The organism is Marseilla massiliensis (assembly GCF_023336985.1).
GTDB lineage: Bacteria > Bacteroidota > Bacteroidia > Bacteroidales > Bacteroidaceae > Prevotella > Prevotella intestinigallinarum.
This window is the reverse complement of record NZ_JAMBLP010000010.1, coordinates 1-57,671: the sequence shown is the minus strand read 5'-3', so window position 1 is coordinate 57,671 and position 57,671 is coordinate 1. Positions and strand designations below refer to the sequence as shown.

Below are 57,671 nucleotides of genomic sequence, written 5' to 3'. Positions count from 1 at the left end.
CGGCCCGTTTGGCGTTGCGATACGGCCCGTTTTGCAGTGCCGAACGGGCCTTCTTGCATGGCCGGACGGCCCGTTCGGCCAACGGCCTGGCTGTCAGCGCCATGGCCCGCCGCCACGGCGTGGCACCACGGGGGCAGGCGTCGGTGGGCGCGTGGCGGCCTCCGGCGTGGGGCGCGCGGCCTTGCAGCCTCCGGTTTTCGGCCATTCGTTCGTTTTGTAGCCGGAAAATTTATATCTTTGCATGGGCGGCAGCCATCGCAATGGCTGCCCCCGATGCAACCAATGACCGTAAAACCATGCGCCACAACCAATTAGAGCGTGAGCTGGAGCTGATGCTCCTGCTGGCCGAAAACCGCGTCTGCACCGTCGACAGGCTGTGCGAGCGGCTGGGCATATCGCGCCGCAACCTGTATTATTACATCGACTTCTTCCGCCAGGCGGGCTTCATCGTCGAGAAACGGGGCGGGGTTTACAGCCTCGACAAGTCGTCGCCGTTTTTCACCCGACTGTTCCAGACGGTGCATTTCACCGAAGACGAGGCCACCACCATACGCCGCGTGCTCGACAGGGCCGGGGGCGACAGCCTGCAGGTGCGCCACATACTGCGCAAGCTCGACCGCCTTTACGACCTGCGCATACTCGACGACGTGGAGCTGAGCGAGCAGGCCGGGCGCAACGTGAGCGTGCTCTACGATGCCATCAAGACCAAGAACAAGGTGGTGTTGCACAACTATTCGTCGCCCCACAGCAACACGGTGGCGAGCCGGGTGGTAGAGCCTTTCATGTTTCTGCCCGGCAACGACGAGGTGAGGTGCTACGAGGCGTCGACGGGAATGAACAAGACGTTCAAGGTGGCGCGCATGGGCACCGTCGAGATGCTGCTCGACCCGTGGGAGCACGAGGCCGACCACAAGCGCATGTACACCGACATCTTCATGTTCAGCGGCGAGGAGCTGATGCCCGTTGAGCTGCGCCTCGACCGCCTGGCCTACAGCCTTATCACCGAGGAATACCCCCGGTCGGCGCCCCACATCAGGCCCGACGGCGACCGCCGCTGGCTGCTCAGCATCGACGTTTGCAGCTACATGGGCGTAGGGCGCTTCGTGCTGGGGCTGTTTGAGAACATAGAGGTGCTGGGCGGCGAGGGCTTCAGGGAATACGTGGCCCGCAAGGTGGGCGCCATGAAGTGCCCCGGGGGTCGGCCGGAGGCGGGGCTACAGTAGGGCCGCGGCATGCGCGAGTGGCCCATGCGCAGCGCCGGCCGGCGCCGCCGCGGGGGGAAACAGTGGCGACATACGTATTATAATATGGTGGCGGCAGGCAAATCCACCGTGCCGCCAGGCGTTTAAACAAACTGAGACATGAAAAGAATACTATCCTTGCTGTTGGCATCCGCACTGGCCGCAACGGGCGTGCGGGCGCAGGGGCACACGCTGTGGTACGACCGTCCGGCCATGACCTGGACCCAGGCCCTGCCCGTGGGCAACGGCCGCCTGGGCGGCATGGTGTTCGGCAACCCGGCCGTCGAGCGGGTGCAACTAAACGAAGAGACCATCTGGGCGGGCCAGCCCAACTTCACGCTCAACCCAAGGGCCAAGGGCGCGCTGCTCCGGGTGCGCAGCCTCATAGCCGAAGGCAAGTACCGCGAGGCGCAAAACCTGGCCGACGCCAGCATCATGCCCGGGGCCAACCGCAACAGCGGCATGCCCTACCAGACGTTCGGCGACCTTTACATATCCATGCCCGGCCACGGCAGTTACACCGGCTACCGCCGCGAACTGAGCCTCGACTCGGCACTGTCGGTGGTGTCTTACACCGTCGGCGGGGTGAGCTACCGCCGCGAGACCATAGCCACGCTGGGCCCGGGCGACAACGTGGTGGCCGTGAGGCTCACGGCGTCGAAGCCCGGCATGATCACTTTCACGGCATGCCTCACATCGCCCCACCACGACGTGATAACGCGGTCTGAAGGCGGCGAAGTGACCCTGAGCGGCGTCACCTCGCGCCACGAGGGGCTGAAAAGCCTCGTGAGGTTCCAGGGCCGCATGGCCGCCGACGTGAGTGGGGGCACCGTCACCAGCTCCGGCGGGGTGATATCGGTGAGCGGGGCCGACGAGGCTGTGGTCTACGTGAGCATTGCCACCAACGTGAAAAGCTACAACGACGTGAGCGCCGACGAGCAGGAGCGCACGCGCAACGGTCTGCGGGCTGCCATGGCAAAGGGCTACGCGGCGCTGCGCGAGGCCCATCTCGGGGTGTTCACCGGGTACATGGGCCGCGTGAAACTCGACCTCGGCCCCGACCGTTTCCCCTCCGTGCCCACCGACAGGCGCATAGCCGCCTTTGCCGCCACGGCCGACCCGTGGCTCGTGGCCACCTACTTCCAGTTTGGCCGCTACCTGCTGATATGCTCGTCGCAGCCCGGCACCCAGCCGGCAACGCTGCAGGGGATATGGAACGACAAGATGCTGCCATCGTGGGACAGCAAGTACACCACCAACATAAACCTCGAAATGAACTACTGGCCCGCCGAGCCCACCAACCTGACCGAGCTCAGCGGCCCGCTCTTCGACCTCATCGGCGACCTCACTGTCACCGGGGCGCGCACGGCACGCGAGATGTACGGCGCCGACGGATGGGTGCTGCACCACAACACCGACCTGTGGCGCGCCACCTGGCCGATAGACCGTGCCTCGGCCGGGATGTGGATGATGGGCGGCGCCTGGCTCTGCCGCCATATATGGGAACACTACCTTTACACCGCCGACGTGCAGTTCCTTGAGCGCTACTGGCCTGCCATGCTGGGCGCGGCCACCTTTTTCGAGCAGACCATGGTGCGCGAGCCAAGGCACGGGTGGCTCGTGGTGAGCCCCTCGGTGTCGCCCGAGAACTCGCCGCGCAAGGGCGTGCCGCTCAACTGGGGCGTGACCATGGACAACCAGCTGCTGTTCGAGCTCTTCCACTCGGTGGCCGCAGCGGGCGAGGCACTGGACGCTGACCCCGGGCAGTACAGCCGCTTCGGCGCGCTGGCCGACTCGCTCGCGCCCATGCAGATAGGCTCGTGGGGGCAGCTGCAAGAGTGGATGGACGACTGGGACAACCCCGACGACCACCACCGCCACGTGTCTCATCTATACGGGCTTTACCCCGGCAGCCAGATATCGCCATACCGCACGCCCGAGCTCTTTGCCGCCGCGCGCACGTCGCTCGAGCACCGCGGCGACGTGAGCACGGGGTGGTCGATGGGCTGGAAGGTGTGCTTCTGGGCCCGACTGCTCGACGGCGACCATGCCATGAAGCTCATCACCGACCAGCTGACGCTCTCGCCCGACACCTTCCTCGTGGTGGGCGACGTGAAGCAACGGGGCGGCACATACCCCAACATGTTCGACGCCCACCCGCCGTTCCAGATCGACGGCAACTTCGGGTGCACCGCCGGCATTGCCGAGATGCTGCTCCAGAGCCACGACGGCTTTGTATACCTGCTGCCTGCTCTGCCCTCGGCGTGGCCCGACGGCTCTGTCAGCGGCCTCGTGGCGCGCGGCGGCTTCGTGGTCGACATGGCCTGGAAGCACGGCCGGCTCACCCGCCTTGCCGTGCACTCGCGCCTCGGCGGCAACCTGCGGCTGCGCTCTGCCGTGCCGCTCAAGGCCAAGGGGCTGGGCCGGGCGCGCGGCGACAACCCCAACTGGCTGTTCGCCCTGCCTGCCACGCCGGCGCCCCTGATAAGCGAAAAGGCCGAGGTGGCCGCCCCGAGGCTGCCCAAGACCTATCTCTACGACCTGCCCACAGAGCCCGGGCAGACCTATGTAATAGTGGCCCGCTGACGCCTCCTGGCCGGCGGGAGGGCCTGATGCCCGTTCCCGAATATACTGATTGACTGAAAAAACAATTGGCACCATGCGCAGACTATATGCCATCACCATCCTTTTCATTGCCGCCCTGTGCTCCGTGGCGGCCGGCAACAAACCCTCGCCCGTGGCCCGCCTGGCGGTGTCGGCCAACGGACGCTTCCTCCAATATGCCGACGGGCGCCCCTTCTTCTGGCTCGCCGACACGGGGTGGCTGCTGCCCGAGCGGCTCAACCGCGACGAGGCGGCTTACTATCTCGACCGCCTGGCCGCCGCCGGCTACAATGTGGTGCAGGTGCAAGTGATAAACGCCATCCCCGCCTTCAACGCCTACGGGCAGATGTCGATGCCCGACGGATTCAACTTCGAGGCCGCCGACCCTCCCGGGGTGTACAGTTACTGGGACCATCTCGACTATATCGTGGACCAGGCCGCCCGCCGCGGCATCTTCGTGGGCATGGTCTGTATATGGGGCGGCATGGTGAAAGCCGGGCTGATGGACGCCGACGAGGCCCGCGCCTACGGCCGTTTCCTGGCCTCGCGCTACAAGGACAAGCCCAACATAGTGTGGATAATGGGCGGCGACATACAGGGCGACATACGCACGGAGGTGTGGGACGCGCTGGCCACCACCATAAAGTCGGCAGACAGCAACCACCTGATGACCTTCCACCCCCGCGGCCGCTACACCTCGGCCCGGTGGTTCAACGACCGCCGGTGGCTCGACTTCAACATGTTCCAGAGCGGCCACAGGCGCTACGGGCAGCGCATGGGAAACAAGGATTACCCCATTCCCGACGGCACGGAGGAAGACAACTGGATGTACGTAGACTCGACATGGAAGCACAAGCCGCTCAAGCCTGTGCTCGACGGCGAGCCGTCTTACGAAGACATACCGCAGGGATTGCACGACGGCCGAGAGCCCCGCTGGCAGGCTTCCGACGTGAGGCGCTATGCCTACTGGTCGGTGTTTGCCGGCTCGTGCGGCCACACCTACGGCCACAACGCCATCATGCAGTTTGCCAAGCCCGGCGTGGCCGGGGCCTACTTTGCCGACGGAGCGGCCAAGCCGTGGTACAAGGCGCTCGACGACCCGGGCTTCAACCATATGAAATACCTTAAGCACCTCATGCTGGCCGTGCCTTACTTCGACCGCGTGCCCGACCAGGGCATAGTGCAGGGCAACGGCACCCGCCACGACCGCCTGGCCGCCACGCGGGGCCGCGACTACCTGATGGTGTACAACTGCACGGGCCGCGACATGGCCGTCGACCTGGGGCGCATATCCGGCGAGAGCAAGCGCGTGTGGTGGATGGACGCCGCCACGGGCCGCCTGGCATACCTGGGAGAGCACTCCGGCGGCGTGCGCACATTCAGATACCACGGCAGCGGCGACGGCGTGCTCATTGCCATCGACTCGGCCAAGGGCTACATATCGCCCTCGCAGCAGTCGATAGTGGTTGCCGCGGCGCCCGCCGAGAAAGACCTCACCGAGTAGGGAGCACCGCGCCGGCGCCCGCCGCCCGCCGCAAAACGGGCCGTCCGGCCGGTTGAAACGGCCCGTATCAGACAGCCATACGGGCCGTTTTGCAATGCCAAACGGGCCCCATGGCGGGCCACGGCGGCTGCCGTCTGACAGTTGACCATTGCCAACCTATAAATGACATGACACAAATGAAAACAGCTTCCAGAATATTTTCTTTGATGGCCGCGCAGCTGCTGTGGCTGCAGGCCATGGCCGGCGTGGCCGTGGGCGGGCTGCTCACCGAGGGCATGGAGAGCCCCCTGGGCCTCGACACGGCCACGCCGCGCTTCTCGTGGGCCATAACCTCGGATGGCGAGGGGGTGATACAGACGGCCTACCAGATAGAGGTGGCCTCCGACTCGGCGCTGCTTTGCCGCGGGGGGGCCGACCTGTGGCGCACGGGCCGGGTGGAGTCGGCCCGCCAGCTGTGGGTGGGCTACGGCGGCCGCCGCCTGCGTAGCAACAGCCGCGGGTGGTGGCGTGTGCGCGTGTTCACCAACCGCGGGGCGTCGGCATGGAGCCGCCCGCAGCAGTTTGGCATAGGCCTGCTGGGCGAGACCGCATGGCGCGGCCGCTGGATAGGGCTCGAGCAGCTCATGCCCGGCGAGCGCCGCGGACTGCACACCCGCCTGGCCGCACGCTACCTGCGCCGCGAGTTCCGCCTCGGCGGCAAGCCCGTGAGGCGGGCCACGGCCTACGTTGCCGGTCTGGGGCTCTACCGCCTGTATGTCAACGGGCGCGAGGTGGGGGCGCGCGATGTGCTCAAGCCCGCGCCGTCAGACTACCGCAAGACTGTCTATTACAACGCCTACGACGTGACCGGCTGCCTTGACACGCTCACGGCCGTGGGCATAGTGCTGGGCAACGGCCGCTACTTCCCAATGCGGCAAGACAAGCCCTGGAAGACGCCCGTGTTCGGACTGCCCTCTTGCCGGGTGAACATCATAGTGGAATATGCCGACGGCAGCACGCAGAGGCTGGTGAGCGACGAGAGCTGGAAGGTGACCGCCGCCGGCCCGATACGCGCCAACAACGAGTACGACGGCGAGGAATACGACGCCCGCATGGAGCTCGGCCTATGGACGATGCCCGGCTACGACGACTCCGGATGGGGCGCGGCCCGGCGCTCTGCCGTGCCCACGGGCACACTGCGCGGCCAGATGACGCCCGCCATGGCGGCCCGTCCGTCGGGCAGGGCCCGTCTGGCGGGGCGCACCGGGGGCGGCGTGGTGCTCGACTTCGGGCGCAACATGGCCGGGTGGGTGGCCTTCGTGCCGCGGGGCAGGGCCGGCGACACCATCAGGGTGCGCTATGCCGAGAGGCTCAACGCCGACGGCACGCTCTACACGGCCAACCTGCGCGACGCCCGTTCGGAAGACATCTATGTGTGCTCGGGCCGCGACACGGCGCTGTGGCAGCCGTCGTTTGTTTACCACGGCTTCCGCTATGTCGAGGTAGAGGGCATGGACGGCGTCGGCCCCGGGGCGTTCACGGCCTACAGCGTGGCCGACAGGATGGGGCGGCAGGGCACGTTTGCCTGTTCCGACTCTACGCTCACGCGGGTGGTCGAGGCCGCCCGGAGGGGCATAGAGAGCAACTACAAGGGCATGCCCGTCGACTGCCCGCAGCGCAACGAGCGCCAGCCGTGGCTCGGCGACCGCACGGCCGGGTCGCTCGGCGAGAGCCGCCTGTTCGACTGCGGCCGCCTTTACGCCAAGTGGGTGCGCGACATCTGCGAGGCGCAACGCGAAGACGGGTGCATCCCCGACGTGGCCCCCGCGTTCTGGAACTACTACACCGACGACGTGACGTGGCCCGCGGCACTGCCCATGGTGTGCGACATGCTGCTCGAGAGGCAGGCCGACACGCTGTCGGTGTGCCGGGCCTACCCGGCCATGGCGCGCTGGATGCGCCACATTGCTGCCACTTACAGCCGCGACGGGCTGATAACCAAAGACAAGTATGGCGACTGGTGCGTGCCGCCCGAGTCGCCGCGGCTCATACACAGCAAAGACCCCGCCCGCCAGACCGACGGCACCCTCATTGCCACGGCCTACGCCATACGCTGCCTCGGGCTGCTCGAGAAGTTTGCTCGACTGCAGGGCCTTGAGGCCGACGCGGCCGAGTGGGCCGCACGGCGCAGCGGCATGGCCGCGGCGTTCAACCGCCGCTTCCTGACCGACAACAGGGGCACGTCGGCCGTGCCGGGCCATCCGCTCTATCCCGACAGCGTGTTCTACGGCAACAACACGGCCACGGCCAACATCCTGCCGCTGGCTTTCGGCATCGCACCCGACAGCCTGCGCGCCGAGATAGCCAAGAATGTGGTGGCCAACATCGTCACCGTCAACCGCGGGCGAATACCTACGGGCGTGATAGGCACGTCGTGGCTGCTGGGCACACTGACCGACAACAGCTTTGCCGACGTGGCCTGCATGCTGGCCACCAACCGCGATTACCCCTCGTGGGGCTACATGGTTGGGCGCGGGGCGACCACAATCTGGGAGCTGTGGAATGGCGACACGGCCGACCCCGCCATGAACAGCGGCAACCACGTCATGCTGCTCGGCGACCTGCTTGAGTGGTGCTTCGGCCGCCTGGCCGGCATAGGCATAGAGGCGGGAGGCTCGCACTACAGGTTTGAGCTTGCCCGACAGCTGCTGGTGGACAGCGTGGCGGCCAGTTGCCCCACGCCCTACGGCACGGTGTCGAGCCGGTGGCGGGTGGACGGCGGGCGCCTCGAGTGGACGGTAGAGGTGCCGTGCAACACAACGGCCGACGTGTGCCTGCCCGGAGGCGGCACAAGGCGGGTGGGCTCGGGGCGCCACCGTTTCAGCGTGGACTTGCCCACGGCGTCTGCCGCCATAGCCGGGGCGGAGTTCCTGTACACCTCGGCTCCCTTTGCCGAGTGCCACGCGGCCACCATCGCCGAGACCCGCCGGGGCGACCTCGTGGCGGCATACTTCGGCGGCACGAAGGAGCGCAACCCCGACGTATGCATCTGGGTGAGCCGCAAGGAGAAGGGCTCCGACAGGTGGACGGAGCCCGTGCTGGCTGCCGATGGGGTGTTTGAGCTTGGCTCGGCCGACGCGGAGCTGGCCGGGATTACAGACTCCACGACCGATGCCGAGGCCGGCCCCGTGCTGCCGGGCCACGGCGGCGGGGCGCTGAAGCGCAAGGCTTGCTGGAACCCCGTGCTCTTCGAGATGCCCGACGGCGAGCTCTGGCTCTTCTTCAAGATAGGCCTGCGCGTGGCCGACTGGACGGGCTGGGTGGTCAAGTCGGCCGACGGGGGGCGCACGTGGGGCCGCCGCGAGCCGCTGCCCAAGGGCTTCCTCGGCCCTGTGAAGAACAAGCCCGTGATGGCGGGCGAGCGCCTCGTGTGCGGCTCGAGCACCGAGACGGGAGGCTGGAAGCTGCATTTCGAGATATACGACCCCGCCACCGGCGAGTGGACTTACGTGGGGCCGATAGCCGCCGACGAGGCCCCGCGCACCGAAGACACTTCCGACGTGAAGCCCATCGACTGCATACAGCCGTCGATACTGCGCCTGGCCGACGGGCGGCTGAAGGTGCTATGCCGCACGCGCAACGGCCGCCTGGCCACGTCGGAGAGCGCCGACGGAGGGCTTACGTGGAGCCGCGTGAGGCTGACCGACCTGCCCAACAACCAGTCGGGCACCGACGCGGTGACGCTGGCCGACGGCCGCCACGTGCTGGTTTACAACGACTTTGCCACCCTGCCCGGCACCAAGAAAGGGCCGCGCACGCCGCTCAGCGTGGCCATCAGCGCCGACGGCGAGCACTGGAGCCACCTGCTCACGCTCGAAGACAGCCCCGTGGGCGAATATTCATACCCGGCCGTGATACAGGGCAGCGACGGCATGCTGCACTGCGTCTATACGTGGCGACGGCGGCGGGTGGCCTACAGGCGCATCGACCCCGACGGCGTGCAGCCCGGGCGCAGCGCCTCGGTGGGTCGGCGGTGAACAGTTGCCGCGCCGGAACGGCCCGTATTGGAATGCAAAACAGCCCGTATGGCATTGCCATACGGGCTGTTTTGCCACCCGGCCGAGGCTGTTTTGCAACGCCCTGTGCCACAGGTGGTTGGGCCGTGCGGGCCGAAGCCTGCTCAGAGCCTTACCCTGTAGCCCAGCGTAATCCACAGCGACCTGTTCCTGGTGCTGCCCAGCGGCGGGCACACCTTGGACAGCCCGAACACGTAGCTGGCGCTTAGCACCACGTTGCAGTATTCCACCGACGCCCCCACGGGTATGCTCCAGTCTTCGGCTGAATACAGGTCGGGCGTCACCCCGATGTCGGCCCCCGACATGCAGTTGTCGTCGATGAGGCGCGAATACTGCACCCCGGCGTGCACCCCCAGCCAGTCGGTGACGTAAAAGTGGGCCGTCAGCGGTATGCTCAGATACTTCAGCTGCGTCTTGATGTCAGCCTCCGGCACGTTCTTCACCTTGTCGCCCTGCTCCGAATACACCAGCCCGAGCCGCGCCCCGAGCCTGCCGGTCACCATGTACTCGGCCTCCAGCCCGGCGGTGAGCCCCGCCTTGCTCGAGCTCTCCATCGTAGCGGCCTGTCGGGTGTTGCCGATGAGCACGTCGTAGCCCGACAGGTGCGACACGTTGACGCCCGCCTGGGGCAACAGGAAAATGTCGCCGCGCTGCTTCTGTGCCGCAGCTTCCTGTGCAGCCACGGCCATGAGCCCTGCCGCCAGCACGCCGGCAGCAGCCTTACTAATCCATTTGTCCATAAATATATAGAGTACGTTAAGTAGTCTTTCCGTTATTGTAGATAAACGCCCCGAGCCACATTTTATTGCCACCTGGTGGGCCTAAAATGGGCGCGGGGCGTTACGAAAAGGATAAAATGCGGATAAAGACGCGCTTTTTCTGCCCTTATGCTTGCGTATGAGCAGAATTATTAGTACCTTTGCAGCGTTCAGTGGAATGAGGGGCTTCGCGAAAGCTCCTCATTTTATTTTAATGACACGACTATATGATTGACAAGAATGCAGTAAAGACAATCGTCGAAGAGTGGTTGGAAGGCAACGAGTACTTCCTCGTTGACGTCAGCATCGAGCCCGACAACCGCATCGTTGTAGAAATCGACCACGCCGACGGGGTGTGGATTGAGGATTGCGCAGAGCTGAGCCGCCACCTGCAGGAGAGGCTCGGCGCAGAGCTTGACGACTACGAGCTCGAGGTGGGCTCTGCCGGCATCGGCCAGCCTTTCAAGGTGGCGCAGCAGTATGCCATCCACGTGGGCAAGGACGTCGAGGTGATGGACGCCGGCGGCAAGAAGGTGCAAGGCGTTCTCAAGAGCGTCGACGGCAGCTCCTTCGTGGTCACGGTCAGGGAAAAGCAGCGTGTCGAGGGCAAGAAGCGCCCCGTCATCGTGGATGTGGACAAGGCATTTGACATGGACAACGTGAAATATACAAAATACCTATTAAGTTTCAAATAAACTATGGCTGCAAAGAAAGAAGAAAAAGGCCCAAGCATGATAGAGACCTTCCAGGAGTTCAAAGAGACGAAGAACATCGACCGCACCACGCTGGTGAGCGTGCTCGAGGAGAGTTTCCGCAACGTGATAACGAAGCTCTTCGGCAGCGACGAGAACTTCGACGTCATAGTGAACCCCGACAAGGGCGACTTCGAGATACACCGCAACCGCGTGGTGGTGGCCGATGGCGACGTGCAGGACGAGAACAAGCAGATATCGCTCACCGACGCCCAGAAGATAGAACCCGACTATGAGGTGGGCGAAGAGGTGAGCGAGGAGGTGAACTTCAGCAAGTTTGGCCGCCGCGCCATACTCAACCTGCGCCAGACGCTGGCCTCGAAGATACTCGAGCTGGAGCACGACTCGCTGTACAACAAGTACAAAGACAAGGTCGGGACCATCGTCAGCGGCGAGGTATACCAGATGTGGCGCCGCGAGGTATTGCTCATCGACGACGAGGGAAACGAGCTCCACCTGCCCAAGGGCGAGCAGATTCCGGCCGACGCATACCACAAGGGGGAGACCGTGAGGGCCGTGGTGCTGCGCGTGGACAACGAGAACAACAACCCGCGCATCATCCTCAGCCGCACCAGCCCCATGTTCCTTGAGCGCCTGCTCGAGGCCGAGGTGCCCGAGATTGCCGACGGGCTCATCACCATACAGCGCGTTGCGCGCATGCCGGGCGAGAGAGCCAAGGTGGCGGTAGAGAGCTACGACGAGCGCATAGACCCCGTGGGAGCCTGCGTGGGAGTGAAGGGAAGCCGCGTTCACGGCATCGTGCGCGAGCTGTGCAACGAGAACATCGACGTCATCAACTACTCGAGCAACACGCAACTCTTCATACAGCGCGCCCTCAGCCCGGCCAAGGTGTCGAGCATCACGCTCGATGAGGAGAACCGCAAGGCCGAGGTCTACCTGCAGCCAGAGGAAGTTTCGCTTGCAATAGGCCGCGGGGGAATGAACATCAAGCTCGCCAGCATGCTCACGGGGTTCACCATCGACGTGTTCAGGGTGGTCAGCGAGGGCGAGGCCGACGAGGATATCTACCTCGACGAGTTCGCCGACGAGATAGACCAATGGGTCATCGACGCAATCAAGTCCATCGGGCTCGACACTGCCAAGGCCGTGCTCAACGCCCCGAGGGAGATGCTCATCGAGAAGGCAGACCTTGAGGAAGAGACCGTTGACCACGTGCTCAACGTGCTGCGCGCCGAGTTTGAAAACTAAAAAATAATGAAAGACGGGCTTTTGCCGGACTATGTTCATGGTTCATGACGCTCATGTTCACGGGGCCGGCAGCCGTAGGCACCAAGCAGTGCAAGCGGCCTCGGGGGATTGCGTTGTGGATTGTTGAATAAGAAGAAATAAACTTTTATATGAGCATCAGATTAAACAAAGTATTGACAGAACTGAACATAGGATTGCAGACGGCGGTCGACTTCCTTAAGAACAAGAAAAGCCTGGGCGAGATAAAGGACGACGCAAACGTCAACACCAAAATCTCTGACGAGCAGTATCATGCGCTCGTGAGCGCCTTCAAGGGCGACAAGGACATCAAGAGCGAGGCTGAGAAGATGTTTGCAAAGAAGTCCAAGGACAAGAAGTCGGACAAGAAGTCGTCGAAGGCGGAAGACTTGCTGGGCCACAGGCAGCGGTTCAAGCCGCTGGGCAAGATAGACCTCGACAGCATTGGCAAGAAGCCGGCACAGCAGGCGCAGCCGGCAAGCGAGCCTAAGGCCAGCCAGCCAGCCCCGGCACCGGCCGAACCGAAACCCCAGCCGGCGGCAGCCCAGGCCCAGGCACGGCAGCCCGAGCCCGCCCCGGCACCGTCGAAGCCGGCCGAAGCAGCCCCTGCACCCAAGGCCGAGGCCCCGAAGGCAGCCGCGCCGGCCGAGCCCAAGCCGCAGCCAAAGGCCGCGCAGCCGGCCCAGGGCGAGCCCAAGGCGCAGCCGGCAGCACCGCAGGCCGCCGCAGCCCAGCCTGCGCCAAAGGCCGACGAGAAGCCCGAGAAAGAGGGCCCGAAGATATTCACGCTCAAGAGCGAGGCCAGGCTGGCCCCCAAGGTGAACGTGCTGGGCAAGATAGACCTTGATGCCATCAACCAGAGCACGCGCCCCAAGAAGAAGACCAAGGAGGAGCGTCGCAAGGAACGCGAGGAGAAGGCAGCCCAGCAGCATCAGGGCAGCGAGCGCAAGAAGCGCGTGCGCATAGGCAAGGAGCGCGTAGACATAGAGGCGGCAGCCAGCCAGAACGGCAACGGGGCCGGCAAGAAGAACAAGAACCGCGGCGGCGGTGGTGCCCAGCCTGCAGCCCAGCAGCAGGGCGCGGGCAAGAGCAAGAAGGGCAAGAGCCGCAGCCAGCACAAGCCGATAGAGGTGAGCGAGGAGGACGTGGCACGCCAGGTGAAGGAGACGCTGGCCCGTCTCACGAGCAAGAACCAGAACAAGAAGGGCGCCAAATACCGCCGCGAGAAGCGCGACGCCGTGCAGGAGAGGCTCAACGAGGAGCGCCTCGAGGAGCAGGCAGGCAGCAAGACGCTCAAGCTCACGGAGTTTGTGACCGTCAGCGAGCTTGCCACGATGATGAACGTGCCGGTGAACAAGGTCATCGGAACGTGCATGAGCATAGGCATAATGGTGTCTATCAACCAGCGCCTCGACGCTGAGACCATCAACCTCGTGGCCGAAGAGTTCGGCTTCAAGACCGAGTATGTGAGCGCAGAGGTGAGCGCCGCCGTGAGCGAGGAGGCCGACGACGAGAACGACCTCGTGCCCCGCGCCCCCATCGTGACCGTCATGGGACACGTAGACCACGGAAAGACGTCGCTGCTCGACCACATACGCAACACCAACGTCATAGCCGGCGAGGCCGGAGGAATAACGCAGCACATCGGAGCATACAACGTGACGCTGGCCGACGGGCGCAAGATAACATTCCTCGACACCCCGGGCCACGAGGCATTCACGGCCATGCGAGCCCGCGGAGCGCAGGTGACCGACATCGCAATCATCATCATCGCGGCTGACGACAGCGTGATGCCCACCACCAAGGAGGCCATAGCCCACGCACAGGCAGCCAACGTGCCGATGGTGTTTGCCATAAACAAGATTGACAAGCCGGGCGCCAACCCCGACAAGATACGCGAAGACCTGGCCAACATGAACCTGCTCGTGGAGGAGTGGGGAGGCAAGTACCAGTGCCAGGAGATATCGGCCAAGAAGGGAGTGGGCGTCGACGAGCTGCTCGAGAAGGTGCTGCTCGAGGCCGAGATGCTCGACCTCAAGGCCAACCCCAACCGCCGTGCCACCGGCTCTATCATCGAGTCGTCGCTCGACAAGGGCCGCGGCTATGTCTCGACGGTGCTCGTGTCGAACGGAACGCTCAAGGTTGGCGACATCGTGCTGGCCGGAACCAACTACGGCCGCATCAAGGCCATGTTCAACGAGCGCAACCAGCGCATGGAGAAAGCAGGCCCGTCGGAGCCCGCCATCATACTCGGACTGAACGGGGCGCCCACCGCCGGCGACGCATTCCACGTGATGGAGACCGAGCAGGAGGCCCGCGAGATAGCCAGCAAGCGCGAGCAGCTGCAGCGCGAGCAGGGCTTGCGCACGCAGACCCGACTGACCCTGGCCGACATCAGCCACCGCATTGCCCTCGGATCGTTCAAGGAGCTGAACCTCATAGTGAAGGGCGACACCGACGGAAGCGTCGAGGCACTGAGCGATTCGTTCATAAAGCTCTCTACCGAGAAGATACAGGTGAACGTCATCCACAAGGCCGTGGGACAGATATCGGAGAACGATGTCACGCTGGCCGACGCCTCGGACGCCATCATCGTGGGCTTCCAGGTGCGCCCGTCGGCGGCAGCCCGCAAGCTGGCCGACCGCGAGGGAGTGGAGATAAACACCTACTCCATCATCTACGACGCCATCGAAGACATACGCTCGGCCATGGAGGGCATGCTCGACAAGGTGAAGAAAGAGGTGGTGACCGGCCAGGTCGAGGTGCGCGAGGTGTACAAGATATCGAAGGTGGGCACCGTGGCCGGTGCGCTTGTCACCGAAGGCAAGGTGCACGCCAAGGACAAGGCGCGCGTGGTTCGCGACGGCATCGTGATTCACACCGGCGACATCAACGCGCTCAAGCGCTACAAGGACGACGCCAAGGAGGTGGCCGCCGGACTGGAGTGCGGCTTGAGCCTGGTCAACTTCAACGACATACAGCAGGGCGACATCATCGAGACCTTCACCGAGATAGAGGTGGAGCAGAAACTCTGATGCGCCTGGCAGCATAGCGCGCAATGCAATGCGTGAGCCGGACGGTATGGTTGGTGCCATGCTGTCCGGCTCTTGTTTTGTTGGGCTGCCGTGGGGGCTGGTTTGCCATGTCGGCCGTTTCGCATTGCCAAACGGGCCGTATCGCAGTGTGAAACGGGCCGTATTGCAAGGCCGGACGGGCCGTTTTGCCGGCGCCTGTCGCCATGCCTTGCCACCCGCCATTGCGGTTGTGCACTATACAGTGTGCCTGTAGCCCGCCTGCCGGCATAGGCCGAAGCTCGGCGCCGCCGCCATGGCTGCCGCCTGTGGCCGTGGCCCACCGTCGCCGCAGGCCCTGCCTGCCAAAATCGCCGCATCGGTTGGAAAAGGCGGCCGCGCGCTTTGCCGTTTGTGCAAAAACCGCTATTTTTGCACAAGGGCAGCCTTCTTGATGTGCCTCGGGCCAAGGCCCGGCGCAGGGAGGGGCCCGCGGTGAGTGCAAAATAGATGCGGCGAATGGGAAAAACAGGCACAGGCAACGGCAATGGTGGCAGAGGCAAGGAGCCCGACCGCCTTGTTTACTATGGTTTGATGGCGGCGGGCGTGGCCTTGGTGGCGCTGGTGCTCGCGGCCCCCTCGGCCGTGTTTGTGGCCATTGGGCTCGGGCTGGTGTGCTACCTGCTGTGCAGGTGGCTCATAGGGTAGGCTGCACGCAGGCCCGGGGCGTTTGGGCCTGATGGCATAAGCAGCTGTTCAAAATCAACCGATACAATTGCCCGTGCAGGTGTCCTCTATGTCTTTGCCACCATCTTGTGCGCTCTTTCGGGCCGCATGCCAAAGTTTCATCGGTGGCGTAGCGCGCTACGCTCTCTCTTCGGACTGTGGCATGCATCTCCGAAATAGCGCACAATTTGATGGCAATTGATTTAGAACACCTACTTATCGGGCAAAATCAATACGCGCCGCGACAGGTTTTTTCATCCTGTCGCGGCGCGTTTATGGTGATGCCGGTGTGCGCGGCGGTTGCCTTACTGCCGCTTGACCGCCCATGCCGCAGCCCCGGCCTGGGGGCCACACAGCCGGTTTACCTCACCGCCACCTTTGCCGTGAGGCCTCCGGCCTTGACGATGTAGATGCCGGCAGCGGCCGGAGTGAACTCCGTTGCGCCCTCGGCCAGCAACTGCCCGGCGGCGTTGTACACGCTGAAGCGGCTGCCGTCGGCCATGCCGAGCGTGCGCCCGGTGAGCCTCACGCCCGCCTTGGCCGTGGCTTCGGCCGTGGCTATGGCGGCCGCCTCGTTGTAGGTGTATTCCAGTTTCACCTCTTCTGTGCGCGTGCCGTCTTCGCTCACCGACACCTCGGTGCGCCCGGCAATGCGCCCGCGGCTGTCGTAGGTGTAGGTAATCTCGTCGTATGCCAGTCCGGCGGGCACTGTTGCCGCCCGGCTCATGCCCGCGTTGCCCGACCCGGTGGTTGGGCCCGCGTTGCCATAGTCGGCCTCGTGGTAGATGTATTGGCGCACCAGCCGACCGCCGGCCACCACATATATGGGCCGCCCCTCGATGTCGCTGCACACCGTTTCGTCGCCGTCGTGGCTTATGGCAAAGTAAGTCTTGCCCGAGATGGCGTTCATGTAGTTGTAGCTGTTGTCTTCTTCGATGGAGTGGAACCCGTAGTTCATGTCGTCGTTGTAGCCGCAATCGTAGGCGCATACCACCCTTCCGGCCACCGAGGCCACCACGGTGCTGTCGGGCGAGAAGCCCGCCATGTCGGCCGAGATGTCGGGCATCACGAAGCTGACGTCCTCTTGCTGCACCTCGCGCACAAAGCGGTAGCCGTCTGTCCACGTGCCGTCGGTGCTGCTGCGCGTGGCCACAGAGTACCTGCTGCCGTCGTCGGTGATGGTGCATTCGTCCTTGTTGGCGCTTTGGTCGTTCTCGGCCGTCACCGTGAAGCTGCCCTCGCCGTATGAGTATCTGAAGTTGGTCACCTCGGTGTATTCACGTTGCCCGTCCGGATAACGGGTCTTCGTGTGCCACGTGTTCACGGCTTCCGTCACCAGTCCGCCCTCCCATGTGTATTCGGTGGCGTCGCTGTAGTAATAGTAATCGTCGCCGTAGGTCTCTTCCGACGTGTATTCTATCCTGGTGATGAGGCCGTCGGCGTCCACTTCAACGGTGCCCGTCTCGGTCACGCCCTCAATGTCTTCGTCGCTGTAGCTTACGCTGAGCAGCTTTCCCGAGGCGTTGCGCTCAAACAGAGTCTGCGTGATGTAGCCCTCGTCGTCGAGGTAAATGCGCTTCAGCGGGCCGTCCATGCCGAACACGTCGTGCCACGGGTTGCCCACGCCATACACCTCGTCGCCCCAGTATTCGTAGGTCTCGCTGTATTCAAGCCGCCACTGCGGCTCCCCGGTGGCAGCCCGGCTCGCCCGTGCCGGGCTGTCGCTGCCGTATGTTGCGCCGTCGCCGCCGGTGTCGCCGCTCCATCCCGGCTGGCTGTCGTCATCGTTGCCGGTGTAGTATTTCTTTATCGACGTGATGCGTCCCAGCCCGTCGTACCCGAATTCAAACATCCTTTCCTCATACGAACCGTAGTATTCGTCGGTGCCGTAGCACTTGTATACGGCCAGCCGCCCGGTGCCCCAGTTGTGGTGTCTGTTTGCCTCTATGCGCTCCTGCCGCCACTCCGCGTTGCTGTCATCGCGCCAGTAGTGGGTCACGGTGCTGTCGTTGACGGTGCCCGAGCATACGTATTTCCTCAGGTCGTTGCCCCAGCCGGTGGCGATGCCGTTTTTGGCGAAAGTCCTCGCGTACTTTGCCCGGCCGTCATAGTCGTATTCTGCCGACGAGGCCAGCTGCCCGCTGTCGTAGCAACTCCACTGCCTTGCGGGCCAGTATCCGCCGTTGCCGCTGTCGAGCTCGTAGCGGGTGTATGTTGTGGTGCCGTCGGTGCCGTAGTCTACCATCACCCGGTAGCTCACAAAGTCCTCGTTCTTGCCATAGCTCACGGTCTTGGCCTTGACGCGCCCCTGGCTGTCGTACTCATAGAGATAGGTGCCCACGTCATACAGCGTCTCCTCTCCCCAGCGGCCGTCGTCGCCCTTCACCTTCTTGTAGATGGTCTCCGACGAGCGCATCAAGTCCTTGTCGTAGGCGTAGACATAGCGGTAGAAGGCGTCGCCCCGCTTCTCCTGGTACTCGTCGAGCGGCTTGTCGGCAGCGCTGCCGAGCCTCGCCATGGGCACTGTTGCCGGCGTGTTGTTTCGTTTCATGCCTTGTTGCTCCATTTGTCCGGCGCGTTGCTTCAGGTGCATCCGCCCGAACCTGACACCCTGTGCGTTGGCGGTTGATGCCAAGGCCAGTGCCAGCGTGATGGCAGGTAAAGTGTGGTTCATAAGTCAATGATTGTTGGTTAAACATAAAAGAGTACATTACAAACATGCGGCCACGCCCCCGGCGGCACGCTTTGGCTGCCGTTGGCCGTGGCAATGGCTTTGTTTTTGCAAATATACGGATAAAATACGGCCATTGTCTTTTTATTCGACAATTTGAAGATATTTATATCCAAATGAAACATCTCCGGCGGCGCTTCCCGACGGTGTGGACGGCCCGCCACTGCAGCCCCGGCCGCACCATGATGCAAAACGGGCCGTCCGACGTTGCCGAACGGGCCATATCGCAGTGCCAAACGGCCCATATTGCAGTGTCGGACGGGCCGTTTTGCAGCGCATGGCGTGCGCAGTGCCCTGACGGGGTGGCGCGTGTGGCGGCCCTGCGGTTGCATTCTTGCAGGGCGGCCTGGCCGTGGCGGCTTGGCGTGGCCTATGGCCACGTGGCCCGGCGGCGCGTTGCCCGGCTCATAATGTGTCGGTATTTTTTTGCCCGGAGGCATGGGCCGGGACTGCATTAAAATAGCAAAAAATTGTTATTGCGCATGCCGTGGATAGTCAGTAACTTTGCAAAACGATAGCATTAGCATTAAAATGTACCATTATGACGTATAAAAACAGGTTCAGGATAACCATTATTTTGATTTTAATGTCAGCCTTCGTGACCGCCACAGCCCAGTACCGTGGCGGCACGTTTGTCTATGGCCGCGTCCTGTCGGCAGACGGAAGCGGCCCTGTAAGCGCCACCGTGACGCTCAAGCCTGCGGGCCGTGGCTCGGCTGCCGGCCCCGATGGCACCTACCGCATCAGTGCGCCCGCCGGGCGCTACACCCTTGTAGCCTCGGCCCTGGGTTACGAACGGGCCGAGCACACCGTAGAGCTCAGGCGCGGCCAGCGGCTCAGGCTCGACGTAAGGTTGCGCCCGGCGGCAGTCAGCCTGGGCGAGGTCAGTGTGGTGGCGGGCGGCGTGAGCCGCGTGAAAAACTCATCATACAACGCCGTGGCCGTGGATGCGCGCGCCATGCGCAACACCACCAAGACGCTGGCCGAGGCACTGGCCAAGGCTCCGGGGCTGAAACTGCGCCAGAGCGGCGGCGTGGGCTCAGACATGAACGTGATGGTCGACGGCTTCAGCGGCAAGCACGTGAAGGTGTTCATCGACGGTGTGCCGCAAGAGGGAGTGGGCTCTTCGTTCGGGCTAAACAACATTCCGGTGGCCTTCGCCGACCGCATCGAGGTGTACAGGGGCGTGGTGCCCGTGGGGCTGGGGGCCGACGCCATCGGCGGGGTCATCAATGTGGTGACCAGGAAAGACCGCCGGCGGTGGTATGCCGGCGCCTCCTACTCTTACGGCTCGTTCAACACCCACCGCTCCGACGTGCACTTCGGACAGTCGACCAAGGGCGGGCTGGCCTACGAGGTGACGGCCTTCCAGAACTACTCGGACAACGACTACTGCGTGGATGCGCCCGTTTACGACTTTGCCACCCACAGCATCAACACGCGGAAGCTGGAGCGCGTGCGCCGCTTTAACGACACATACCACAACGAGGCCGTAGTGGCCAAGGTGGGCTTTGTGGGCAAGCCGTGGGCCGACAGGCTCATGCTGGGATTTGGCTACGCCCATGCCTACAAGGACATACAGACCGGCGTGAGGCAGAAGACGGTGTTCGGCCAGAAGCACCGCTACGGCCACTCGCTCATGCCGTCGCTCGAATACAGCAAGCGCAACGCCTTTGTGAGGGGCCTTAACATTGTGGCCACGGCCAACTACAACCGCAACTCGACCACCAACGTAGACACGGCGGCCTACACCTACAACTGGCGCGGAGAGCGCGAGCGCAAGGGCGAGGGCGGCGAGCAGTCGATGCTCTACGCCCGTGCCGACGCCGACAACTGGAACGCCACCCTCACGGCGCGCTATTCGCCGGCCGACGGCCACCTGCTGACGTTCAACGAGGTGTTCAACGCCTTCAGGCGCGACAACACGTCGCTGCTATACGGCCACGAGGAAACCAACCCCATAGCCAAGCAGACGCGCAAGAACATAGTGGCGGCGGCCTACATGTATGCGCCGACGGAGCGCTGGAACGCCACCGCCTTCGCCAAGCACTACCTGCTGTGGGTGGCCGGCCCCGTGGCCACCGACGCCAACTCGTCGGCCTTTGTGCGCCGCAGCCGCTCGCTGGGTGTGTGGGGCTACGGCGCGGCGGCCTCGTGCCTGCTGACCCGCGGGCTGCAGGCGAAGCTCTCTTACGAGAAGGCTTACCGGCTGCCCACCACCGAAGAGATGTTCGGCGACGAAGACCTTGAGACCGGCAGCGTGCTCATAAGGCCGGAAAACAGCGACAACGTGAACCTCAACCTGAGCTTCTCGCGCTCCTTCGGCCGCCATTCTGTCTATGTGGAGGGCTCTGTCATCTACCGAGACACCAAAGACTACATACAGAGACGCATTGCCGGGCTCAGCGGCAACCGCGAGGGCGCTTTCTACGAGAACTACGGCAGGGTGAGGACCACGGGCGGAAGCCTGTCGGTGCGCTACTCCTTCGGCCGGTGGCTGAGCCTCGGGGGCAACTTCACGCAGATGGACGTGAAGGACAACGAGCGGCTGATGGTGGGCAGCCAGGCCGTGGCCAACCCGCTATACGGCGCGCGCATGCCCAACGTGCCCTACCGCTTTGCCGACGCCGACGCCACGCTGAGCTGGCCGGGGCTGGGCGGCCGGGGCAACACCCTGTCGCTGACATACGACAACGCCTACACCCACAGCTTCAGCTATTACTCCGAAGGCGTGGCGGCGGTGAACGGCTCGGACTACATTGTGCCCCGCCAGTTTGCCCACAACCTGTCGCTCGCCTACAGCATTGCGTCGGGGCGGTATAACGTTTCGCTCGAGTGCCGCAACCTGACCGACGCCAACCTCTACGACAACTTCAGCCTGCAGAAGCCCGGAAGGGCCTTCTATGCCAAGGTGAGGGTGAGCCTCGGCGGCTGAGGGGCCGTGGCGAGGCGCAATGGTTGGCGGGCAACCGCATCCCGCCTCCGGCCCTGCCAATGCGTGGAAGGCGGCCCTGCATGAGGCGCTGCGGCTCACTCCCCGCGTTGGAGGGGGTGGGCCGTGGGCCCCACTATCGCATGATTACAAACCATAACCAACAACATTAAGGATATGAAAATGCAAAATAACTATTTGATTACCGGCGCGATGGCACTCATCGCCGCCGGAGTGTTGACAACATCGTGCTCTGACGACGACACTGCCGCGGGCGGTGCCGACGCGGGCGGAGGCCCGCTGGCCGGCAAGTATGTAATAGGTACGACCGTGAGCGGCTCGGGCACGTCGACCAACCTGCTCACCACGGCCAGCGCGCTGAGCGGAAACATCACCCCGGCGGGGCTCTACAACGACGGGGCCACCTACTGGGTGTTCCATTCAAACAAGTATCTGTATGCCCTCAACTACCACCAGGGCGACGCCGGAACCACATCTTCTTATGTGCGCGACGGGGCCACGGGGCAGATAAGGCAGCGCGACAAGGAGTATTTCGTGACGCGGTTTACCACCTTCGGGCTGTACGACCGCTACATCATGACCACGTCGAGCGGCGAGGGAAACCCCGACTGGGCCGACCCGCAGACGGGATATGTGCCCTATACCATCAAGGTGGGATACCTCGACACGGCCGCCGAGACATTTGAGAGCAACACCTCGGGGGGCACCGGCTCTGACGCCATAGTGACCGACAGGGGGTATATATGCGAAAACTTCCTTGGCAACGGCGAGTATGTGACGCTCTCGGGGCTCGAGCAGGTGGGCTCAAAGATATACAGCGCGGCCGTGCCCATGGGCCTGTCGCAGTACGGGTGCCAGCAGTATGCCGACGAGGCGCGCACGCAGTACCGCTGGGTGCGCCCCGGCTTTGAAGACCTGATAAAGACCGAGAGCGGCGGCAGCGGCAGCTCGAGCTACAAGAAAGACCAGCTGCAGTGGACGCAATGGCCCGACTCATGCTGGGTGGCCATCTTCACAGACCGCACGCTCAAGGGCAGGAAGCTGCTGCGCACGGGCCGCATAAGCTATGCCTGCGGCCGCAACAGGTCGCAGTATTACCAGATGGTGTGGGCCACCGACGACGGCCGCTACGTTTATGTCATCTCGCCGAGCTACGCCAAGACCATGGCCGACCCGCGCCAGCAGACCACGCTGCCGGCCGGTGTGGTGCGCGTGGACGTGGCCGCCGAGGCTTTCGACGACTATTACTGCAACCTTGAGGAGCTGTCGCCCAACGGCATAATGCGCAGCTGGTACATCGGCGCCGACAAGTTTCTGTTCCTCATGTACGACGCGCCCATCACCTCGTCGGCCAAGACTGCCAACCGGCTGGCAGTGTTCAGTGCCGGCGACAAGACGCTGACCGAGGTGAGCGGGCTGCCCGCCGACGTGTCGGGCTTCGGCACCACTCCTTACATGGAGGGCGGGGCGGCCTACATCTCGGTAAACACCAAGACGGGTTCGCCCGCCGTGTGGCGCATCGACCCGGCCACGGCCGTGGCCGTCAGGGCGCTGACCGTCGACGGGGCCACCACGCTTACGGCCGTGGGGCGCATTGACTGACTGGCCGGCGGCCCTGATGCGGGCCGCCAGCCAACGCAAGGAGCGGGTCGCGCAGGGATTGTCCCGGCGCGACCCGCTCTGTGTTTCTGCCGCTTTCGGCGCATGGCTGCCACGGCTGGAGCTGCCCTGCAGGCAACCCGCTGTCAGCCTGGCACTTGGCGGCATGGGGCGCACAGGCTTCGCAAACGGCCCGTATCGCGTTGCAAAACGGGCAGTGTGGCAGTCGGGGGCGTCAGAACCCTTCGACCCGGGCCGCCATCTTGCGCAGCCGCTTGGCGTCGGCCGTGGCGGCAAGCGTGGCCCGGGCCTCGTCGAGCAGCTTGCGCCGGCCGTCGAGCTGCCGCAGGGTGAGGGTGGGGGCGGGGCGGCGCTCAAGGGCGTCGATGGCCACGGCCAGTGCCGACCACGCCTCGAGCCGGTCGCGCTCGGCGGCAGATATGTGCATCACCGAGCCGTGGCGCGGGGTGAACGTGCCGCGCGTGGGTGTGTTTTGCACGAAAGTGAAGTTCTTCAGGTCGCTGCTGCGGCAGAACTGGTAGTAGCCCTGCGCATAGCAGTCGTACATCAGTATGTAGTCGTCGCTGCCTATCAGCCGGAACACGCTCGACCCCTCCACCGGATACTGGCCCGGTTTCTGCAGGTGGCGGAACTCGGTGGTGTAAGGCCCTGTCAGCTCCTTGGCCGTGGCCCTCATCACCCCCTGCCGCGTGCGGAAGCCGTTGTTTACCGTTGGCAGGCCCTCGTCTTTGAAGAAAAGCACATACTCGCCGTTGCGCCCGTCGTAGATAATGTCGCCGTCGATGGCCGCCGTGCCGAAGTCGAACAGCAGCCTTGGCTCGGTGATGTCGGTGAAGTCGTCGTTGACATAGCTGTAGAACAGCTTGAAGTAAGGCTGGCGCTTGTCGCCCACGGGGTATTCCCAGTCGTGCCGCCCGATGGAGTAGTATATCATGTAGCGGCCCTCGCGCGCGTCCCAGATGAGCTGCGGCGCCCACACGGCGTGCAGGTTGTCGCGGCCGAAGCCCTCGAGCGACGGGAAGCGCGTGGGGAAGTCTATGGCCGTGTGCTGCCAGTGCAGCAGGTCGTCGCTCTTCATCAGTATCAGTCCGTCGTTGCTCTGCCATCCTTCCGACGACCTCATGTCGGTCATCACCATGTAGAACGTGCGCCCGTCGCGGCCCCTGCAGATGTACGGGTCGCGTATGCTCTTCTTCAGCGCTATGGTGTCCGATGCCACCACCGGGCGCCCCCCGTTGAGCGAAGTGTAGTTCAGCCCGTCGTCGCTCAGGGCATAGCGCACCTGCTCGCCATCCGGCGTGTTGTTGGAGAAGAATGCAAAGAGATAGCAGCTGTCTTGCTGGTGCTGCCCGGCGGCCAGTGCCGGCCCGGCCGCCGTTGCCATCAGGGCGGCCGCCGCGGCCGCCAAAGTAGTCCGTTTCATACTGTTATGCTTGGTTTTGGTGTTTCAGCCAGTGCCCGCCCCCGGCCTGCCGCCGTGGCCGCCTTGCGCGCCATGGCAGCCGCCTTGTCGGTGTCATCTGCAAAATTACGCATTTTCCGCCATACGGCAAAGGGCCGCCGGCCATATTGTGGGGCCGCGTAGCCACGGCGCGCAGCCCGTGTATCCCAACAAAAGCGCCCATTCGCTTTGCCGGATGGCGGAAAATGAGTATTTTTGCGGGGCATTCACAACAACCCGCAAGCAATGGAAGTAAAGATAGAGGAGTCGTGGCGGCGCCACATAGGCGCCGAGTTCGACAAGCAGTATTTTGCCGACCTCGTGGCGTTTGTGCGCTCCGAGTACATGCACCACACGTGCTACCCGCCCGGGAAGCTCATATTCAACGCCTTCAACCTGTGCCCCTTCGACAGCGTAAAGGTGGTCATCATCGGCCAAGACCCATACCATGAGCCCGGCCAGGCCCACGGGCTGAGCTTCTCGGTGAACGACGGCGTGCCCTTCCCGCCGTCGCTCGTCAACATATTCAAGGAGATACAGCTCGACCTGGGCACGCCGATGCCTACGTCGGGCAACCTCACGCGGTGGGCCGGGCAGGGCGTGCTGCTGCTCAACGCCACGCTGACGGTGCGCGCGCACCAGGCCGCCAGCCACCAGCGCAAGGGCTGGGAGGAGTTTACCGACGCCGCCATCAAGGCGCTCAACGCCGACCGCGACCACCTGGTGTTCATCCTGTGGGGAGGCTACGCGCGCTCGAAGGCCGCGCTCATCGACCAGTCGCGCCACCTCGTGCTGCAGTCGGTGCACCCCTCGCCGCTCTCGGCCAACCGCGGGGGATGGTTTGGCAACCACCATTTTTCGCGCGCCAACGACTACCTCGAGGCCCACGGCATGGAGCCCATACGGTGGTGACACCGGGCCGAGGGGCCTCCGCAGCCTTTTTCGGCGGTTTATTTTGCGGTTTGGCCCTTTTGTGCTATCTTTGCAAAGCGCTATGCGCGGCCCCATGGCGGGGCCGCACAGGCATGCCGGGCAACCACGCCCTGCCATACGGGAAATATGCGCCGGGAGCCGGCATTGATGCATGCCGCCATGCCGGCGGGCCACAACATATATAATATACAGACACCAATGGAATACAATTTTAGGGAAATTGAGAAGAAATGGCAGCGCCGGTGGGTGGAGCAGAAGACATACCACGTTGCCGAAGACAGCCACAAGGAGAAGTTCTACGTGCTCAACATGTTTCCTTACCCCTCGGGGGCAGGATTGCATGTGGGCCATCCGCTGGGCTACATTGCCAGCGACATATATGCAAGATACAAGAGGCTGCGCGGCTACAACGTGCTCAACCCCATGGGATACGACGCCTACGGGCTGCCCGCCGAGCAGTATGCGATACAGACCGGGCAGCATCCGGCCGTGACAACAGAGGCAAACATCAACCACTACAGGGAGCAGCTGGACAAGATTGGCTTCTCTTTCGACTGGGACAGGGAGGTGCGCACGTGCGACCCTAAGTACTACCACTGGACCCAGTGGGCCTTCCAGCGCATGTTCGAGAGCTACTACGACAACCGCCAACAGAAGGCGATGCCCATCGCCGGGCTCGTAGAGGCATTTGAGCAAGGCGGCACCGAGGGCATCGACGCGGCCTGCTCGGAAGACATGGCCTTCACCGCCGACGAGTGGCGGGCCATGGACGAGCGCCGCAGGCAGGAGGTGCTGATGAACTACCGCATAGCCTACCTGGGCGAGACCATGGTCAACTGGTGCCCGCAACTGGGCACGGTGCTGGCCAACGACGAGGTGGTGGACGGCGTGTCGGAGCGCGGCGGCTATCCCGTGGTGCAGAAGAAGATGCGCCAGTGGTGCCTGCGCGTGTCGGCATACGCACAGCGGCTGCTCGACGGACTGGACACGATAGACTGGACCGACTCGCTCAAGGAGACGCAGCGCAACTGGATAGGGAGGTCGGAAGGAGCCGAAATAACGTTCACTGTAGCCCCTCACCAACTCCCCCCTGTGGGGGGAGAGCCGGGCGAGCGGCTGGATTCGGACATAAAAGAGCGTTGGGAGCAGTTCAAGACGGCTCATCCGTGCAGTTACGGCACTTTGAAAAACAATGCCAAGGCAAATCGTTCGAATCCTACTGAAGCTGAGAATGCTCTCTGGCAGGCCCTGCGTGCAAAGCAGTTGGGCGAGAAATTCCGCCGCCAGCACATTATTTGCGACTGCATAGCCGACTTCGTTTCTTTGAAAAGCAAGCTTATTATAGAAGTAGATGGGGGCTATCATAACGAAACGGAACAGGCGGAAGCCGATATGTTGAGGACACAATTCTTGAACGAACAAGGCTTCAAGGTGATCCGTTTCACCAACGACGAAGTGCTCAACAACATTGATGGAGTGGTAGAAAAAATAAAACAAAGCCTTGCATCCTCCTCAGTCGCAGAGGCTAACCAGGCCCTCTCCCCACGGGGGAGAGATGGAGAGGGGCTTTCGTTTACCATCTTCACCACCCGCGCCGACACGATGTTCGGCGTCACTTTCATGGTGCTGGCACCCGAGAGCGAGCTCGTGGCCGTGCTGACCACGCCCGGGCAGAAAGCCGAGGTGGACGCTTACCTTGAGCGGACGAAGAAGCGCACCGAGCGCGAACGCATAGCCGACCGCAGCGTCAGCGGCGTGTTCACCGGCTCGTATGCCGTCAACCCGCTCACCGGCGAGGAGATACCAATATGGGTGAGCGACTATGTGCTGGCCGGATACGGCACGGGGGCCATCATGGCCGTGCCTGCCCACGACTCTCGCGACTATGCCTTTGCCAAGCACTTCGGCCTCGAGATAAGGCCGCTGATAGAGGGATGCGACGTCAGCGAGCAGAGCTTCGACGCCAAGGAGGGCATCGTTTGCAACTCGCCGCGCACAGGATGTGAGGTCCGTGGGGGCCTCGTGCTCAACGGGCTCACCGTGAAGGAGGCCATTGCAAAGACCAAGGCGTTTGTCGAGGAGCAGGGTCTGGGCCGCGTAAAAGTGAACTACCGCCTGCGCGACGCCATCTTCTCGAGGCAGCGCTACTGGGGCGAGCCGTTCCCGGTGTACTACAAAGACGGCATGCCATACATGATACCTGAAGACTGTCTGCCGCTGGAGCTGCCCGAGGTGGCCACGTTCCTGCCCACCGAGACGGGCGAGCCGCCGCTGGGCCACGCCACACGCTGGGCCTGGGACACCGAGGCGCGCTCGGTGACCGACAACTCGCGCATTGACAACAAGACGGTGTTCCCGCTCGAACTCAACACCATGCCGGGCTTCGCAGGCTCGTCGGCCTATTACCTTAGGTATATGGATCCGCACAACGACAATGCATTGGTGAGCGCCGAGGCCGACTCTTACTGGCGCGAGGTAGACCTCTACGTGGGCGGAACAGAGCATGCCACAGGCCATCTTATATATTCGCGCTTCTGGAACAAGTTCCTGCACGACATTGGGGTGTCGGCCGTTGAGGAACCGTTTAGGAAACTTGTCAACCAGGGAATGATTCAGGGGCGAAGCAACTTCGTGTATCGTATAAACAGGAAAGCCCCCTCCGACTCCCCCCGTGGGGGAGAGGGCCGACTGTCTGACGCTAATCTAAGCTCCCCCACGGGGGGAGTTGAGGGGGCCGTTACTGCTCTGCTCTCTCCCCAACAGGGGGAGACGGAGGGGGCTTCACCCGTCTTCGTCTCTCTCGGGCTCAAGGATCAGTACGACACCACGCCGCTGCACGTAGACGTAAACATAGTGCATGGCGACGTGCTCGACATAGACGCCTTCCGCAAATGGCGCCCGGAGTATGCCAATGCAGAGTTCGTGCTCGAAGAAGGGAAGTATGTCTGCGGATGGGCGGTAGAGAAAATGTCGAAGTCTATGTACAATGTGGTCAACCCGGACATGATAGTCGACAAATACGGGGCCGACACACTGCGCCTCTACGAGATGTTCCTCGGCCCGGTGGAGCAGAGCAAGCCGTGGGACACCAACGGCATAGACGGCTGCCACCGCTTCCTGAAGAAGTTCTGGGCCCTGTTCTACGGCCGTGAGGGAGGCATGCTGGCCGACGACCGCGAGCCCTCGGCCGCAGAGCTGAAGGCCGTGCACAAGCTGATAAAGAAGGTGACGCAAGACATCGAGCAGTTCAGTTACAACACGAGCATCTCGGCATTCATGATATGCGTCAACGAGCTCGGGCAGCTCAAGTGCCACAACCGCAGCCTGCTCGCCGACCTCGTTGTGCTCATAGCGCCGTTCGCCCCCCACATCGCCGAGGAGCTTTGGGAGGCCCTCGGAGGCCGAGGCAGCGTTTGCGACGCGAGCTGGCCGCAGTGGAACGAGCAATACCTCGTGGAGTCGACCGTGCAGCTCACCGTTTCGTTCAATGGCAAGGCGCGCTTCCAGATGGACTTCGCCGCCGATGCCGACAACGCCACGATAGAGCAGGCCGTGCTTGCCGACGAGCGCTCGGCCAAGTATATGGGCGGCAAGCAGGTGGTGAAGGTCATCATCGTGCCGCGCAAGATAGTCAACGTGGTGGTGAAGTAAAGCCGCCACGGGGCCCCCTTGCAGCCTGGGGCTCAAGGCGTGGCGGGGCAGGCGGGCAGCCGAAAAACTGCTACATGGCCTCCCCGCCGCCGCCACGGCGGCCTTGCAGGCACGCAAAACGGCCCGTTTGGCCGGCCCGTACGGGCCGTTTCACACGGCAATACGGGCCGTTTGGCAGCCGGCCACGCATCCGGGCGCAACCTGCTGGGCGCCAGGGCGTTGCAGTAGGCATGCCTCCTTGTGAAATGTTTTTACACCCGCAGCCCGCCACGCGCGTGGCCGTGGCCATGGAGGGCCACCACGATGCCGCAGCGGGCACAACCTTTTGACATTCGACTTATTCATCTATTCACCTTTATATGACAATCAACAGAACAGCAGTATTCAACGAGGTCAAGGACTATGTGTTCATAACCTTCGGCCTGATGCTTTACACCTTCGGCTTCACCGTGTTCCTGTTGCCCTACAAGATAGTCACGGGCGGCATCGCCGGCATAGGGGCCATAGTGTTTTACGCCACCCATTTCCCGGTGCAGTACACCTTCTTCCTCATCAATGCCGTGCTCATCGTGGCGGCGTTGAAGATTCTCGGGTGGCGCTTTCTAATGAAAACCATCTACGCCACGTTCATGCTCACGTTCCTGCTTGAGGTGGCCCAGGAGGTGGTGATGATGCCCGACGGCACGTTCTACAAGCTCATGGGCGACGGCAACGACTTCATGTCGCTCGTCATCGGGTGCATGCTCACGGGCACGGCCCTCGCCATTGTGTTCCTGAACAACGGCAGCACGGGCGGCACCGACATCGTGGCGGCGTCTGTCAACAAGTACCGCGACATATCGCTCGGCCGCGTGCTCATCATGGTCGACCTGTGCATCATTGGCAGCAGCCTCTTCATCCCGTCGTTCGGCGACGTGTTCCACCGTTGCCAGATGGTGGTGTTCGGCCTCTGCACGATGGTCATCGAGTGCCTGATGCTCGACTATGTGATGAGCGTGCAGCGCCAGTCGGTGCAGTTCCTCATCTTCTCGAAGCACTACGAAGACATTGCCCGCGCCATAACGCGCAAGACCGACCACAGCCTGACGCTGCTCGACGGCCACGGATGGTACAGCGGCAAGGAGATGAAGGTGATATGCCTGCTGGCCAAGAAGCGCGAGAGCGTCACCATATTCAGGCTCATAAAGATGATCGACCCGCAGGCTTTCGTGAGCCAGAGCTCGGTCATCGGTGTTTACGGCGAGGGATTCGACCCCATAAAGGTGAAGCCCGGCAAGGCCGAAAAGGAAGGACATAACATAAAGACAAATGAAGATAGTATTCGCAACTAACAACGGGCATAAGCTCGAAGAGATTCGCCAGATACTGGGAGAGGGCATAGAGGTGCTCTCGCTGGCCGACATCGGCTGCCACGCCGACATACCCGAGACAGGCACGACGCTCGAAGAGAACGCCACGCAGAAGGCGCGCTATGTCTACGACCACTATGGGCTCAGCGTGTTTGCCGACGACACGGGCCTCGAGGTGGACGCCCTCGGGGGCGCCCCGGGCGTTTACAGCGCACGCTACGCAGGCGGCGCAGGCCACGACAGCGAGGCAAACATGGCCAAGTTGTTGGCAGAATTAGGAGAAAATAACAATCGCCGGGCACGATTCCGCACTGTTATCGCGTTATTAGAAACAACCGGCGGAAGCGACGGACCGCGCCTCACGACGTTCGAGGGGCGCGTCGACGGCGAGATAACGCGCACGCGCAGCGGCGAGGGGGGCTTCGGCTACGACCCCATATTCCGCCCCGAAGGCTACTGCGAGACCTTTGCCGCCCTCGGGCCCGGCGTGAAGAACAAGATAAGCCACCGCGCGAGGGCCGTCGCCAAGCTGGCCGCCCACCTGCTCGGCACCCGCGGCTGACGGCTGCCCTGGGCCCCACGCGGTGCCGGGCCACGCGCGCCATGCGGCTGCGGGGCTGCGGAGGCTGGCCTGCCGGTTGGAAACAAGACATATAAATGAGCGTATGCGTACAATAATAGCATTGGCATTGTGCCTCATGACGGCAGCCCCGGCCACGCTGAGCGGCCAGGGCATAGGCACGTGGAACGCCTACATGGCATATCACGACATCCAGCAGATACGCAAGGCAGGCAACTATCTGTTTGTGCTTGCGTCCAACGGGCTGTACCAGTATAACCTTAATGACGGGTCGATAGCCACTTACGACAAGGTGAGCGGGCTCAGCGACGCATGCATAACCAACATCGCGTGGAACAGCCGGGCCGGAAGGCTCATCGCGGTTTACGACAACAGCAACATCGACTTGGTGGAAACAAACGGCGATGTGACCAACATCTCAGACCTGTACAGCAAGTCGATGACCGAAGACAAGACGGTGAACACCATCAGGATGGACGCCCAGTATGCCTATCTTGCCACAAACTTCGGCGTGGTGAAGGTCGACATGGCCCGTGCGGAGATAAGCGAGACCTACAACCTGGGCATCGCCGTGGCGCGCCTGGCGCTCGATGACGGCCGCATATATGCCCGCACGGCATCGGGCGAGGTGTGGGCGGCCGACCTCACGGCCAACCTCATCGACAGAAACAACTGGGGCCGCGTTGACAGTTGGCGCCCGGGGATATTCGACCTCGACACTTCCGACTATGACGAGTACCATGGGCTCGTGTCAACGCTCAACCCCGGCGGCCCCGACTACAACTACATGGGCTTCCTTATGTTCAAGGGCGGAAGGCTGTACACAGCCAACGGCATGACCAACCTTGAGGACAAGGCCTGCGTGCAGGTGCTCGAAGATGGCGAATGGACTGTGTTTGAGAACGACATCGAGGACAGGATAGGCCACCGTTTCGTCAGGATCTTCGCCTGCGACGTCGACCCGGCCGACCCGTCGCATGTCTTTGCCGGCGGGCAGACGGGGCTTTATGAGTACCGCGACGGCAAGTTCGTCAACGAATACACCATCGACAACAGTCCGCTCCGGGCGGCAGCCACCGTAGATGAAGGCGACAAGGAATATGTGGAAGTGACTTCCGTGAGGTTCGCATCCGACGGACACCTGTGGCTTACCAACAGCATCAGCCCGTCGACGTCGCTCTTTGAGCTCACCCCCGATGGCGAGTGGATATCCCACCACGACAGCAAGCTCATGGTAGAGGGCATGGGCCGTTCGCTCGAAGGCATGGACGGGCTGATGTTCGACAGCCGCGGGCTGATGTGGTTTGGCAACAACCACTACCGCCAGCCGGGCCTGCTGCGCTACAACACGGCCCAGTCGGAGCTCACGGCCTACGACCGCGACTTTGCCAACCAAGACGGAACAAACCTCACGCTTACCTATTTGAGAGACGTGACCGAAGACCGCGACGGCAACATTTGGTTCGCAACAAGCGCCGGCCCGATGTATGTCACGCCGCAGCAGATAGCCTCGGGCGACGCCACCATGGCCTTCAACCAGTTCAAGGTGCCGCGCAACGACGGCACCAACTATGCCGACTACCTGCTCGGTAACATAAGTATCTCGGCCATAGCCATAGACGGAGCCAACAGGAAATGGTTCGGGACGTCAGACAACGGCATCTATCTGATAAGCGCGGACAACATGACCCAGCTGCTGCATTTTACCACAGAGAACAGCCCCCTGCTCTCGAACAACGTCATGGACATAGCCATCGACGGGCAGACAGGCGAGGTATTCATAGGCACCGACCGCGGTCTCTGCTCGTACATGGGCGATGCCACCGACCCGGCGGAGGAGATGGAGAAAGACAATGTCTACGCTTACCCCAACCCGGTGGAGCCCGGCTACACGGGGCTGATAACCGTCACGGGGCTCAGTTTCGACGCCGATGTCAAGGTGACAACGGCCAGCGGCGCCCTCGTGGCGTCGGGGCGGAGCAACGGAGGCACGTTTACGTGGGACGGGCGCGACAGCCGCGGCCGCCGCGTGGCGTCGGGAGTGTACAGCGTGGTCACGGCCAAGAGCGACGGAAGCAAGGGAACCGTGTGCAAGATAGCAATCATAAACTGACCTCAAGCATACCGGCATGAACAACGGCAAGGACGATAACTGGATTGGGCGGGTTAATCCGCTGGCAGTGATATTGCTGCTCTCGCCAGCCATTCTCTATGCCATAGTGCTGCTGTTGCCCACGTTCGACGACTGGACTTACTACACCGCGCCCAGTTTCGACGGCCTTTTCAATTACAGGCTTCTGCCCAATTCGAGCTACTGGCGCCCTTTTGACGCCGCTTTCGGCTGGCTGCTGGGGCTCGACCACCGCATGTTTCCGGCCCTCAACCACATTGTTGTATATGCCGCCCACGTGGGTGTGACGGTGCTCGTCTACCGGCTTGCCACCGCCATGGGCCTTTGCAAGACGGCCCGCAACATAGGCACCGTGTTCTTCTTCATCTCTCCCGCCATGCTCGGCACGGTCTACGGGGTCGACGCCCTCAACCAGGCCTGCTCCCATTTCTTCGGGCTTCTCGGGCTGTGGCACTACTTCAACCGCGGCCGCAAGCCCCGCGTGGCACTGTGGCTGACGTGCGTTTTCGTGGCCACGCTGTGGAAAGAGAACGGCATAATGTTTTTCTTCATCGCCCCGCTGTTTGCCTTCGGCATTTCGGGCCCGGGCTCGCCCGGCGGCGGTTGGGGCCGCTTGCGCTCCGGCATGGTGTGGGGCGTGGTGGCGTCGGCAGCCTACTTTGCCTTGCGCATAGCCCTCACCACAGCCTACGTAGACATCAACCACGAGTATTTCGAGAGCACCCCGGTGGCTAAGTTGCTCGATGTGGCAATGTTCATCGGCATGGCCTGGGTGCCTGTAGACTACGTGAGCCTTGTACATGCGCCCAGCCGCAACCTCCTACTGGTGGCCTTCACGGCGGCAATGTCGATGCCTTTCATCGTGGTGCTGCTCTTTTCGCAGCGCCGCCATCTCGTGAGCAGGCCCTTGCTCACGCTTGCCGCCTGCATGGTGATGGCCGCCTTGCCCCACCTGCTCACCATTTTCACCACCATGCATTCATACGCCGGCCTGTCTATGGCGGCGCTCATGGTGGCTTTCCTGGCCGACAAGGCCGACGGTTACGGCCGCCTTGCCCCGCTCTTCGCCATGTTTGTGGCTTCCTGCCTCTTTGTCGACTGGCACCATTGGCAGAAGTCTTACGACTCGGGCCTTATGGGCCGGCGCATGGGGCGCGAGGCCATAGAGAAGACAGGCGAACCTGTTGACAGCGTTTACATAGTGTCACTGGCCGGCCATGAGCGCAAGTACTCGTCGTTTTGCGTGCTTCCCGCCGATGCCTTTGCATGGGGGAACACGGCCGTAGCGGCCACCGGCTACAAATGGCCTGCCGTGTGCCGCGACACAGTGGTGGCGGTCGAAGACCGCCGGATGGTAGACAGCCTGGCCGACCGGGCCCTGGCTCTCGGGTTCAAGCGGGTTTGGCTGGTTCACGGCGACACCGTGGACGTAATCCGCTGACGTCCGGTGTGGGTGGCGCCCCGGTGGCGGCGGGGCTGCCTGCGAGTGGCAAAAGTCACACAATATAAGTAGGTGTTCAAAATTAATTGCCATCAAATTGTGCGCTATTTCGGCGATGCATGCCAAAGTCCGAAGAGAGAGCGTAGCGGGCTACGCGACCGATGAGACTTTGGTATGCGGCCCGAAAGAGCACACAAGATGGTGGCAAAGGTATAGAGGACACCTGCAAGGTCTATTGTATCGGTTAATTTTGAACACCTACTTATATGTATATGCGTTTCATAGCCTTGCTTGCGGCCGTCATGGCCGTGGCGTCTTCGGCCGTTGCCGAAGGCAACCTGCCTACAGTTTTTATAGATACGCCGGGCTCGAAGCCGGCAGACAGCCGTGACAAATGGGTGGCCGACTGCCGCCTTAGGGTGGTCTCGCCCGATGGAATCGTGCTTTTTGAGACCAAAAGCGCCGAAATAAAGGGTCGCGGCCACTCCACGTTGGCCAAGCCAAAGAAGCCGATGGCCATACGGCTTGGCAAGCGGACGCCACTGCTCGGCATGGCCGGAGGCAAGCGTTGGGTGCTGCTGGCCGACTTCATGGACCACAGCCGGCTGCGCAACAGGCTCGCCCTGGCCATGGCCCGGGCCACCTGCATGGACTGGACGCCGGCCTGCCGCCATGTCGACGTGGTGCTCAACGGGAGGCCTCAGGGCTGCTACCTGCTGGCCGAGCAGGTGAGGGTGGCCCGCGGCCGCGTTGACATTGACGAGCGCAGGGGCGTATTGCTCGAGGTCGACGCCTACGACGACGGCGACCCTCGCTTTGTCACAGCCGTGCGACGGCTGCCGGTCAACGTTAAGTCGCCGTCGAAACCGTCGGCCGCCATGGTAGACTCCATACGCCTATTTCTCGATGAAATCGAGCAAAATCTGTACTCTTCGCCCCAAAATGGGCGTTTTGAGACATGGCGCCACATGCGTCTCGACACCTTTGCCGACTGGTGGCTGGTGAACGAGATGGCCCAGAATGCCGAGCCCAACGGCCCACGCAGCTGCTATATGTATCGCGATGCAGGCGGCTTGCTTGCCGCCGGGCCTGTGTGGGACTTCGACCTTGCGTTCATCACCGTGGGCCTCGACGGCGGCGGCGACCTGCGGCCGGCCCGCCTCAACCGCCCCGATGCCGTGAGGCTCACTACAGACAGCGTTTACAACCGCCGCGCGCTGTGGTACGACCGCCTGCTTTCCGACTCGTCGTTTGTGGCCCTCGTGGTCTCTCGGTGGACAGCGCTCAGGCCCCGTTGGGCCGCCCTGGCCGACAGCCTTGTGATTTGGCGGCGCGAGATAGAGCCGTCGGCTCTGGCCGACGAGGCCCTGTGGCGCGGCCAAGACCCGGCCCGCTTCGACACCTGCACCACCTTCCGCGCGTCGGCCGACAACCTGCGCGCCACATACCTTCGCCGCTTCGCGGCCATGGACAGCATTGTTGCGGCCCTGCGCCGCCAGTCAGGCGCGCGCTGACTTTTGTCGGCTTGTTTGTGACACCCGATAAACATAGGGGGCTTAAACGTACAGGGAGTGATGGAGTTAGAGTACAATGGCATTATTCAAGGAATTGTTTTAGGAGTTAAGGAGTTAGGAAGTAAAGGAGTTAAGACAATAGTTTAGTGGATATTTTGGCGACAGAAGGCAGGGGACAGGAGTGCAGGCATTTGTCCTTTAACTCCATATAACTCCTCAAAATTCCATAAATCCCGCAAGAAGGACTATTGTCTTAACTCCTTTACTTCCTAACTCCTTGACTCCTAAAAATGCCCCTGGGTTTATCCAGTGAGCCGCCACCCCGATGCGCCGGCGCATTGTAAAACGGCCTGTTTGGCGCTCTCATACGGCCCGTTTGGGCGGGCGTCCGGGCCGCTGTGGGCCCATCATCTTTGTTTTGTCTGAAAATAGTCACGGCCCGGCAGGCTGGCTGTGTGGCTGATGCCGTGCTTCCGCGTCCATGGTCAGAGCATGCCCTGGCGGTGCAGCTCGTCGGCCGTGGCCACCAGCTCGGCATACCACTGCTCGCCAAACCGCCTCTTGAGCGGCCCCTCCAGAAACCTGTAGAGCGGCAGACGGAGCTCGCGCCCTTTCACCACGGCCGGCCGGCATATATCCCACCGGTTGTAGTTCAGGCCCACCAGCCCGCCGGCAAACGTCTTCTCGCGCAGCGGGTAGAGCGCGCAGCTTATGGGTTTGCAGAAGTCTGTCAGCCCCGCCCGGCAGGCCCGTTCGAGCGCGCACAGGCAGCAGCCGTCCTCGTGGCAGGTGAACACGCAGTCGCGCCCGCCCACAATGCTCGTCACGAGCTCGCCTTCGGGGTCGGTGCAGGCCACCCCCTGCCGGTCGATCACTGCCTGCGCCCCGGCCGACAGGCTGCCCCACACCGTGTCGAGCGAGTCTTCCATGGCCGCAATCTCGTCGAGCGTCACGGGCGCCCCGGCGTCGCCTTCCACGCAGCATGCGCCGTGGCATGCGTCGAGGTCGCAGCAGAAGCATTCTGTGAATACGTCGGGCGACACGAGCACGTCGCCCACTTGGATGATAGGTGGTATGTTCATTGTTGCTTGTCTGTGGTTGGTTGCGTAGGCTTGCCGCCGCGGCCTGTTGCCGCCTCCGGCTTTCGGGCGGCAAAGTTACTCATTTTCCGCCGATGTGCAAGGGCCGCGCGCCCACTTTTTGGCGTTCGCCGCCAAGGCCGGCGTGGCCGCGCGTCAGTTGCTCTTCTTGTAGCTTGCCACGGCCCAGGCGTTCAGCACCACGGCAAATCCGCCCAGCCACATCAGTTCGCGGGCCAGCTCCGCCGGCGAGCTTCCGCGCAGGTAGGCCAGCCTCATGGCCTTCGTGAAGTATCTCATGGGGTTTAGCGTGGTTATCTTCTGCGCCCATTCGGGCATGCTCTCGATGGGAGTGAACAGTCCGCACGTTAGCATCATCAGTATCAGGAAGAAGAACATGAGGAACATGGCCTGCTGCATGGTGTCTGAATAGTTGGATATCACCATGCCCATGGCCGACGCCACGAGTATGTAGACGGCCGAGAAGAGCACTATCGACGGCAGCCCTTGCAGCGGCGAGATGCCGTGGACGGCCCATGCAAAGGCAACGCCGAACGAGAGCGAGAGCAGCCCTATGGCCCAGTTTGGCATCAGCTTGGCCAGTATGAACAGGCTCTTCGGCACCGGCGTCACGTTGATTTGCTCAATCGTCCCGGCCTCTTTCTCGCCCACAATGTTGAGTGCCGTCAGGGCGCAGCACAGCAGCGTGATGAGCACGGCAATCAGTCCGGGCACCATGAACACCTTGTAGTCGAGCGTGGGGTTGTATCGGTAGAGCGTGGCCGGGCCGGCCCCGGCCGCCATCCCTTGCGCCGCCCGGGCTTCGCTGCCGCCCTCTTCGGCGGCAAAGGCGGCAATGACGGCCGACAGGTATTGCGACCCGAGGCCGCCGCGCACACCGTTCACCGAGTTGGCCGCCACCGTCACCTGCGGCTCTTCGCCCCGGCCGCGGCTCTTGGCGAAGCCCCGCGGTATCTCGAGCACGATGTCGGCCGAGCCCTCCTCGATGCCCTTCATGGCCTTGCCGTAGGTGGGCTCGTAGCCCGCGACGCTGAAGCAGCCCGACGCCTCCACCTTCTGCGCGAGCCTTTGCGAGGCCTGGCTGCGGTCGTTGTCGACGATGCAGACCTTCACGTCGGTCACTTCCTGGCTGGTGACATAGGGGAACACCACTATGGTCATGATGGGAAGGATGACCATCATCTTCGACAGGAAGGTGTTGCGGACAATCTGCTTGAACTCTTTTTCCAGTAGATACTTGAGCATAGTTGGCTATTGTTGTGGTTAGTTGTTGCCGCCCTGCGCTGCAGCCTTGCCGCTGCGGCTTGGCGGCTTGCGGCCCGTCAGGGCGGCCCGGGTGCCGTTCAGCACAGCCTCACCTTGAATTTCTTCATGGCGGCAGCCATGAGCACCACCGCCATGAGCGCTATGATGCACAGTTCCTTGGCAAACGACTCGGGCCCGGTGCCCTCGATCATTATCTTGCGCACGGCCGAGATATACCACCGTGCGGGTATTATGTCGGATATCCAGCGCAGCGCCGCCGGCATGTTCTCTATCGGGAAGATGAGCCCCGAGAACACCAGCGTGGGCATCATCAGCCCAATGCCCGACACGAGCAGGGCCGACATCTGCCTGTCTACGAGCGTCGAGATGAGCAGCCCGAGCGCCAGCGCCACCACGATGAACAGCACCGAGGCCACCGAAAGCCACGCTATGCTGCCGCGTATGGGCACGCCCATGACGAAGACCGCCAGCAGCAGCACCGTGACGATGTTGACCACCGAGAGCGTGAAGTATGGCGCCATCTTCGAGAGTATGATGTGCAGCGGCTTCATGGGCGAGGCCAGGAGCACCTCCATGGTGCCCGTCTCCTTCTCGCGCACTATGGCCACCGATGTCATCATGGCGCAGATGAGCATCAGCACGAGGCCCATCACGCCCGGTACGAAGTTGTATGAGCTTTTCTGCTGTGGGTTGTAGAGCATCCGCGTGTGTATGCCTATGCCCCCTCCGGTGCCGGCGGCGGTGGCCATCACGCCCTGTGCGTAGGCCGTGAGCATGGCCGCCTGGTTGGGGTCGGTGCCGTCGGCAATCACCTGTATGGCCGTTTCTCCTGCTGGCTTGCCCATGGTGGCGGCAAAGTCGGGGCCGAACACGAGCGCCATGCTTATCTCTCCGCGGCTGAAAAGCTCGTCGATGCGTGCCATTGTCGGCGCTTCCTCGACTATGGTAAACCACTTGCTGGCCCTGAAAGCCTCCTTTATGCGCAGCGTCCGGGCGTCTTTCGATGCGTCGAACACAGCCATGCGCGCGTTGTTAAGCTCGGTCTTGATGGCGTATCCCAGGGCCATCACCAGCACGAGCGGCATGGCCAGCAGTATGAGCAGCGTGCGCCTGTCGCGGAATATCTGCAGAAACTCTTTCTTGACGAATGACTTGAACTGTCTCATCTTGTAGGTTTTGATGGTTGTCAGTCAGACTGCCGTGTGGCCTTGCGGGCCAGTCGGCGGAACACCTCGTCCATGGTGGGCGCCTCGAATTGCCGTTTCAGTGCGGCGGGCCTGTCGAGGGCCTCTATCCGTCCGTCCACCATTATGCTCACGCGGTCGCAGTATTCGGCCTCGTCCATGTAGTGGGTGGTCACGAATACGGTTATCCCGCTGTCGGCGGCGCTGTATATCAGTTCCCAGAAACGGCGTCGGGCGGCCGGGTCGACGCCCCCCGTGGGCTCGTCGAGAAACACCACCCGAGGCTTGTGGAATATGGCAACAGAGAACGCCAGCTTCTGTTTCCAGCCCAGCGGCAGGGCCTTTACGAGCGTGTCGCGCTCGCCTTCGAGGCCCAGCCTGCATAGCATCTCGTCGGTCTTTGTGGCCGTTTGGCGTGCGCCGAGGCCGTAGATGCCCCCGAACAGCCTCAGGTTCTCCCACACCTTCAGGTCTTCATAGAGCGAGAAACGCTGGCTCATGTAGCCTATGTTGCGCTTTACCATCTCCGGTTGCGTGGCTATGTCGTATCCCGCCACGCTGCCGCTGCCCTCCGTCGGGCGGCTCAGTCCGCAGAGCATCCGCATGGCCGTGGTCTTGCCGGCGCCGTTGGCGCCGAGGAATCCGAATATCTCGCCGCGCCCGACGTCGAACGATATGTGGTCGACGGCGGTGAAGTTGCCGAACCTCTTGGTCAGCCTGTCTGTGTGAATCACTGTCTCTCTCATCCGTGTCATTCCTCTTTTTGGCTCAAAAGCATGAAGCAGTCCTCCACCGTGGGGGCCGTCTGCTCTATGCATACGGCCTTGTGCCCCAGCGCGGCAAGGTGGCTTTGCAGGTCGGCGGGGGCCGTGCCCGGTGCCAGCGTCACGTGGAACGCGTCGCCGAACGAGAAGGCCGATGCCGCCCCGGGGTAGCCGGCCAGGTCGGCCATGAGCCTGTGCATGTCGACGGAGCGCACGGCGTAGAGCGCCGTGGGGTATCGGCCTACAATGCCCCCGGGCGTGTCGGTGCCCAGCAGCGAGCCGTCTTTGACCAGCGCGATGCGGTCGCAGAGCGTGGCCTCGTCCATGTAGGGTGTCGACACGAGTATCGTTATGCCCTCGTTGCGCAGTTTCAGCAGCATGGCCCAGAACTCCTTGCGCGAGACGGGGTCGACGCCGGTGGTCGGTTCGTCGAGCAGCAGCACCTCGGGCTTGTGTATCAGCGCGCAGCTCAGGGCCAGTTTCTGCTTCATGCCGCCCGAAAGCTTGCCGGCGGGGCGCTTCCTGAACGGCTCTATCTGGCGGTAGATGTCGTCCACCAGGTGGCGGTTGGCCTCGACGGTGGTGCCGAACACCGTTGCGAAGAACTCGAGGTTTTCCTCTACTGTCAGGTCGGGGTATAGCGAAAACCGCCCCGGCATGTAGCCGATGATGCCCCTGACGGCCCGGTAGTCGGCCACCACGTCGAGCCCGCCCACGGTTGCCCGCCCGCTGTCGGGCAGCATCAGCGTGGCCAATATCCTGAACAGCGTTGTCTTGCCGGCCCCGTCGGGGCCGATGATACCGAAGAGTTCGCCCCGGCCAACGTCGAGGCTCAGGTTGCCGACGGCCTTCACCCGGCCGTAGCTCTTGGCTATGTGGTCAACCACTACACTGTGTCTGCTCATTGTCTGTTGCGTGTTTGGTGCCCGTCGCGGCCTGTGGCGCATCCCGCGGGGGCCTCCGTTCAGAAGTCAACCTCGCCGTACATGCCCCTCTTTATGTATCCGTCGTTTTTCACTGCCACCTTGATGGCATACACAAGGTTGGCCCGCTCGTCGCGCGTCTGTATGGTCTTGGGCGTAAACTCGGCCTTGTCGGATATCCATTCCACCACGCCCCCGTATTCGCGGCTGCCGCTCTCGCCGTCGTCGGCATACACCTTCACCTTCTGGCCAATCTTGATGCGTGTGAGCAGCGGGGCCGTCACATAGGCCCGCAGGCGCATCCGCGAGATGTCGCCCACGGTGAACAGGCTGCGCCCCTCGGCCGCCAGCTCGCCCCGCTCGGCATACTTGGCCAGCACGGTGCCGCCCGTAGGACACACAATGGCACACTTGGCCATGCGGTCTTCCACCTGTGCTATCTGCGCCTCGATGGCCCTGGCCTGCGCTCCGGCGCCGCTGTTGCCCTTTTCGAGCGTCTCTTGCTGCGCCTTGAGTTGCGCCCTTAGCGCGTCGAGCCGGGCGTTGATGTCGTCGAGTTGCTTGGCGTTGGCCGCCTTTTGGGCCACGAGCGCCTCGAAGCGCCGCCTCTCCCGCTCGGCCGTGGCTATCTCGCTGCGCAGTGCCGCCACCTGCCTTGCCACGTTGTAGCGGCGGCTGTCGGCAGCCTGGAGCGACGCTTCGAGCTCGGCTCTCTTGAGCGACAGCTGCACGGTGTCAATCTGGCCCACGGTCTGCCCGGCGCTCAGTGTCTGCCCCTCTTCGGCGTCGAGGCGCATAATCTCGCCGGCCCCCCGGGCCGACACTGTCACTTCGGTGGTCTCGAACACGCCCGAGGCGTCGTGGCCGTCGCCGCCGTTGCTGCACGATGCCGCGGCCAGGGCCGCCGCAAGTGCCAAAAACGCTGATGGTCTCATAGTCGTTGTGCGTTAGTTGTTGGTTGCAAACTTCAGGTTGTAGATGGCTTCGAGCCGCTGCGTCTCGTGCAGAATCTTGTCTTGCACGGCAGCGTGCTCGGCGTTGATGTCGGTGGCCAGGTCGGTGCCCGATATCGTTCCCCGCTCCATCTTTGCCACCGATGCCTGCTTGACGCTTCGCCTGAGGCGTATTATCTCGTCGTCGTAGCCTATCATCTCGTCGTATTTCCTTATCTCGGCCGAGCGTTGCGCCGTGTCGAGGGCGGTGTCGAAGACAAATGCCTCGCGCCTGTTTGCCACCTCGTCGATGCCCGTCTCTATGCGGCGCCGGTCGGCCTTGGCCGTATACAGGGCCCCTATGTTCCACTGCAGCCTCACGCCGGCTATGCCGAACAGCCTGAATCGGTCGTCGAACATGTCGAGCCCGGGCTTGCCGTAGCCCCCTGTGGCAAACAGGCTGAGGCGCGGCATGAGCCCGGCGGTTATGGCCGAGCCCTGTGTGCGCAGCGCCGCGGCCTGCGCGTCGTAGAGCGACAGTTCGGGGCGGCGGTTGGCGGCGGCCGTCGGCGGCGTCGCGCCTGTGGGCCGGGCCAGTTGCGTTGTGCTGTCCACGGGCTCGCCTATGAGCAGCGAGAGCATGGCCCCGAGCCCGGCCCTGGTGGCCTTCAGCTGCGCCTCGGCCTGCCTGGCCCTGGCCAGGTCTACGTGCAGCGCGTCGGCGTCCGACTGGTTGGCCAGTCCGCCGGCCATGCAGGCTTCAACCCTCCGGCAGTTGCTGGCCAGCTCGTCTTGCAGCAGGCGGTTCTGCCCCAGTTGCGCGTCGACGAGCAGCAGGCCGAAGAACACCCTGTTCACCCGTGCGTTCACCGCGTAGAGGTTCACGTCGGTCTGCCGCCTGTCGGCCTCTGCCTGTGCGCGCACCGCCTTTCGCCGCGAGCTGATGTTGCCCCCGTCCCATATCGACTGGCTCAGGTCTATGGTGGCCTTGTACTGGTCGCGGCTCATGGTGGGTATCTCTATGCCGTCCACGCCGATGCTGCCCAGATCGATGGGTATGTCGGTCACGTCGCTCTGCACCGACGCCTGGGCCGACAGGGCCAGCTGCGGCAGGTAGCCCTTGGCTGCGCGTGCCAGGTCGATGCCCTCGGTCTTGTCTATCAGCGAGTATCGTTTTATGAGCGGGTAGTTGGCCCTTGCCTTTTCGTAGCACTGCTCAATGGTCAGTTGGGCGCGGCAGGTGAGGCATGCGGCGAGTGCCAGGGCTATGCAGAATGGTCTTGTCGTCATGGCTGTTGGGTGGTTAGTCGGTTTTGATTAGGTTTCTCTGTGTATTCCGCAGGGCCATTGCGCCACGTGCGGAACCATGATGCAAATATACATATAAAAACGTCCGGGCGCTATGCTTTTAATGTTTATTAACCGCCAATTGGCTATACGGTTCTGCCAGATGGGCCGTTTTGCCTGCCGGTATGGGCCGTTTTGCACTCTGAAACGGCCCGTTTTGCACTGCCATACGGCCCGTTTTGCCAACAGGCTGGCTGCCAGGCGGTTGCGCTTGCAGCCCGTCCGGCTCTTTTCCGTGCCCCGTCGGCGTGGCCGCCCCCGGGCCTTGGCGCCCCGTCGGCGTTGCGCTCACTGTCCGTCGTCGGGCCAGAGCGTCAGCTGCGTGTTGCCCAGCAGGTTGAACGTCCGCCGATGGAATGGGGTGATTCCGAATGTTTTTATTGCATTTCGGTGGTTTTTCGTGGGGTAGCCTTTGTTGCTCTGCCAATCGTATTGGGGGTATTGTTCGGCCAGTTTGTCCATGTAGTCGTCGCGATAAGTCTTGGCCAGAATGCTCGCGGCGGCTATGGCAAGATACTTTCCGTCGCCTTTCACTATGGTGGAATAGGGCAGGCCGGCGTAAGGCTTAAACCGGTTGCCGTCTACAATCACGGCTTCCGGTCGCACCTTGAGGGCGTCGAGGGCGCGGTGCATGGCCAGAATGCTGGCGTTGAGAATGTTGATGCGGTCAATCTCTTCGGGCGTCACAATGCCCACGGCCCATGCCACGGCGTCGCGCTCAATCTCTTCGCGCAGGCGGTTGCGGCTCTTGGCCGACAGCTGTTTTGAGTCGTTGAGGGCGTCGTTGCGGTAGTCGGGCGGCAGAATCACGGCGGCGGCATAAACGCTTCCGGCCAGGCACCCGCGCCCGGCCTCGTCGCATCCGGCCTCGACGAGCCCGTCGTAGTAATGGCTCTCGAGCGCGGCAGGCTTCAGTTTTGTCATTTCCAGGTTCGTTTTGCGGTTGTTGTCTGTGTTGGCGTCGCGCCGCCGGGCGGTTTGTCGCCACAATAATGATAACCGCCGTGGCCGCGGTTTTATTGTGTCGCGCCTTCACTTGTTTGCCTCTGCGCCGCAATCCGTGCCACAGGCCTGTATGTGCCGCGCCGCTCCGCCGGGCGTTTGGCGGGCGTGGCGGCTTTAAGTTTCTGTTGCATTTGGCTCCTGTTTTATTAAATAATATGTAATATGGCGGTTTGTTGTCTATCTTACAATCTTAAGAAATATATAGCTCAAATCTGGCAAACCGAAAGTTTTATATCTCACAAAGAATATTTTTGTGTATTTATTTTGTGTTTTTAAAAGATTGTGTTATATTTGCCGGCGAATAATCGTTAACATTAACCAACAATTGATGCGTATGAAAACTTTACCAGCTTTAATCATTGCCTTTGGCTTGAGCATTGCAACGTACGCTCAGCAGTTGCCCGGCAAGCCGGCGGACATACTGCCAAAGACATTCAACCCACTGAATTTGCAACGCCAGTATGATGGCAAACTACTAATGGAACAGGCGGCGAAGCACAGGCAGGTGCTGTCGAGTCATCCTGTGGCAAGGCCCAAGCCTACGGGCCTGAAGCGCGCCGACGGCCAGTCGGTAGACACCGTGGCTTATTTCACCGCAGCCCAGACATACATGAAAAACTATTCGTTCACCTACGACGGCGGCGACATCAAGATATACGACATAGGCATTGCCGTCGACGGGACGAAGGTAACGTTTAAGAACCTGTTCAACCTCTACGACCCCGACAACACGTATTACGTCAACACGGAGTATCCCGTGGAGGGCGTTTACGACCCGCAGCAGAAGACAATCACCATACCCGCGTCAACCAACTTTGCCAACGCAACGGTTGTGGGCATACTTGGCGGGGCCTATGTGGGCACGCTCATTTGCGGCACCGTTGACGAAGAGGGCACGCTAAGCCCCCAGACGGAGCTGGTGTTCAACGTTGAAGGCGACTTCGAGGCCATCACCACCGACCAAAGCTTCGGCGTGGCGCAATACACGGCCAACGGGTCGCAGTCGTACGGGCAGTATGTCACTTACCGCAGTTTTAGGGCCGTGCTGCCCAAGGCCGGCTCACAGCTGGTGGCCTTCAACAGCAGCTTCGACTTCGGCACTACATTCCCCAACACGCCTATCGACCGCAGCGTGACGCTGATAAACATGGGGGCCGACGCCGCCGACTTCGTCACGACGGTAGAGTCTGACGGCGAGTCGTTCACGTCGGCCGACGGCATGGGCTCCGTTGGCGGCCAAGACACGGCGAGCGTCACGTTCAGGTTCTCGGCCGCCGAGCCCGGCGAGTATGAGGGCATAGCCATGATTGAGTATGAGAACGCGGCCGGCAGCGCCGAGCCCATACTGATGCTGCTCGGTGGGGTGGTTGAGCCCTTTCCCGACTACAGCGGCATCGTGAAGGGCGGCGACTTCGAGTTCTCCACCGGAGTGGACTATCCTTTTGCCATGCAGACCCTCGACGACGGCACAGCCGTGGCGCAGTCGATGACCCACGGCGACGGCAACGCCTCGTCGTGGCTCAACGTCAAGTTCACCGTGCCCGACGGGCAGGTGGGCCGCTTCTCGTGGAAAGGCAAGAGCTTCAACACCGGCTACTGGTACTCAAACGCCGGCGGGATGTTCGTCGACGACATGAACACGGCCTATGCCAGCTATACCGACGCCGAGGCGACCATCGACGGCGAGGTGGAACTGGCCCCGGGCGAGCACAATGTGAAGTTCCAGTATGACAGCTACTATTACTCCGGCATCGACGACAACCACCTGTATGTCTACGACCTGTGCCTGGAGAGCAGTCCGGCCGACGCCAACGCGGCCGAGCTGGTGACGCCGACGGTAGACTTCGGCAACTTCATCGTTGATGGCAACACCGTAGAGGGAGAGGCCGAGATAACGCTCCTCAACAAGGGGCTCGCCCCGCTCACGGTCAATGCCGTGGGGTGTGACAACGAGGCCTTTACGGTGCTGAGGCCCTCGGGCTCTGCCGAGATACTTAAGCAGCTGGCTGTGCAGGTAGCGTTCAGGGCCGACAAGGCCGGCACCTACGAGGGAAAGGCCACGCTGGAGACCAGCGCCGGCAACTTCGAGGTGACGCTGAAGGCATTTGTTAGGGATATGCCCGACTTCAGCAAGATAGTGGCCGAGGGCGCAGAGAGCATGACGTTCACGACCAACTCGCAGAGCCCGTTCATCGTAGAGGGCGACATGGCCTACAACGCAAGCTCGCAGCAGCCCGACTACACGGCCAACACGTCGTGGCTGCAGGTAAACTTCTCGGTGCCCTCGGGCAAGATCGGCTACCTCTCGTGGGACGGACACTCGTATGGCACGCCGGGCGCAAGCTACTCGGGCGACTACTCCACGTTTGAGATATCCCACCCGATGAACAGCGGCATGACCTACGCCTTCGGCGATACCGACGCCGGCTCGGAGGCAGTGTTCGGCAGCAGTGATTCGTGGAGGTCGTTCCTGACCTGCATCCCCGGCGACCATTACATCAAGTTCTCGTTCTACCAGTGTGGCGACACGGTGTTCCACGGCAAAGACCGCCTCGAGCTGAGCAACCTCAGGCTGCACGTCATCGACTTCGAGGAGCACTCGGCCGAGCTGCTCGACACCGAGGTGGTGTTCGACTCCACCTATGTGGGCAACCAGCGGTACACCGTGGCCAGGGTGAGGCTGCACAACACGGGCAGCCTTGACCTCGTGGTCAACTCGATAGAGGGCAACGCCCCGTTCTACGGGATAACGCCAACGTCTGCCGCGGCGTTCGACAAGGAGCTCGAAGTGGAGCTGTGGTTCTACCCGTCGGAGCCGGGCGACTTCGAGGGACAGCTGACAATAAAGACCAACGCCGGCGACTTCGTGGTAGACTGCAAGGGAGTGGCGCGCAGCTCTGACGGCTTGCTGCTCATCGGCGACATTGAAGACCAGGCCTACGGATGGAGCTATTACGATGCCGACCTCGACGGGGAGTGCTGGAACCTGGGCTACAACCTCTTCGCTGGCTACTATCCCGAGTGGTGCCACGGAGGCAACGACTGCATAGGCTCGGCGTCATACAGTTTCTACAACGGCGACATTGAGCCCGACAACTGGCTGTTCTCGCCTGCCATAACCATTCCTGCCGACGGCGCGGTGATGCGTTGGTATGCCGCTTCGCACAGTTCGAACAGGCCAAGCGAGACATACAGCGTCTACGTGGCAACGCCCGAGCAGGTGGCCGATGCCGGCAGCCTTGGCTCGCTCACGCCGTTGCTCACCCAGACGCTCGACACCCTCGATGCCAGCGTGTGGCGCGAGAACGTGGTAGACCTGGGCGACTACGCCGGGCAGACGGTCAACATCTGCTTCCGCCACCACGACTGCATGGGCCAGTATGTGCTCAAGCTCGACGACATATTCGTGTTCACACGCGACGGATGGGCCTCGGGCATCAAGCCTGCGGCGTCTCCCACGGCCAAGCCTGTGGCCCAGGAGATTTACAACGCGGCCGGAGTGCGCGTCGCGACGCTGGCACGCGGACTGAACATAGTGAAGGTTTATTATGACGACGGTACCGTAAGGACTAACAAAATATTGAGGAAATGATGAAGAAGACCATTTTATCTATCATGGCAATGCTCTCGCTCGGGCTGCAGGGATATGCAGATGTGTCGGGCATCAACGTGGGGTATTGCAACGGGGAAGTGAGCACGAGCGGCAACATTGCCTCGTCTGAGAAAGATGTTTGGATAAGCGCTGCAATCTATATTCCCGCCGGCACCATTGCGACATACGGCGGCAACAGCATAGACTCCATAAGGGCGGGACTGGCATCGAAGCTCAATGTGGACACGCTGACGGTGTGGGTGCGCAGCGAACTCGACGGCGACAACATCGCCGAGGGCCGTATCACCACCGACTCTGAGGTTAAGATTGCGAAAGGATGGAACGTGGTGGGGCTCGAGACGCCTTACGACATACCCGAGGATGGCTCCGGAGGCCTTTACATTGGCTACTCGTTCCATCAGAAGGGGGCTTCGTTCGGGCTCTCCACGCTGTCGGTGCCTACTCCGGGCGGCCTCTATGTCAAGATGCCGGGCGAAGAGTGGGCCGACAGGGGCAGCGAGGGGACGCTGTGTGTTGAGGGGCTTGTGTATGGCGACAGGCTGCCTTCGGTAAACCTTGCGCTCACAGATGTGAGCCTGCAAAAGCGTTACGCAATACAGAAAGGCACTCTCACGGTGTCGGGAAGCGTCAAGAACCTGGCCACGGTGACCGTCAGCGGCTTTGACGTCATTGTCGATGCTGAGGGCGGGACTGGCCCTTGCGCGGCGCATGTAGACGCAAACCTGGCATACAACGAGACGATGGACTTCAGCGTTACGGTTGAGCCGGGCATAACGGACGAGGGCGACGGAGTGAGCGAAGCCACCGTGACGATAGGCAACATTGCCGAGGGGGCCGACGAAGACCCGTCTGACAACATGCTTTCCGGGTCGTTTGAGGTGGTGACGCACGATTTCACGCGCAACATCATCGTCGAGGAATTCACCACGGAGCAATGCCCCAACTGTCCGCGCGTGGCCGCCTACATCAATGATGCCCTCGAGTCGGGCCAGTACGACGGCCGTGTTTTCGTTGCCTGCCACCATTCGGGGTATTACACCGACTGGCTCACGGCCTCGTTTGCAACCGACTATCTGTGGTTCTACAACGCCGGGGGAAGCACCTATGCGCCTGCCATGATGATAGACCGCTATAACTTCAGCGGTAGCACGCCGGTGATGTGCCCCACGTCGCAGGGCGAGATGGAGGCTTACTGGAACGCTCGGCTGGCCGAGCCGGCTTACGTTTCGATGGAGGTTGAGGCCGCCGTTGACGAGGCAGACAACAACAAGGTCAGGGTGACGGTGAGCGGGGCGAAGTCAATCGACGCCATTTGCGACAATCCGCGCATCACTGTCTACCTGCTCGAAGACGGAATAAGCGCGAGGAGCCAGGCCGGGGCGTCGGGCAGTTTCACCCACAACCATGTGGTGAGGGCCTGCAACAGCACGTGGGGCGACGCCATAGAGTGGACCGGCGACGACTATGTCTACTCTTGCGAGTTTGTGTTGAGCTCCCAGTGGGTGCGCGACAACCTGCAGGCTGTGGCCTTCATATATAATTACGACGACGAGGATGCCACGGCATGTGAGGTTGCCAATGCCGGTGGAATAAGGTATGCCGACTTTGAAAACGCCGTTGCCGACGGCATAACGGCTGCAGAGGCCGATGCGACCGAAGCCGCTGCATACTACACTCTGTCGGGCGACAGGGTGGCGGAGGGCAACCTGAGCAGTGGCATATACATAGTTAAGTCGGCCGGAAAGTGCCGTAAGGTGGTTGTAAAGTAGTGTTGGTTGAAGCCTGTTGAGGCTTCAGCAGGGTCATGGCCCCCGCCGGTTGGTGCCGGCGGGGGCCTTTTCTGTGCTGCCGGCATGCCGGCCCTCGGCGGCTGCCGGCCCTCGGCACGGCTTCCGGGGCTGTCGGCGGAGATGGCTGCGTGGCCATTGGCTGATGGTGGTTCTTGTTTGGCCGTGATTGTGAACGGTTGTTAATGCTTAGTAATTGTTAACCAACAAACTTGCAGAATGAACATATTGTGCGCAAAAGATAGGTTACTTTGCATCGTACGATTAAACAAACAAGACAATAATATATATGGAAATGAAAGAGGAAATGACATTGACAACCGGTGTGAGGGTGGCAGACGGCACAGCCACGGCATCCGTCATGGTGGCAAAGGCGGCACGGAGAGTGCTCTCGCCTTTGGCAAAGTATTACTCTGGAGTGCTCGGTGTGGAGCTTGGCATCAGGCAGACGTTGAAGCTGTTGAACGCCCAAGCGGCGTTTTTCCTGACGGTTTTTCCTGTCGACTGCCCCCTGGCGCTACGCGCGGCCTGCCTTGCGTGGCTCGTGGCGGCGCTGGGCGGATGTCGCCGTCTGGGGCTGAAGGTGGAGGAATGAGCGGCATCGGCGGTCTCGGCCACGGTGTCTTTCACCGGCCGGTTGCGGCATTCGGCCCATTGAAATGGTGTGGTTGGCAACGCTGATATTGCCAGGCAGACAGAATAAAGTTATGCCCCGGCCTGCAAGCCTTGTGTTGGTTTGCAGGCCGGGGCATGTGTTTTTCCCGTTGCCGGGCTTTTTCCTGGCATTCATTTGCCTTCCGTCGGGCGGCACATTTGGCTGCGCCTTGCCGCCGTTGTTGGCCCTTTGCCGATGGAATGGGGCTTTTTCTGCACTTTCTTTGCTGTTTTGCAGCCATTCACGGGCGTAGTGGCGGTTTGCCTGTTTGCTCCCAACCTGCTTGCGCCAATGCCCGCCATGGTATACATGCAAGGGCTTGTGGCCTGTCGTCGGCAGGCGTCGTGTTGGGCGGGGCGGCACATGTGGGCTGCCGCCGGCGGTCAGAACATGCGGCTAACGCGGCGCACTCCGTCGACGAGGGCGTCCACTTCGTCTTTCGTGTTGTACAGGGCGAACGACGCACGCACCGTTCCGAGTATGCCCAGACGGTCCATCAGGGGCTGTGCGCAGTGGTGACCCGTGCGCACGGCAATGCCCAGCCGGTCGAGCAGGGTGCCCATGTCGAGGTGGTGGATGTCGCCCACGAGGAACGAAACGACGGCGTCCTTATGGTCGGATTGGCCGAAAAGCCTGATTCCATCGATGCCGCCGAGTTGCTCCATGCAGTAAGTGGTGAGCTCGTGCTCGTGGGCCGTGATGTTGTCGAGGCCAATCCGCCCGATGTATTCGATGGCCTTTGCCAGTCCGTGTGTGGCGATGTAGTCGGGCGTGCCGGCCTCAAACTTGAACGGCAGGTGCTCAAACACCGTCTTCTCGAAGCTCACGCTCTCTATCATCTCGCCGCCGCCCTGGTATGGCGGCAGCCGGTCGAGCCACTCCTCCTTGCCGTAGAGCACGCCGATGCCGGTGGGCCCGTACATCTTGTGGCCGCTGAACACGAAGAAGTCGCAGTCCATCGAGCGCACGTCGACCTTGAAGTGAGGGGCGCTCTGCGCCCCGTCAACCATCACGGGCACGTTGTGCGAGTGGGCGATGCGTATGATTTCTTCCACCGGGTTGACCGTTCCGAGCACGTTGCTCACGTGGGCTATGCTCACAATTTTAGTCCTTTCGGTGAACAAATCGTCGATTCCATCGGTGACTAGGTTGCCGCGGTCGTCCATCGGAATCACCTTTATCGTGATGCCGCGCTTGGCTGCCTGCAGCTGCCATGGCACTATGTTGGAGTGGTGTTCCATTACGGAGACAATCACCTCGTCGCCCGGTTGCATGAACGCCTCGGCGAAAGACGAGGCCACGAGGTTGATGCTCTCGGTGGTGCCGCGCGTGAATATGATTTCGGTTGTGCTTCCGGCATTGATAAAGCTGCGCACGGTTTCGCGCGCAGCTTCATGCAAGTCGGTTGCCTGCTGTGACAGATAATGCACTCCCCGGTGCACGTTGGCATTGGCATTGAGGTATTCGTCGCGCATGGCGTCGAGCACGCACAATGGCTTTTGCGTAGTGGCGGCGTTGTCGAGGTATACGAGCGGCTTGTCGTAAACCGTCCTCGACAGTATCGGGAAGTCCTTTCTTATGGCGTTAACGTCGTAATTCATCTTGCTCATGTTGGCTGTTGGGTGTCGGTGTTGTTTATTTGCACAGGTTGCATCCTTCGCATTTGTTGAGCTCTCCCCTGAACCTTTTCTCCACCAGGTAGTGCAGCCGGTCGCGCAGCGGTGCCAGTTGCATCTGGTCGATCACCTCGTTGATGAAGGCAAACTCAAGCAGAAGCTTGGCTTCCTTGACCGGTATCCCGCGCTGCTGCATGTAGAACATGGCGGCGTCGTTGAGCTGCCCGACGGTAGATCCGTGTGCGCATTTCACGTCGTCGGCATATATCTCCAGCATGGGCTGGGTGTACATGCGTGCCTCCTTGGTTGCGCACAGGTTCTGGTTGGTTTCCTGCGAGACAGTCTTCTGTGCCCCGTGGCGCACCAGCACCCTCCCGGCAAAAGCGCCGGTGGCGTGTCCGTCGAGCACATACTTGTACAGTTCGTTGCTTGTGCAGTGCGGCACGCGGTGGTCTATGAGCGTGTTGTTGTCAACGTGTTGCTGCTTGTCGGCAATCACGCAGCCGCAAAGGTTGCACTCGGCGCCCTCGCCGCAGAATGCCAGGTCGGTCTTGTTGCGTGTCACCCCGTTGTGCAGCGTGATGATGTTGTGGTTCACCCGGCTGTTGGCTTGCTGCTCTATGTAGAGGTTGCTCACCCTTGTGTTCTTGGCGTGGGTTTCCTCCAGGCAGTAAAGGTCGAGCCCGGCGTTGTCTCCCACGTATGCCTCGATGACCTGTGTGGTGAGGAACTTGCGGTCGTCGACGGCGTGGTCGCAGAACAGCAGCTTTATCTCGGCTTCCGGTTCCACTATGATGAGCACGCGGCGGTTGGCCATCAGGTCGACGTCGGAGCGCAGTATGTTTATCACCTGCACCGTGCGGTCAACCTTTGTGCCCTTGGGCACATACACAAGCAGTCCGTCTTGCGCCATCATTGTGTTGAGGGCGGTTATCGCATCGCCGTCGGTCTTGGCTATGCGCGAGTAGTATTTCCCGATGAGATGGGGCATTTTCGCGGCTTCTTCGGCCAAAGAGCCAATTATTACGCCTTCGGGCAGGTGGCCTTTGGGTTGCAGTTTGGTATAGAAAGCGTCGTTGACCACGAAGTAAAGCGATGTGCTCAGGTTGGGCACGTCGCACCTGAAGGCCTCGTAAGGGTTGACCGGTATTTCCAGCCTGTTAAGGTTGAGGCCGTAGTCGGGAGCGAAGAGCGGCGCCATGTCGGTGTACTTGTACCGTTCCACCTTCCTTGTGGGCAGCCCTTGCCGGCAGAAGTCGTCGTAGGCGGCGTCCCGCGGGGCGTTCATCACGTCGCAACTGTGGCTGTGTATCATGTCGCGGCATTGCGCGTAGATGTCCATGTACTGCCTTGCTGCGTCGCTGCCTGTTGTCTTGGGTTTGTCGTTGCCAGCCATGTCAGTCCTCCCCTGCTTCCGCTTTAATCCAGTCGAAGCCCCGCTCTTCAATCTCGTGTGCCAGCTCGGGCCCTCCTGTCTTCACTATCCTTCCTTTGTAGAGCACGTGCACCACGTCGGGCTTCAGTATGTCGAGCAGCCTCTGATAGTGCGTGATGACGATGCAGCTGGTGTCGGGCGTCTTGAGCTTGTTGACGCCTTCGGCCACTATGCGCAGCGCGTCGACGTCGAGCCCGGAGTCGGTCTCGTCGAGAATCGACAGCTTCGGCTCCAGCATGGCCATCTGGAATATCTCGTTGCGCTTCTTCTCGCCGCCGCTGAAGCCCTCGTTCACCGAGCGGTTGGCGAGCTTGCTGTCAAGCTCCACTATCTTCCTCTTCTCTCTTGAGAGCTTCAGGAAGTCGGCTGCGCTCAGCGGCTCCTTGCCTTCATACTTGCGCTTTTCGTTGATTGCCGTGCGCATGAAGTTGGTCATCGACACCCCGGGAATCTCCACGGGGTACTGGAACGACAGGAACAGGCCCTCGTGCGCCCTGTCTTCGGGGTTCATCTCCAGCAGGTCTTTGCCGTTGAACGTGGCCGAGCCGCTTGTCACCTCGTAGAGCGGGTTGCCCACGAGCACAGCGCTCAGTGTTGATTTTCCCGAACCGTTGGGGCCCATGATGGCGTGGGTCTCGCCGTCTTTTATGGTGAGGTTGATGCCTCTCAGTATCTCTTTGTCGCCAATCTTGGCGTGCAGGTCTTTTACTTCTAACATATATGCTTGTTGTGATTGGTGTTCTTTGATTCTGTTATTGTGCTTGGCGTGCAGGCTCCGTCGTGCTGTGGCATGCCGTCAGCCCACCGTTCCCTCGAGCGATACGCTCAGGAGCTTCTGCGCTTCAACCGCAAACTCCATGGGCAGCTTGTTGAGCACCTCCTTGGCATAGCCGTTCACGATGAGCCCCACGGCCTGTTCCGTAGGTATGCCCCGCTGGTTGCAGTAGAACAGCTGGTCTTCGCTTATCTTGCTTGTCGTGGCTTCGTGCTCTATTACTGCCGTGTCGTTGTGTATGTCCATGTAGGGGAAGGTGTGGGCTCCGCAGTCGCTGCCCAGCAGCAGCGAGTCGCACGACGAGTAGTTGCGCGCTCCCTCGGCCGCCGGTGCCACCCTGACCAGTCCGCGGTAAGAGTTCTGGCTCTTGCCGGCAGATATGCCTTTGCTTATTATGGTGCTCTTGGTGTTGCGCCCGAGGTGTATCATCTTGGTGCCGGTGTCGGCTTCCTGGTAGTTGTTTGTGACCGCCACCGAATAGAATTCGGCCACCGAGTTGTCGCCGCGGAGTATGCACGAGGGGTACTTCCACGTCACGGCGGAGCCCGTTTCCACCTGTGTCCACGACAGCTTGCTGCCTTCGCCGCGCAGGTCGCCGCGCTTGGTCACCAGGTTGAGCACTCCGCCCCGGCCCTGCTCGTCGCCGGGATACCAGTTCTGCACGGTCGAGTATTTCACCTCGGCCCTGTCTTTCACCACAATCTCGACGATGGCGGCGTGCAGCTGGTTCTCGTCGCGCATGGGGGCGGTGCAACCCTCCAGGTATGACACATACGAGTCGTCGTCGGCCACTATCAGCGTGCGCTCAAACTGGCCCGTGTTGCGTGCGTTGATGCGGAAGTAGGAGCTGAGCTCCATGGGGCACCTCACGCCCTTGGGGATGTAGACGAACGACCCGTCGCTGAACACGGCGCTGTTGAGCGCTGCGAAGAAGTTGTCGGAGCTGGGGACCACCATTCCGAGGTATTCCCTTACCAGTTCGGGGTGCATCTTGATGGCGTCGCCGATGGAGCAGAATATGATTCCCTTTTTGGCCAGTTCCTCTTTGAACGTCGTCTTCACCGACACGGAGTCCATGATGGCGTCGACGGCCACCCCGCTCAGCGCCAGTCGCTCTTCGAGCGGTATGCCCAGCTTGTCGAAGGTCTTCATCAGTTCCGGGTCTATTTCCTTCTTGTCACTCTTCCTGCCGGCCATGGGGTCGGCGTAGTAGGATATGGCCTGGTAGTCTATCTCCGGCAGGTGGACGTGCGCCCACGCCGGCTGGGTCATGCCCTGCCATCGCTTGAAGGCTTTCAGGCGGAAGTCGAGCATCCACTGAGGTTCGCCTTTTTTCTGCGATATTAGTCGGACAACGTCCTCGTTCAGGCCTTTTTCTATTATTTCGGTGTGTACGTCGGTGGTGAAGCCGTATTCGTATTTCTGCTCTGCCACCTGCCGCACAAACTCGTTTTGCTTGTTTGTTGTGCTGTCCATATTGATTACTCTTAATCGCGCCGGCCGTTGTGTGGCCTGGGCGTGTATCTGATTGCAAAGTTAATAAATTCACTCACTCTCAGCAAGCATTTGACCAAAAAAGTTGGGAGGGGCACTTGTTTAGGAATATTTGTCCGATTTATGTTTCAATATTGCGCCGTCGATGCCCCCGAATATTTCTGGTTGTGTTGCTGAATGCCGCTTGCAGGCTTGTAATTGCCTGTGAAATGTGAGTGTTGTTCATCGGGGGCGGCGCGTTCCCGGCGTTGCCCGGCCCTGTGTGGGGGCTGCCCCCGGCGTTGCCCGGCGGCCTGTCGGCCCGGTCCGTCGGGCTGCTTTTTGTAAGCATTTGTTCCATCTTGCCGCGCCGAAGCCCCGGCCGCGCCAAGCCGCTGTGGCCCAGAGGGTTGGCTCCGACGGCCGTTTCATGATGCAAAACGGGGCGTCCGGCATGGCCAAACGTGCTGTTTGGTTGTGTCGGATGCCCCGTTTTGCGTTGCTTCGCCGCCGCCTTGGCGGCGCGTGCGGTGTGGTGTCGTGATTTTTCCGCGCCGGCCTTGCCTGCCGTTCAGTTTCTCCTGTGGCGCGATTGCTCCTTCCTGTACGACGAGGGCGAGAGTCCGACGTGCTCCTTGAAGTACTTGCCCAGGAACGACTGGTTGGGGAAGTGCATGTCGGTGGCAATCTCCTTGATGCTCTTCGACGAGTTTTTGAGCCTCAGCCTGAGCTCGAGCGTCACGTAGTTGTCTATCCATTCGTTGGGCGTGCGCCGGCTCACCTGCTTCACCGTCTCGGCCAGGTATTTGGGCGTTATGCACATTTGCTCGGCGTACCACGACACGCGCCTCTCGCTCTTGAAGTTGCCCTCGACGAGCCTGATGAACTCGGTGAAGATGATGTCGGCCCTTGGTCGCTTGCTGATGCCCCTGGTCTCCATGTGGTGGATGATGGCGTTGAGGTCGTAGAACATGGCCAGCACGAGCGCCTGCACCACTTTGCGGCGGAAGGGGTTGGATGTGTCGGCAGTCTTGCTCTGCAGTATCCTGAAGTAGTTGGTGAACATCTTGGCGTTATTCTCGCTGACGCTCACCACGGGGTTTGTGCGCGAGAAGATGAGCATTGCCGATATGTCGCTCACGTTGCGTATGGTCTCGTAGTAAAAGTTCATCGACATGAACATGCCGATGCATTCCAGGTCGGGGCTGGCCGTGTAGTTCTCGGTCACCCTTCGCTCTGATATTATCACTATGTCGTTTTTCTTCACTGTGATTTCCTCGGTGTCGATTGTATAGCTCGCGGTGCCCGCTGTGCACAGACCCACGAAGATGAAGGTTGTGCGGCGCGGCTCCTTGGGCAGTTGAATCTTACTGGCGTCATCGTAGAGCGCTATGTCGTTGTCGATGAAGTCGGTTGTTTTCATATCGGCCTTTGCTGTGTCGAAGTTGGTGTCGATGATTTGTCGTTTATCCATCGTTGGCATTTTTATTTGTTGTTTGATGTGCCACAGGCGGGGGCCGTCGGAATGTCCTCCCGGACTTGCATTGCTTTGAGCCCGCAATGGGGGTGGGCAG

35 protein-coding genes and 1 pseudogene are annotated in these 57,671 nt (G+C 61.8%); 20 read left to right on the top strand and 16 right to left on the bottom strand.

Annotation, left to right across the window (positions count from 1 at the left end):
- Window positions 1-296 precede the first annotated feature (296 nt).
- The 4 genes from M3089_RS08725 (at window position 297) to M3089_RS08710 (ending at window position 9,365) form a co-directional block, all read left to right on the top strand.
- Window positions 297-1,223, top strand: a complete 927-nt coding sequence (locus M3089_RS08725) for a helix-turn-helix transcriptional regulator (RefSeq protein WP_249083417.1) — start codon at window positions 297-299, stop codon at window positions 1,221-1,223.
- Window positions 1,224-1,361: 138 nt separating this feature from the next.
- Complete coding sequence (locus M3089_RS08720) at window positions 1,362-3,827, top strand: glycoside hydrolase family 95 protein (RefSeq protein WP_249083415.1); 2,466 nt, start codon at window positions 1,362-1,364, stop codon at window positions 3,825-3,827.
- Window positions 3,828-3,900: 73 nt separating this feature from the next.
- Window positions 3,901-5,349, top strand: a complete 1,449-nt coding sequence (locus tag M3089_RS08715; RefSeq protein WP_249083414.1) for a glycoside hydrolase family 140 protein — start codon at window positions 3,901-3,903, stop codon at window positions 5,347-5,349.
- A 176-nt stretch (window positions 5,350-5,525) separates the two neighbouring features.
- Window positions 5,526-9,365: a family 78 glycoside hydrolase catalytic domain gene (locus M3089_RS08710; RefSeq protein ID WP_249083412.1), complete on the top strand. Its 3,840-nt coding sequence runs from the start codon at window positions 5,526-5,528 to the stop codon at window positions 9,363-9,365.
- A gap of 143 nt (window positions 9,366-9,508) precedes the next feature.
- On the opposite strand, the gene M3089_RS08705 is transcribed toward M3089_RS08710, so the two are convergent.
- On the bottom strand, window positions 9,509-10,144 hold the full coding sequence (locus M3089_RS08705; protein ID WP_249083410.1) for a porin family protein: 636 nt from the start codon (window positions 10,142-10,144) through the stop codon (window positions 9,509-9,511).
- A gap of 245 nt (window positions 10,145-10,389) precedes the next feature.
- Here M3089_RS08705 and rimP point away from each other — a divergent pair, with 245 nt between their 5' ends.
- From rimP to M3089_RS08685, 4 genes are all read left to right on the top strand, one after another.
- Window positions 10,390-10,857: a ribosome assembly cofactor RimP gene (gene rimP, locus M3089_RS08700; RefSeq protein ID WP_205110911.1), complete on the top strand. Its 468-nt coding sequence runs from the start codon at window positions 10,390-10,392 to the stop codon at window positions 10,855-10,857.
- A gap of 3 nt (window positions 10,858-10,860) precedes the next feature.
- A complete protein-coding gene (nusA, locus tag M3089_RS08695; RefSeq protein ID WP_205110913.1) occupies window positions 10,861-12,123 on the top strand; it encodes a transcription termination factor NusA in 1,263 nt (420 codons plus the stop codon).
- Window positions 12,124-12,272: 149 nt separating this feature from the next.
- Entirely contained in the window at window positions 12,273-15,176 is a 2,904-nt protein-coding gene (gene infB, locus M3089_RS08690) for a translation initiation factor IF-2 (RefSeq protein WP_249083408.1), read from the top strand.
- Between the two features lie 495 nt (window positions 15,177-15,671).
- Entirely contained in the window at window positions 15,672-15,860 is a 189-nt protein-coding gene (locus M3089_RS08685; RefSeq protein ID WP_205110916.1) for a hypothetical protein, read from the top strand.
- Window positions 15,861-16,239: 379 nt separating this feature from the next.
- Here M3089_RS08685 and M3089_RS08680 read toward each other — a convergent pair whose 3' ends face one another.
- The gene (locus M3089_RS08680; RefSeq protein WP_249083406.1) at window positions 16,240-18,552 is read right to left on the bottom strand and encodes a hypothetical protein; all 2,313 of its coding nucleotides are present in this window, start codon (window positions 18,550-18,552) and stop codon (window positions 16,240-16,242) included.
- A 17-nt stretch (window positions 18,553-18,569) separates the two neighbouring features.
- Complete coding sequence (locus M3089_RS08675; protein WP_249083404.1) at window positions 18,570-18,845, bottom strand: hypothetical protein; 276 nt, start codon at window positions 18,843-18,845, stop codon at window positions 18,570-18,572.
- Window positions 18,846-19,150: 305 nt separating this feature from the next.
- Here M3089_RS08675 and M3089_RS08670 point away from each other — a divergent pair, with 305 nt between their 5' ends.
- Both M3089_RS08670 and M3089_RS08665 read left to right on the top strand, forming a co-directional pair.
- Window positions 19,151-21,544: a TonB-dependent receptor gene (locus M3089_RS08670; RefSeq protein WP_249083402.1), complete on the top strand. Its 2,394-nt coding sequence runs from the start codon at window positions 19,151-19,153 to the stop codon at window positions 21,542-21,544.
- A gap of 180 nt (window positions 21,545-21,724) precedes the next feature.
- Window positions 21,725-23,164 carry a DUF4374 domain-containing protein gene (locus tag M3089_RS08665; RefSeq protein WP_249083469.1) on the top strand — a complete coding sequence of 480 codons (1,440 nt, stop codon included), beginning with the start codon at window positions 21,725-21,727 and terminating at the stop codon, window positions 23,162-23,164.
- 232 nt (window positions 23,165-23,396) lie between these two features.
- Here M3089_RS08665 and M3089_RS08660 read toward each other — a convergent pair whose 3' ends face one another.
- Window positions 23,397-24,605 carry a glycoside hydrolase family 43 protein gene (locus tag M3089_RS08660; RefSeq protein ID WP_249083399.1) on the bottom strand — a complete coding sequence of 403 codons (1,209 nt, stop codon included), beginning with the start codon at window positions 24,603-24,605 and terminating at the stop codon, window positions 23,397-23,399.
- Between the two features lie 264 nt (window positions 24,606-24,869).
- Between M3089_RS08660 and ung the strand changes: the two genes are divergently transcribed.
- The 7 genes from ung to M3089_RS08625 all read left to right on the top strand — a co-directional run bounded on the left by ung (window position 24,870) and on the right by M3089_RS08625 (window position 36,222).
- Window positions 24,870-25,535 carry a uracil-DNA glycosylase gene (gene ung, locus M3089_RS08655; protein ID WP_205110922.1) on the top strand — a complete coding sequence of 222 codons (666 nt, stop codon included), beginning with the start codon at window positions 24,870-24,872 and terminating at the stop codon, window positions 25,533-25,535.
- 219 nt (window positions 25,536-25,754) lie between these two features.
- Entirely contained in the window at window positions 25,755-29,207 is a 3,453-nt protein-coding gene (locus tag M3089_RS08650) for a leucine--tRNA ligase (protein WP_249083397.1), read from the top strand.
- Window positions 29,208-29,566: 359 nt separating this feature from the next.
- On the top strand, window positions 29,567-30,538 hold the full coding sequence (locus M3089_RS08645) for a YitT family protein (RefSeq protein WP_205110925.1): 972 nt from the start codon (window positions 29,567-29,569) through the stop codon (window positions 30,536-30,538).
- Entirely contained in the window at window positions 30,516-31,118 is a 603-nt protein-coding gene (locus tag M3089_RS08640) for a non-canonical purine NTP diphosphatase (protein WP_249083395.1), read from the top strand. Before M3089_RS08645 ends, M3089_RS08640 begins: the two co-directional genes overlap by 23 nt.
- Before the next feature lie 103 nt (window positions 31,119-31,221).
- On the top strand, window positions 31,222-33,249 hold the full coding sequence (gene porZ, locus M3089_RS08635) for a type IX secretion system anionic LPS delivery protein PorZ (protein WP_249083393.1): 2,028 nt from the start codon (window positions 31,222-31,224) through the stop codon (window positions 33,247-33,249).
- A gap of 16 nt (window positions 33,250-33,265) precedes the next feature.
- A complete protein-coding gene (locus M3089_RS08630) occupies window positions 33,266-34,708 on the top strand; it encodes a hypothetical protein (RefSeq protein ID WP_249083391.1) in 1,443 nt (480 codons plus the stop codon).
- A gap of 266 nt (window positions 34,709-34,974) precedes the next feature.
- Window positions 34,975-36,222, top strand: a complete 1,248-nt coding sequence (locus M3089_RS08625; protein ID WP_249083390.1) for a CotH kinase family protein — start codon at window positions 34,975-34,977, stop codon at window positions 36,220-36,222.
- Between the two features lie 485 nt (window positions 36,223-36,707).
- On the opposite strand, the gene M3089_RS08620 is transcribed toward M3089_RS08625, so the two are convergent.
- The 7 genes and pseudogenes from M3089_RS08620 to M3089_RS08585 form a co-directional block, all read right to left on the bottom strand.
- The gene (locus M3089_RS08620) at window positions 36,708-37,304 is read right to left on the bottom strand and encodes a DUF3109 family protein (RefSeq protein ID WP_249083386.1); all 597 of its coding nucleotides are present in this window, start codon (window positions 37,302-37,304) and stop codon (window positions 36,708-36,710) included.
- Between the two features lie 153 nt (window positions 37,305-37,457).
- Complete coding sequence (locus M3089_RS08615; protein ID WP_249083384.1) at window positions 37,458-38,567, bottom strand: ABC transporter permease; 1,110 nt, start codon at window positions 38,565-38,567, stop codon at window positions 37,458-37,460.
- 98 nt (window positions 38,568-38,665) lie between these two features.
- The gene (locus M3089_RS08610; RefSeq protein ID WP_249083382.1) at window positions 38,666-39,754 is read right to left on the bottom strand and encodes an ABC transporter permease; all 1,089 of its coding nucleotides are present in this window, start codon (window positions 39,752-39,754) and stop codon (window positions 38,666-38,668) included.
- A gap of 20 nt (window positions 39,755-39,774) precedes the next feature.
- Window positions 39,775-41,411, bottom strand: a pseudogene (locus tag M3089_RS15965) (ATP-binding cassette domain-containing protein).
- Window positions 41,412-41,500: 89 nt separating this feature from the next.
- Entirely contained in the window at window positions 41,501-42,394 is an 894-nt protein-coding gene (locus M3089_RS08595) for an HlyD family secretion protein (protein ID WP_249083378.1), read from the bottom strand.
- A gap of 12 nt (window positions 42,395-42,406) precedes the next feature.
- Window positions 42,407-43,681, bottom strand: a complete 1,275-nt coding sequence (locus M3089_RS08590) for a TolC family protein (protein WP_249083376.1) — start codon at window positions 43,679-43,681, stop codon at window positions 42,407-42,409.
- Window positions 43,682-44,026: 345 nt separating this feature from the next.
- The gene (locus M3089_RS08585; protein WP_249083374.1) at window positions 44,027-44,662 is read right to left on the bottom strand and encodes a ribonuclease HII; all 636 of its coding nucleotides are present in this window, start codon (window positions 44,660-44,662) and stop codon (window positions 44,027-44,029) included.
- A gap of 415 nt (window positions 44,663-45,077) precedes the next feature.
- On the opposite strand from M3089_RS08585, the gene M3089_RS08580 reads away from it, so the two are divergent.
- From M3089_RS08580 to M3089_RS08570, 3 genes are all read left to right on the top strand, one after another.
- A complete protein-coding gene (locus tag M3089_RS08580; protein WP_249083372.1) occupies window positions 45,078-48,335 on the top strand; it encodes a choice-of-anchor J domain-containing protein in 3,258 nt (1,085 codons plus the stop codon).
- Complete coding sequence (locus M3089_RS08575) at window positions 48,332-50,125, top strand: Omp28-related outer membrane protein (RefSeq protein ID WP_249083370.1); 1,794 nt, start codon at window positions 48,332-48,334, stop codon at window positions 50,123-50,125. The genes M3089_RS08580 and M3089_RS08575 overlap by 4 nt, the downstream gene beginning before the upstream one ends.
- A 307-nt stretch (window positions 50,126-50,432) precedes the next feature.
- Complete coding sequence (locus tag M3089_RS08570) at window positions 50,433-50,738, top strand: hypothetical protein (protein ID WP_249083368.1); 306 nt, start codon at window positions 50,433-50,435, stop codon at window positions 50,736-50,738.
- A gap of 443 nt (window positions 50,739-51,181) precedes the next feature.
- Here M3089_RS08570 and M3089_RS08565 read toward each other — a convergent pair whose 3' ends face one another.
- The 5 genes from M3089_RS08565 to M3089_RS08545 form a co-directional block, all read right to left on the bottom strand.
- Window positions 51,182-52,399, bottom strand: a complete 1,218-nt coding sequence (locus M3089_RS08565) for a cysteine desulfurase (RefSeq protein ID WP_249083367.1) — start codon at window positions 52,397-52,399, stop codon at window positions 51,182-51,184.
- Between the two features lie 34 nt (window positions 52,400-52,433).
- Window positions 52,434-53,810, bottom strand: coding sequence for a Fe-S cluster assembly protein SufD (sufD, locus tag M3089_RS08560; RefSeq protein ID WP_249083365.1), 1,377 nt, complete (start codon window positions 53,808-53,810; stop codon window positions 52,434-52,436).
- 1 nt (window position 53,811) lies between these two features.
- The gene (sufC, locus tag M3089_RS08555; RefSeq protein WP_249083363.1) at window positions 53,812-54,567 is read right to left on the bottom strand and encodes a Fe-S cluster assembly ATPase SufC; all 756 of its coding nucleotides are present in this window, start codon (window positions 54,565-54,567) and stop codon (window positions 53,812-53,814) included.
- A 78-nt stretch (window positions 54,568-54,645) separates the two neighbouring features.
- Window positions 54,646-56,100, bottom strand: a complete 1,455-nt coding sequence (sufB, locus tag M3089_RS08550) for a Fe-S cluster assembly protein SufB (RefSeq protein ID WP_249083361.1) — start codon at window positions 56,098-56,100, stop codon at window positions 54,646-54,648.
- A 568-nt stretch (window positions 56,101-56,668) separates the two neighbouring features.
- A complete protein-coding gene (locus M3089_RS08545; RefSeq protein ID WP_249083359.1) occupies window positions 56,669-57,571 on the bottom strand; it encodes a helix-turn-helix domain-containing protein in 903 nt (300 codons plus the stop codon).
- Window positions 57,572-57,671 lie beyond the last annotated feature (100 nt).

Coding starts and splice junctions, on each gene's coding strand:
- M3089_RS08665 (WP_249083469.1), top strand. CDS start 21,725: ATGCAAAATAACTATTTGATTACCGGCGCGATGGCACTCATCGCCGCC.
- M3089_RS08630 (WP_249083391.1), top strand. CDS start 33,266: ATGAACAACGGCAAGGACGATAACTGGATTGGGCGGGTTAATCCGCTG.
- M3089_RS08570 (WP_249083368.1), top strand. CDS start 50,433: ATGGAAATGAAAGAGGAAATGACATTGACAACCGGTGTGAGGGTGGCA.
- M3089_RS08705 (WP_249083410.1), bottom strand. CDS start 10,144: ATGGACAAATGGATTAGTAAGGCTGCTGCCGGCGTGCTGGCGGCAGGG.
- M3089_RS08645 (WP_205110925.1), top strand. CDS start 29,567: ATGACAATCAACAGAACAGCAGTATTCAACGAGGTCAAGGACTATGTG.
- ung (WP_205110922.1), top strand. CDS start 24,870: ATGGAAGTAAAGATAGAGGAGTCGTGGCGGCGCCACATAGGCGCCGAG.
- M3089_RS08585 (WP_249083374.1), bottom strand. CDS start 44,662: ATGACAAAACTGAAGCCTGCCGCGCTCGAGAGCCATTACTACGACGGG.
- sufB (WP_249083361.1), bottom strand. CDS start 56,100: ATGGACAGCACAACAAACAAGCAAAACGAGTTTGTGCGGCAGGTGGCA.
- rimP (WP_205110911.1), top strand. CDS start 10,390: ATGATTGACAAGAATGCAGTAAAGACAATCGTCGAAGAGTGGTTGGAA.
- nusA (WP_205110913.1), top strand. CDS start 10,861: ATGGCTGCAAAGAAAGAAGAAAAAGGCCCAAGCATGATAGAGACCTTC.
- M3089_RS08625 (WP_249083390.1), top strand. CDS start 34,975: ATGTATATGCGTTTCATAGCCTTGCTTGCGGCCGTCATGGCCGTGGCG.
- M3089_RS08545 (WP_249083359.1), bottom strand. CDS start 57,571: ATGGATAAACGACAAATCATCGACACCAACTTCGACACAGCAAAGGCC.
- M3089_RS08725 (WP_249083417.1), top strand. CDS start 297: ATGCGCCACAACCAATTAGAGCGTGAGCTGGAGCTGATGCTCCTGCTG.
- M3089_RS08660 (WP_249083399.1), bottom strand. CDS start 24,605: ATGAAACGGACTACTTTGGCGGCCGCGGCGGCCGCCCTGATGGCAACG.
- M3089_RS08565 (WP_249083367.1), bottom strand. CDS start 52,399: ATGAATTACGACGTTAACGCCATAAGAAAGGACTTCCCGATACTGTCG.
- sufD (WP_249083365.1), bottom strand. CDS start 53,810: ATGGCTGGCAACGACAAACCCAAGACAACAGGCAGCGACGCAGCAAGG.
- infB (WP_249083408.1), top strand. CDS start 12,273: ATGAGCATCAGATTAAACAAAGTATTGACAGAACTGAACATAGGATTG.
- M3089_RS08685 (WP_205110916.1), top strand. CDS start 15,672: ATGGGAAAAACAGGCACAGGCAACGGCAATGGTGGCAGAGGCAAGGAG.
- M3089_RS08670 (WP_249083402.1), top strand. CDS start 19,151: ATGACGTATAAAAACAGGTTCAGGATAACCATTATTTTGATTTTAATG.
- porZ (WP_249083393.1), top strand. CDS start 31,222: ATGCGTACAATAATAGCATTGGCATTGTGCCTCATGACGGCAGCCCCG.
- M3089_RS08590 (WP_249083376.1), bottom strand. CDS start 43,681: ATGACGACAAGACCATTCTGCATAGCCCTGGCACTCGCCGCATGCCTC.
- M3089_RS08650 (WP_249083397.1), top strand. CDS start 25,755: ATGGAATACAATTTTAGGGAAATTGAGAAGAAATGGCAGCGCCGGTGG.
- M3089_RS08710 (WP_249083412.1), top strand. CDS start 5,526: ATGAAAACAGCTTCCAGAATATTTTCTTTGATGGCCGCGCAGCTGCTG.
- M3089_RS08620 (WP_249083386.1), bottom strand. CDS start 37,304: ATGAACATACCACCTATCATCCAAGTGGGCGACGTGCTCGTGTCGCCC.
- M3089_RS08640 (WP_249083395.1), top strand. CDS start 30,516: ATGAAGATAGTATTCGCAACTAACAACGGGCATAAGCTCGAAGAGATT.
- M3089_RS08595 (WP_249083378.1), bottom strand. CDS start 42,394: ATGAGACCATCAGCGTTTTTGGCACTTGCGGCGGCCCTGGCCGCGGCA.
- M3089_RS08615 (WP_249083384.1), bottom strand. CDS start 38,567: ATGCTCAAGTATCTACTGGAAAAAGAGTTCAAGCAGATTGTCCGCAAC.
- M3089_RS08610 (WP_249083382.1), bottom strand. CDS start 39,754: ATGAGACAGTTCAAGTCATTCGTCAAGAAAGAGTTTCTGCAGATATTC.
- sufC (WP_249083363.1), bottom strand. CDS start 54,567: ATGTTAGAAGTAAAAGACCTGCACGCCAAGATTGGCGACAAAGAGATA.
- M3089_RS08575 (WP_249083370.1), top strand. CDS start 48,332: ATGATGAAGAAGACCATTTTATCTATCATGGCAATGCTCTCGCTCGGG.
- M3089_RS08680 (WP_249083406.1), bottom strand. CDS start 18,552: ATGAACCACACTTTACCTGCCATCACGCTGGCACTGGCCTTGGCATCA.
- M3089_RS08580 (WP_249083372.1), top strand. CDS start 45,078: ATGAAAACTTTACCAGCTTTAATCATTGCCTTTGGCTTGAGCATTGCA.
- M3089_RS08715 (WP_249083414.1), top strand. CDS start 3,901: ATGCGCAGACTATATGCCATCACCATCCTTTTCATTGCCGCCCTGTGC.
- M3089_RS08720 (WP_249083415.1), top strand. CDS start 1,362: ATGAAAAGAATACTATCCTTGCTGTTGGCATCCGCACTGGCCGCAACG.